This window comes from Nocardia aobensis NBRC 100429, from assembly GCF_000308375.1.
GTDB lineage: Bacteria > Actinomycetota > Actinomycetes > Mycobacteriales > Mycobacteriaceae > Nocardia > Nocardia aobensis.
In genome coordinates, this window is the sequence record NZ_BAFQ01000289.1 from 1 (window position 1) to 48,547 (window position 48,547).

At 66.7% G+C, this 48,547-nt stretch carries 47 protein-coding genes and 1 riboswitch; of the genes, 18 read left to right on the plus strand and 29 right to left on the minus strand.

Translation table 11 applies throughout. From position 1 onward, the window contains the following. Window positions 1-201 precede the first annotated feature (201 nt). Complete coding sequence (locus RJ03_RS31025; RefSeq protein WP_083871464.1) at window positions 202-834, minus strand: PaaI family thioesterase; 633 nt, start codon at window positions 832-834, stop codon at window positions 202-204. Window positions 835-891: 57 nt separating this feature from the next. Between RJ03_RS31025 and RJ03_RS31030 the strand changes: the two genes are divergently transcribed. Further along, complete coding sequence (locus RJ03_RS31030; RefSeq protein WP_036509468.1) at window positions 892-1,344, plus strand: MarR family winged helix-turn-helix transcriptional regulator; 453 nt, start codon at window positions 892-894, stop codon at window positions 1,342-1,344. Between the two features lie 644 nt (window positions 1,345-1,988). Here the strand turns inward: RJ03_RS31030 and RJ03_RS31035 are convergent. After that, window positions 1,989-2,705, minus strand: a complete 717-nt coding sequence (locus tag RJ03_RS31035) for an SDR family NAD(P)-dependent oxidoreductase (protein ID WP_036509541.1) — start codon at window positions 2,703-2,705, stop codon at window positions 1,989-1,991. A 65-nt stretch (window positions 2,706-2,770) separates the two neighbouring features. Between RJ03_RS31035 and RJ03_RS31040 the strand changes: the two genes are divergently transcribed. After that, complete coding sequence (locus RJ03_RS31040) at window positions 2,771-3,280, plus strand: MarR family winged helix-turn-helix transcriptional regulator (protein WP_218001036.1); 510 nt, start codon at window positions 2,771-2,773, stop codon at window positions 3,278-3,280. Between the two features lie 78 nt (window positions 3,281-3,358). Here RJ03_RS31040 and RJ03_RS31045 read toward each other — a convergent pair whose 3' ends face one another. Beyond that, window positions 3,359-4,168, minus strand: coding sequence for an SDR family NAD(P)-dependent oxidoreductase (locus tag RJ03_RS31045; RefSeq protein ID WP_036509475.1), 810 nt, complete (start codon window positions 4,166-4,168; stop codon window positions 3,359-3,361). 150 nt (window positions 4,169-4,318) lie between these two features. Between RJ03_RS31045 and RJ03_RS31050 the strand changes: the two genes are divergently transcribed. Then, complete coding sequence (locus RJ03_RS31050) at window positions 4,319-5,014, plus strand: MBL fold metallo-hydrolase (RefSeq protein WP_063820478.1); 696 nt, start codon at window positions 4,319-4,321, stop codon at window positions 5,012-5,014. A 164-nt stretch (window positions 5,015-5,178) separates the two neighbouring features. Here RJ03_RS31050 and RJ03_RS36485 read toward each other — a convergent pair whose 3' ends face one another. Continuing rightward, entirely contained in the window at window positions 5,179-5,859 is a 681-nt protein-coding gene (locus RJ03_RS36485; RefSeq protein WP_083871455.1) for a DUF4232 domain-containing protein, read from the minus strand. 339 nt (window positions 5,860-6,198) lie between these two features. Between RJ03_RS36485 and RJ03_RS31060 the strand changes: the two genes are divergently transcribed. Next, window positions 6,199-7,785 (plus strand): adenylate/guanylate cyclase domain-containing protein, encoded by a 1,587-nt coding sequence (locus RJ03_RS31060; RefSeq protein WP_306304689.1) that lies wholly within the window; start codon window positions 6,199-6,201, stop codon window positions 7,783-7,785. 171 nt (window positions 7,786-7,956) lie between these two features. Here the strand turns inward: RJ03_RS31060 and RJ03_RS31065 are convergent, their stop codons facing one another. From RJ03_RS31065 to RJ03_RS31075, 3 genes are all read right to left on the minus strand, one after another. After that, window positions 7,957-9,177: a cytochrome P450 family protein gene (locus tag RJ03_RS31065; RefSeq protein ID WP_036509545.1), complete on the minus strand. Its 1,221-nt coding sequence runs from the start codon at window positions 9,175-9,177 to the stop codon at window positions 7,957-7,959. A 155-nt stretch (window positions 9,178-9,332) separates the two neighbouring features. Beyond that, window positions 9,333-10,364 (minus strand): hypothetical protein, encoded by a 1,032-nt coding sequence (locus RJ03_RS31070; RefSeq protein ID WP_036509548.1) that lies wholly within the window; start codon window positions 10,362-10,364, stop codon window positions 9,333-9,335. Window positions 10,365-10,915: 551 nt separating this feature from the next. Then, complete coding sequence (locus RJ03_RS31075) at window positions 10,916-12,181, minus strand: PucR family transcriptional regulator (RefSeq protein ID WP_036509481.1); 1,266 nt, start codon at window positions 12,179-12,181, stop codon at window positions 10,916-10,918. Between the two features lie 366 nt (window positions 12,182-12,547). On the opposite strand from RJ03_RS31075, the gene RJ03_RS37555 reads away from it, so the two are divergent. Next, on the plus strand, window positions 12,548-12,775 hold the full coding sequence (locus tag RJ03_RS37555; protein ID WP_157121889.1) for a hypothetical protein: 228 nt from the start codon (window positions 12,548-12,550) through the stop codon (window positions 12,773-12,775). A 13-nt stretch (window positions 12,776-12,788) separates the two neighbouring features. Beyond that, window positions 12,789-13,913, plus strand: a complete 1,125-nt coding sequence (locus RJ03_RS31080; protein WP_245552443.1) for a carboxylate-amine ligase — start codon at window positions 12,789-12,791, stop codon at window positions 13,911-13,913. Between the two features lie 33 nt (window positions 13,914-13,946). Here RJ03_RS31080 and RJ03_RS31085 read toward each other — a convergent pair whose 3' ends face one another. Continuing rightward, entirely contained in the window at window positions 13,947-14,768 is an 822-nt protein-coding gene (locus RJ03_RS31085; protein ID WP_036509484.1) for a class II glutamine amidotransferase, read from the minus strand. A gap of 287 nt (window positions 14,769-15,055) precedes the next feature. Between RJ03_RS31085 and RJ03_RS31095 the strand changes: the two genes are divergently transcribed. Further along, window positions 15,056-15,388, plus strand: coding sequence for a YnfA family protein (locus RJ03_RS31095; RefSeq protein WP_036509490.1), 333 nt, complete (start codon window positions 15,056-15,058; stop codon window positions 15,386-15,388). Between the two features lie 188 nt (window positions 15,389-15,576). On the opposite strand, the gene RJ03_RS31100 is transcribed toward RJ03_RS31095, so the two are convergent. After that, complete coding sequence (locus RJ03_RS31100) at window positions 15,577-17,568, minus strand: cytochrome c oxidase assembly protein (RefSeq protein WP_036509492.1); 1,992 nt, start codon at window positions 17,566-17,568, stop codon at window positions 15,577-15,579. Between the two features lie 86 nt (window positions 17,569-17,654). Then, complete coding sequence (locus RJ03_RS31105) at window positions 17,655-19,898, minus strand: heavy metal translocating P-type ATPase (RefSeq protein WP_036509494.1); 2,244 nt, start codon at window positions 19,896-19,898, stop codon at window positions 17,655-17,657. A 109-nt stretch (window positions 19,899-20,007) separates the two neighbouring features. Here RJ03_RS31105 and RJ03_RS39140 point away from each other — a divergent pair, with 109 nt between their 5' ends. Next, a complete protein-coding gene (locus tag RJ03_RS39140) occupies window positions 20,008-20,322 on the plus strand; it encodes a heavy-metal-associated domain-containing protein (RefSeq protein ID WP_083871457.1) in 315 nt (104 codons plus the stop codon). Here RJ03_RS39140 and RJ03_RS37560 read toward each other — a convergent pair. The 3 genes from RJ03_RS37560 to RJ03_RS31120 all read right to left on the minus strand — a co-directional run bounded on the left by RJ03_RS37560 (window position 20,216) and on the right by RJ03_RS31120 (window position 24,359). Continuing rightward, window positions 20,216-20,884 (minus strand): DUF8020 domain-containing protein, encoded by a 669-nt coding sequence (locus RJ03_RS37560; RefSeq protein ID WP_051025478.1) that lies wholly within the window; start codon window positions 20,882-20,884, stop codon window positions 20,216-20,218. The two genes, RJ03_RS39140 and RJ03_RS37560, sit on opposite strands and share 107 nt — an antisense overlap. Before the next feature lie 170 nt (window positions 20,885-21,054). Then, window positions 21,055-22,686, minus strand: coding sequence for a class I adenylate-forming enzyme family protein (locus RJ03_RS31115; RefSeq protein ID WP_036509496.1), 1,632 nt, complete (start codon window positions 22,684-22,686; stop codon window positions 21,055-21,057). Then, on the minus strand, window positions 22,683-24,359 hold the full coding sequence (locus RJ03_RS31120; RefSeq protein ID WP_051025479.1) for a CoA transferase: 1,677 nt from the start codon (window positions 24,357-24,359) through the stop codon (window positions 22,683-22,685). Before RJ03_RS31120 ends, RJ03_RS31115 begins: the two co-directional genes overlap by 4 nt. Window positions 24,360-24,446: 87 nt before the next feature. Here RJ03_RS31120 and RJ03_RS31125 point away from each other — a divergent pair, with 87 nt between their 5' ends. The 4 genes from RJ03_RS31125 to RJ03_RS31140 all read left to right on the plus strand — a co-directional run bounded on the left by RJ03_RS31125 (window position 24,447) and on the right by RJ03_RS31140 (window position 27,963). Further along, window positions 24,447-25,646 (plus strand): acyl-CoA dehydrogenase family protein, encoded by a 1,200-nt coding sequence (locus tag RJ03_RS31125; protein WP_051025480.1) that lies wholly within the window; start codon window positions 24,447-24,449, stop codon window positions 25,644-25,646. Window positions 25,647-25,712: 66 nt separating this feature from the next. Beyond that, window positions 25,713-26,354, plus strand: coding sequence for a metal ABC transporter ATP-binding protein (locus tag RJ03_RS31130; protein ID WP_036509498.1), 642 nt, complete (start codon window positions 25,713-25,715; stop codon window positions 26,352-26,354). Continuing rightward, window positions 26,351-27,229 (plus strand): metal ABC transporter permease, encoded by an 879-nt coding sequence (locus tag RJ03_RS31135; protein WP_051025481.1) that lies wholly within the window; start codon window positions 26,351-26,353, stop codon window positions 27,227-27,229. The genes RJ03_RS31130 and RJ03_RS31135 overlap by 4 nt, the downstream gene beginning before the upstream one ends. A 68-nt stretch (window positions 27,230-27,297) precedes the next feature. Further along, entirely contained in the window at window positions 27,298-27,963 is a 666-nt protein-coding gene (locus RJ03_RS31140; protein ID WP_218001037.1) for a TroA family protein, read from the plus strand. A 42-nt stretch (window positions 27,964-28,005) separates the two neighbouring features. Here the strand turns inward: RJ03_RS31140 and RJ03_RS31145 are convergent, their stop codons facing one another. The 3 genes from RJ03_RS31145 to RJ03_RS31155 all read right to left on the minus strand — a co-directional run bounded on the left by RJ03_RS31145 (window position 28,006) and on the right by RJ03_RS31155 (window position 30,809). Further along, window positions 28,006-28,974, minus strand: coding sequence for a hypothetical protein (locus RJ03_RS31145; RefSeq protein WP_218001038.1), 969 nt, complete (start codon window positions 28,972-28,974; stop codon window positions 28,006-28,008). 71 nt (window positions 28,975-29,045) lie between these two features. Next, window positions 29,046-30,209: an MFS transporter gene (locus RJ03_RS31150; RefSeq protein ID WP_218001039.1), complete on the minus strand. Its 1,164-nt coding sequence runs from the start codon at window positions 30,207-30,209 to the stop codon at window positions 29,046-29,048. Window positions 30,210-30,281: 72 nt separating this feature from the next. Continuing rightward, complete coding sequence (locus RJ03_RS31155) at window positions 30,282-30,809, minus strand: sigma-70 family RNA polymerase sigma factor (RefSeq protein WP_051025490.1); 528 nt, start codon at window positions 30,807-30,809, stop codon at window positions 30,282-30,284. Window positions 30,810-30,914: 105 nt separating this feature from the next. On the opposite strand from RJ03_RS31155, the gene RJ03_RS31160 reads away from it, so the two are divergent. Continuing rightward, entirely contained in the window at window positions 30,915-31,640 is a 726-nt protein-coding gene (locus RJ03_RS31160; protein WP_051025482.1) for a zf-HC2 domain-containing protein, read from the plus strand. Between the two features lie 90 nt (window positions 31,641-31,730). Here the strand turns inward: RJ03_RS31160 and RJ03_RS31165 are convergent, their stop codons facing one another. Together RJ03_RS31165 and RJ03_RS31170 are read right to left on the minus strand one after the other, a co-directional pair. Next, window positions 31,731-31,913: a cold-shock protein gene (locus RJ03_RS31165; RefSeq protein ID WP_036509506.1), complete on the minus strand. Its 183-nt coding sequence runs from the start codon at window positions 31,911-31,913 to the stop codon at window positions 31,731-31,733. Window positions 31,914-31,952: 39 nt separating this feature from the next. Beyond that, the gene (locus tag RJ03_RS31170) at window positions 31,953-32,384 is read right to left on the minus strand and encodes a low affinity iron permease family protein (RefSeq protein ID WP_245552448.1); all 432 of its coding nucleotides are present in this window, start codon (window positions 32,382-32,384) and stop codon (window positions 31,953-31,955) included. A 1,032-nt stretch (window positions 32,385-33,416) separates the two neighbouring features. Beyond that, window positions 33,417-33,563: riboswitch (cobalamin riboswitch) on the plus strand. Between the two features lie 135 nt (window positions 33,564-33,698). On the opposite strand from RJ03_RS31170, the gene RJ03_RS38690 reads away from it, so the two are divergent. Both RJ03_RS38690 and RJ03_RS31185 read left to right on the plus strand, forming a co-directional pair. Continuing rightward, window positions 33,699-33,800: a CbtB-domain containing protein gene (locus tag RJ03_RS38690; RefSeq protein WP_245552444.1), complete on the plus strand. Its 102-nt coding sequence runs from the start codon at window positions 33,699-33,701 to the stop codon at window positions 33,798-33,800. A gap of 278 nt (window positions 33,801-34,078) precedes the next feature. Next, on the plus strand, window positions 34,079-34,777 hold the full coding sequence (locus RJ03_RS31185) for a DUF8020 domain-containing protein (protein ID WP_051025483.1): 699 nt from the start codon (window positions 34,079-34,081) through the stop codon (window positions 34,775-34,777). Window positions 34,778-34,893: 116 nt separating this feature from the next. On the opposite strand, the gene RJ03_RS31190 is transcribed toward RJ03_RS31185, so the two are convergent. Then, window positions 34,894-36,333 (minus strand): amidase, encoded by a 1,440-nt coding sequence (locus RJ03_RS31190; protein WP_036509579.1) that lies wholly within the window; start codon window positions 36,331-36,333, stop codon window positions 34,894-34,896. Between the two features lie 101 nt (window positions 36,334-36,434). Between RJ03_RS31190 and RJ03_RS31195 the strand changes: the two genes are divergently transcribed. Continuing rightward, window positions 36,435-36,899 carry a hypothetical protein gene (locus tag RJ03_RS31195; protein WP_036509510.1) on the plus strand — a complete coding sequence of 155 codons (465 nt, stop codon included), beginning with the start codon at window positions 36,435-36,437 and terminating at the stop codon, window positions 36,897-36,899. A 150-nt stretch (window positions 36,900-37,049) separates the two neighbouring features. Here RJ03_RS31195 and RJ03_RS35390 read toward each other — a convergent pair whose 3' ends face one another. The 5 genes from RJ03_RS35390 to RJ03_RS31215 form a co-directional block, all read right to left on the minus strand. Continuing rightward, window positions 37,050-37,646: an SMI1/KNR4 family protein gene (locus RJ03_RS35390; protein WP_051025484.1), complete on the minus strand. Its 597-nt coding sequence runs from the start codon at window positions 37,644-37,646 to the stop codon at window positions 37,050-37,052. 13 nt (window positions 37,647-37,659) lie between these two features. Further along, window positions 37,660-38,913 carry a hypothetical protein gene (locus RJ03_RS31205; protein WP_036509512.1) on the minus strand — a complete coding sequence of 418 codons (1,254 nt, stop codon included), beginning with the start codon at window positions 38,911-38,913 and terminating at the stop codon, window positions 37,660-37,662. Window positions 38,914-39,120: 207 nt separating this feature from the next. Continuing rightward, window positions 39,121-39,405 carry a hypothetical protein gene (locus RJ03_RS38200; protein WP_036509513.1) on the minus strand — a complete coding sequence of 95 codons (285 nt, stop codon included), beginning with the start codon at window positions 39,403-39,405 and terminating at the stop codon, window positions 39,121-39,123. A gap of 19 nt (window positions 39,406-39,424) precedes the next feature. Beyond that, window positions 39,425-39,697 carry a hypothetical protein gene (locus RJ03_RS38205; RefSeq protein WP_218001040.1) on the minus strand — a complete coding sequence of 91 codons (273 nt, stop codon included), beginning with the start codon at window positions 39,695-39,697 and terminating at the stop codon, window positions 39,425-39,427. Between the two features lie 221 nt (window positions 39,698-39,918). Then, window positions 39,919-40,668 (minus strand): 2-phosphosulfolactate phosphatase, encoded by a 750-nt coding sequence (locus RJ03_RS31215; protein ID WP_218001041.1) that lies wholly within the window; start codon window positions 40,666-40,668, stop codon window positions 39,919-39,921. 468 nt (window positions 40,669-41,136) lie between these two features. Between RJ03_RS31215 and RJ03_RS31220 the strand changes: the two genes are divergently transcribed. Both RJ03_RS31220 and RJ03_RS31225 read left to right on the plus strand, forming a co-directional pair. Continuing rightward, window positions 41,137-41,793, plus strand: a complete 657-nt coding sequence (locus tag RJ03_RS31220; RefSeq protein WP_036509584.1) for a GNAT family N-acetyltransferase — start codon at window positions 41,137-41,139, stop codon at window positions 41,791-41,793. A gap of 68 nt (window positions 41,794-41,861) precedes the next feature. Continuing rightward, the gene (locus RJ03_RS31225) at window positions 41,862-43,259 is read left to right on the plus strand and encodes a PLP-dependent cysteine synthase family protein (RefSeq protein ID WP_036509516.1); all 1,398 of its coding nucleotides are present in this window, start codon (window positions 41,862-41,864) and stop codon (window positions 43,257-43,259) included. A 202-nt stretch (window positions 43,260-43,461) separates the two neighbouring features. Here the strand turns inward: RJ03_RS31225 and RJ03_RS31230 are convergent, their stop codons facing one another. The 5 genes from RJ03_RS31230 to RJ03_RS31250 all read right to left on the minus strand — a co-directional run. After that, on the minus strand, window positions 43,462-45,057 hold the full coding sequence (locus tag RJ03_RS31230; protein WP_245552445.1) for a copper resistance CopC/CopD family protein: 1,596 nt from the start codon (window positions 45,055-45,057) through the stop codon (window positions 43,462-43,464). Then, complete coding sequence (locus RJ03_RS31235) at window positions 45,041-45,799, minus strand: YcnI family copper-binding membrane protein (RefSeq protein WP_051025486.1); 759 nt, start codon at window positions 45,797-45,799, stop codon at window positions 45,041-45,043. Before RJ03_RS31235 ends, RJ03_RS31230 begins: the two co-directional genes overlap by 17 nt. A 60-nt stretch (window positions 45,800-45,859) precedes the next feature. Continuing rightward, window positions 45,860-46,825 carry a MetQ/NlpA family ABC transporter substrate-binding protein gene (locus tag RJ03_RS31240; protein WP_245552446.1) on the minus strand — a complete coding sequence of 322 codons (966 nt, stop codon included), beginning with the start codon at window positions 46,823-46,825 and terminating at the stop codon, window positions 45,860-45,862. A 16-nt stretch (window positions 46,826-46,841) separates the two neighbouring features. Further along, window positions 46,842-47,696, minus strand: coding sequence for an ABC transporter permease (locus tag RJ03_RS31245; protein ID WP_245552447.1), 855 nt, complete (start codon window positions 47,694-47,696; stop codon window positions 46,842-46,844). Then, the coding region (locus RJ03_RS31250; RefSeq protein ID WP_373281738.1) for an ABC transporter ATP-binding protein at window positions 47,677-48,547 on the minus strand (871 nt) is incomplete at its 5' end. The genes RJ03_RS31245 and RJ03_RS31250, both read right to left, overlap by 20 nt.

The window sequence follows — 48,547 nt, forward strand, 5'->3', positions numbered from 1 at the left end:
TGCCTCGCTTCAATGCGTCGCGCCGCATCGAATGCAGCAGCGCGTGCGTCAGCACCATTCCCGTTCCGGCCGATGGCGTGGCGCCGGGCGATCGAACCGCACTCGACGTTGACGATGTCCCCTCGGTGTGCGGGCCCGAGTGGTGGCCGCAGAACGCATCTCCATGCCGTTGCTCGCACATCACAGCTGCTCCCAGCTCAGTCATAGCGCTGCCGTCGAGCGCGCCGCCCCGGGTGTCGATCGACACTCCAACTCGGGTGCTGATGACGATGTCGAGCCTGACCCAAGGGAATTCCCCGGGGCGTTTGCAGGATGGTCGAAAACAAGACACGTCGTAGTGGCGTGTGCGTAGAGTTTTCCGTCCGGACCAACGATCCGGCCCTCGGCCGTTGCGACTTGACGTCCGCCGTGGACCACCCTGCCCTCGGCGCGAACCAGCGGCACCGCGTCGGTCAACGGGCGCAGCATGTTGACCTTCAGTTCCAGAGTGGTGTAGCCCTTGCCGGCAGGCAACGTGGAGTGCACCGCACAGCCGACCGCCGAGTCGAGCAACGTGGCGAACCAACCGCCGTGCACGGTCCCTAGAGGGTTGTAGTGCCGCCGCTGAGGACGGCCCTGGAACACCGCGACGCCTGGCTCCATATGGATCGGCACGAAGTCGAGGGTGTCGCCGATCGGCGCCGGCGGCAGTTCACCGGCAAAGATCGCCGCGAAAACTTCCATGCCCGTGCGCCCGAAAATCTGCGCCCTCGGCGCCGCATCCGGGGCCCGCAGACGGGCGCGGACAGCTTCTTCTTCCGCGCTCCATCGGGCGACGACCGTATCGACGTCCATCAGCAACCCTTTCCCCACATATTTGTATATGCAATATTTGCAGGTACAATATATCATGTGACGACAGCCATCGGGGACCAGGAATGCACCAACCTGAAACTTCGCCAGCTCACGCGCATGGTGACCCGGCACTACGACCACTACATCGCCCGGTCAGGGTTGAAGAACACGCAATACACACTGCTCTCATATGTCGTCAGGCTGGGCCCTGTCCGTCCGGGCGACCTGGCCAGGCGCATGCAGATGGATGCGTCGACGTTGACACGCAATATGCAGCCGCTCGTGACTCAGGGATGGCTGAATATCGGCGCCGGATACGATGCGCGCAGCCGTCTCGTCGAAGCGACCGAGGCAGGACACGCGAAGCGAGCCGAAGGACAGCGTGCGTGGCAGGAGGCACAGACAGCGCTCAACGAACGGCTCGGAACGGAGCGCGTTGCCGCGTTGCACGAGCTGCTCGATTCGTGCATCGAATGCCTCGAGAACGACCCTGATGTCGGCAGAACGTGAAAATTCGCGTTCCGCTGACCCGAAGAACTCAACCTGGACGCCCCTGCTACCGGACGAAGTCCGACTACCGCGCCAAACCGACTACATGGATGCCGCGGGCAGCGTCTCCGGCGGCCAGCGGCCATCACGACCGGCATAACCGTCCGGCTCGCCCGGAGCCCACTGCCCGTCGAATGGGAGCCGTTCAGCTCCAGTCGAGCCGAGGTTCCGCAACCCCCACCGATCGAGCATGCGCGATTGCGTTGTCACGACCATCCGGATCGCCCCGCTCGTAGGTGAATATCCGACCCGAAAAACCACGTATGTCTTTGTGGCGGTGTGGACGTCGATATACCAAGGCCCGGCTTCGAGTGCGTCGGCGAGCGCCGCAGCGCGCCTGTCGCGGTGGAGCCTTGGCCGCGATGGCCGGCATGGTCGGAGCCGGTCTGCCCGATCTGTCCGGCGCCATCGTCGCCATCGAAGCTCAACGGCACGTCGGGCTCGGACATGTCGACCGCCACCTCACTCAACTGATCCGCTCGGCACGGTCGCCGAACTCGACACCGGCAACGGAACGCTCACCTGCATTTGAATGCCACCGACACGGACGCCCGCGACGCTCGACGTGCCGGTCGGGTGTCCGGCTGGTCGGCGAGGCACGCCACCTAGCGTGTGGTGTAGGCGCCGCCGTTGAGGTGAATGGTCTGGCCGGTGATGTGGCGGGCACGTGGAGAGGCCAGAAATTCGACGAGATCAGCCACGTCGTCCGGACGTCCTGGACGCTTGTCGTGTGTTGCCGCGATCAGCTGCGCACGGCGTTCGCCGGTGAGCTTGCCCTGAAAGAAATCGGTGTCCTCGATGTAACCGGGAGAAACCACATTCACCGTGATCCCCTTCGGCGCCAGCTCGGCCGACAGGCCCGCAGACCACGCCGCCAAGGCGGCCTTGGCCGCGCCATAGGAGGTCGAAGCGTACTCGGCTCCGATCGAGCCGACATTGATCAGCGCTCCCCCGGGACGGAGCCGGTCGCGCAAGGCCGAGGTGGTCAGCACCGCGGTCAGCAGATTCGCGGACAGATTGGCATTCCATTGTGCAGCAACGTCTTTCAGCGACTCCGGCGCGGGTCCGATGAGATCGGTGTTGCCGCCGGCCATGTTGACCAGCACATCCACGGCGTCACCGAGTCGCGCGGCGAATGCCTCGACACTCTCGGGCTCGCTCGCGTCGCACTCGATCCCGTCGACACCCAGCTCGGCGGCCGTTTGCCGAACCCGGTCCGAGCGACCGGTGATCACCACGCGCTCTCCGGATTCGCAGAAGCGCTGAGCCACCTGCCGTCCCAGCCCCCGACTGCCGCCCGTGATCACGATGGTTCTGGCCATCAGCATCCTCCTTCTATATATTTAGCGCTAAACATACCTCACGAGAGAAAAGGATGCCGGGCACGATGATCGACACCGTACCGACGGCGGACCAGATCGCGACCGCCTGGCAACGCGAATTACCGGGCGCCCGAACCGAATCCATCGAGATCATCACACCACTGTGGCGGGTAGCCGAGATGCTCAGCGATGAGAGACGCCGCACGTTGGCCCGGCTCGATATCGACGAGTCCACTCTCGATCTACTCAGCACGCTGCGGCGTGCCGGCGCGCCCTACCAACTGACCACACGCCAGATCACCGCGCGCAGTCTGGTGACCGCCGGTGCCATTTCGCAGCGACTGGCCCGCGCCGAGACCGCAGGCCTCATCACCCGCGAACCCACCACCACGTCTCGCCGCGGCGTCCTCGTCACCCTGACTCCCCAGGGGCACACGCTGATCGAGCGGACAGTCCGCGAATTGCTCGACTACGAAACCTCGATCACCGAACGCCTCACCGCAAACCAGCGAACCGCCCTCACCGACGCGCTGCGTTGCCTGGCAGCGGCAGTGCGCCCAGATCACCGAATCTAGCGCCACGCGGTGTTGTCGCTGCCCGGCAAACGATGCGCCGACCGGACCGCATTGCGGCTTCCTCAGTGGATGACGTGCTCAGTGCGCGGTCCATCCGCCGTCGACCGGTAGAACAGCACCGGTGAGATAGGACGCTGCCGGACTGGCGAGCAGGACTGCCGCACCGACGAGTTCCTCCGGCTCAGCCCACCTGCGCATCGGGACTTGGTGGTCGAGAAATTCTCGGACGTAGGGATCGTCGTCGATGTTGTCGTTCAACGCTGTGCGGAACGGGCCGGGCGCCAATGCATTGACGCAGATTCCGGTACCCGCCAGTTCAGCGGCGAGGCTACGGGTGAGCTGGACCACCGCACCCTTGCTCGCCGCGTAGCCCGCACGGCCTGCGGCTCCGACCAGTCCCAGGGCGCTGGCGAGCGTGACGATGCGACCGTATCCGGCTTGCCGCATCGTCGGCACGACCGCCTGGCAGGCCAGAAAGGTGCCGACGACATTGACATCGAGACAGTCGCGCAAGGTACCGGCGTCGAGCGTGTCGAGGCCGCCGCGGGCCTGGATACCTGCGCTGGTGACGAGCACGTCCAGGCGCCCGTGACTGTCGAGGATGGTGCGGACGACGTCGTGAACGGAAGACTCGTCGGTCACGTCGCAGGACGCACCCTCGGCGATTTTGCCGGTGCGAGTGGATATTTCGGCTGCGGCCCGTTCGCTTGCTTCGCGTCGCCGCCCGGCAACGATTACCGCGGCACCGGCGGCTGCCAGTCCCATCGCGATGGCGCGCCCCAGTCCGGACGAGCCGCCGGTGACCAGCGCCACCTGGCCGGTCAAGTCGGCCCCAGGTCCGACTGTCGGTTCGGCGGCAGCCTGCGGTGAAGTGAGTTTCCGGGTCATGGTCGCTTCCCTCGAATACGAATCCCGCCACGTCGTTCCATAAACAGAACGCCGGAATGGAACAGTACTGCGAGCCCTCGAGATGCTCGGTATTTCTGCCCAGAGCAGATCAGGCGGGAAGCTCCGTCGACTCTCGATAGGGTGCCGTGCATGGAGATCGTATCCGTACTGCCGCAGCTGACGGCGTTGCGGTTTTCCCAGGTCAACGACCTGAATGTGTACGTGCGGAGCGACCCCGAGGGGGTGACTCTGATCGACAGCGGTCTGCCGGGAACCGCCAGGGAGATCGAAAAGGGCCTGTACACTTGCGGATTCACCCGCGACCAGGTGCAGCGGGTAGTTCTCACCCATGCCCACGACGACCACATCGGTTCGGCGGCCGACCTCGCGGAGTGGGGAGCCGAAATCTGGGCGCACCATGCCGACGCCGACATCGTGCGGGGCGAACGTCCGCAGCCGGCTCCGGTCCTGCGCGAGTGGGAACGCCCGATCGCCGAGGCTCTCGAACCGGGCACACCCCCGCGCCCGGCCCCGGTACACCGCGAGCTACGCGGCGGCGAAGTGCTCCATTTCGGCGGCGGCGCAGAGGTTCTGGCAGTTCCCGGCCATACCGAGGGCAGTCTGGCGCTCCATCTGTCGCAACACCGTGTGCTGTTCACCGGCGACACGCTCGCCAATGTGCGTGGTCTCACCATGCCGGGTGTGTTCAACCTCGACAGCACCGCCGTCGACACAGCCGCCCGCCGGTTGGCCGAACTCGACGTCGATGTCGTCTGCGTCGGCCACGGTGACGTGCTTACAGGCGCACCCCTACGCACCTGGCGAGGCCACCGATCGGACCACTGACGCACGCACGTATCGGCAGGTCGCTTACCAGCCTCTCGTCCTGCCCGGAGACGACCTCGCGCCCTGATGCGACGCGAATCCTGAAGGCGCGTTGGGAAATTCGTATGCCGACCCACTACGCGGTACAAGTACGCCGACCTGGGGCCCTTGTTCAGGAGCAGCGGCTACAGCGGCGTGATCGCGCGGACGACGAGCATGCGCTGCGGGCTCGGGCAGATCAGGTTGTCCCAGGGCAGCCACAGCGATTCGGTGTTGTCGGGCGGGTAGACGCGCAGGGTGGTGGTGCGCAGGGCTGCGCAATCGTTGACCTGCTTGGGATAGGTGATGAACTCGAACTGAGCTGCCCCGCCCGGTGCGAGCGTGACCGGAGCGGGCTTGGGCGCCTGCGGACCCTCGTCCCGCACGGCGGGCTCGCCCACCGGGTCATCGCTGGGGCCGTTGGTTTGCGAGACGCCCGGATAACCTTGCAGGACACAGGTTCGCGAGCTGGAGTTGACGAACCTCAGGAACCAGTCCCCTCCTACCGGGCCGCCGACCCCCTTGTCCAAGCGGAGTTGGGCGGTCACGCACTTCGGGGATGCGGCGTCGGCGGGAGTAGCCGGGTCGGCGGCAGCGGTTCCGGGCGCCGGCCCGGCGGTAGTCTCGGGCGCCTCGGGGACGCTGCCGCCAGGCTCGATCGCGTGTCTCGATTCGGCGGGCTGCCCGGTTCGTGCTGCCGGCTGCGAAGTTCGGGCTGCCGAAGTGGTCGTGGACAGGGACCCGGGAGTGGAGGCCGGGCCGCAACCGCTGACGGTGATGGCGATGCTCGCCGCGAACCCGGCAACAATCAGTGACTTGGTATGCATGAGTCCCCCTCGAGTCCGATACCGCAACCGTTCGCATGCATATCGAGCCGAATCGGCCCGCGTTACTCCGTAACCTCAGCACGAAGCTGTAAGCGGCTGCAGTCCAACACAGTTCACCGCCTATGCCCAGGGATACATGCGTCGTAACAGTGCCCACTCTGCAGCTACGACGCCTTCCCTCGGCCACTGCCGCGATGCCTTCCGACGACGCGTGCAAGCGGCTGGGAACCTGCGGATGTAGCCGGATTCGCGCCGGTCCAGTACCGTCTCGGCAAGACCGGGGACGACGTGGAAACCGAACACTACGACGGCCCGCCGCGCGGAAGGGGCTGGCCGAGAATGGCGCGCAGCAACAACCCACTCGCGGCAGCGCCATGGGGATCGCGACTACTGGGACATGAGGACGAAGCCGCGGGAACTCGGCGGCTACGGGTGCAATTGCTGTTGACGGTACCGATCGTGCTGGCCAACCTGGCCGGTGTCTTCGTGTCGATCACGTTGATCGGTTTCGTACTCCCCGGGCCTTCCGTCTTCGCTGAGAAGATCGTTCTGGTCGATGCCGTCGCCGCCCCGGTATACGCCGTGGTCGCAGTGTTGATCGGCGTGTGGTGGGGCACTGTGCGCGGTTTACGCGCGCTGGGCTGGGCCCTCGACCCGGACGTGGTGCCCACCGAGCGGCAACAGTCCGCCGCCGCCGCGGTGCCGTGGCGACTGGTGCGGATCCAGGCGATGCTCTGGTTCGGCGGAGTGGTCGTGCTCACGCTGCTCGCCGGACTCGCCGATCCCGGGCTGATCGCCAAGGTCGCGTTCGGGATCACGTTCAGCGCGATCGTCGTGTGCGCGAGTACCTACCTCATCATCGAATTCGCGTTGCGACCGGTGACCTCACGGGTGCTCTCGGCGCGAAAGTCGCGACCCCGCAGCGGAATCGGCGTGTTCGGGCGATCGTTGTTGATGTGGCTGGTCGGTTCGGGTCTGCCGGTGGCGGGACTGATGGTGCTGGCGGTGCTGGCGCTGTGCACCGACTATGTGAGCACGGCCCGGCTGGCGGTGTGCGTGCTCTCGCTGGGCGGTGCGACCCTGCTGATCGGCTCGCTGCTGATGACGCAGACGCTGGCCGCGACCGTCGCCCCGATCAGTGGTGTGCGCCGGGCGATGCGCGAGGTGGAAAAGGGCGATCTCGATCTCGAGCTCGCGGTCTACGACGGCACCGAATTGGGCGAACTGCAGAGCGGTTTCAACAATATGGTCGGTGGTTTGCGCGAACGCGAAGAGATCCGGGACCTGTTCGGCAGGCATGTCGGGCGCGAGGTCGCCGACGCCGCATTGGCCGGGAAGGCGGCGCTCGGCGGTGTCGAAGTGGAGGCGGCCGCACTGTTCATCGATATCGTCGGATCCACCACCATGGCCGCGTCCCTGCCCGCGCCCGAGATGGTCGCGATTCTCAATCGCTTCTTCGGTGTGGTGGTGGACGAGGTGGAACGCCACGGCGGCCTGCTCAACAAGTTCGAAGGTGATGCGGCGCTGGCCGTATTCGGCACGCCCGCCACGCTTCCCGACGCGGCGGGTGCCGCGTTGGCCTGCGGTCGCGCGATCCGCGCCCGGCTCGATACCGACGCCGCGGATTTCGTCGCCGCGATCGGTATCGCCGAGGGCCGGGTCGTCGCAGGCAACGTCGGCGCTCGGCAGCGCTACGAATTCACGGTGATCGGCGACGCTGTCAACGAAGCCGCCCGGCTCTGTGAACTGGCAAAACGCGACTCCCTGCTACTCACCTCGGATAAGACGGTTGTCGCGGCCGCCGCCCACCGAAGCCGACCATTGGCAACTCGGCGAATCGGTGACCCTGCGAGGCCGGCTCACCCCTACGCGCCTGGCCCGCCCGGTTCAGCGATCAGCACTGGCACCCACAACCGAGTGAGATGACCCCCGGTCGGCGAGTGCCCGCCGCAGAGCGCGCAGGCACCTCGCACACAGCACGCCCGGCATTGCGGCGATCGCCCACCACGCGAAACGGCAGTAGGCCGCGCGCTCATCTTCGACGGCCCTCGAGCTCCGGAGAACCCGGCGTTGAAGAAGCGAGTCGCGGAGCTGGGATCAGAAGCGCACGGGCAACTTCTCCAGAGTGCTGGAGGTGATTCCGGGGCGCCAGGTGATTTCGTCCATCCCGACGGCGAGCGTGATATCCGGCATGCGTCGCAGCACTGTGCTCAGGCCGACGGATGCTTCCAGGCGAGCCAGCGGGGCGCCCAGGCAGAAGTGCATGCCTTTGCCGAAGCCCAGGTGGCGCTGACTGTCCTCGCGCCGGATATCGAAGGTCGCCGCATCCGGGAAACGCGATTCGTCACGATTGGCCGAGGTGACGCACAAATAGATGTGATCGCCCTTCTTCAGCTGCTGCCCTTGATATTCGAAGTCCTCGGCCACCCAGCGGTCGTTGGCGTTCATCAGCGGACCGCGGTATCGGATGACCTCCTCGATCGCCTGTTTCAGCAGTGCGGGATCGCTCTTCACCGCCTCCGCCTGTTCCGGATGCTGGAAGAAGGTCAGCATCGCGCTGCTCAGCAAAGCGGTCGTGGTCTCGTTACCGGCCAGGATCAGCAGCTGGGCCATACCTATGATTTCCTTGCGGGACAGGCGATCTCCCTCGAGCTCCACCTGCAGCAGACGACTCAGCAGATCCGGTGCGGGCTGTTGTTGTTTGGCCTCGAGCAGTGCGTGCAGGTAGTGCAGGAACTCCTGCATCTCGTCCTTGATCTGCATCGCGGCAGCGGGATTGCCCATGGCGTCGACATACAGATTGGACCAGATCCGGAACTTCTCCTGATCCGCGGTGGGTACGCCGAGGATTTCCGAGATCACCTGCATGGGCAGTGGGAAGGCGATCTCCTGCACGAAGTCGATCTCACCGTGTTCGGGCAGCCGGTCGATCAGGGCATCGGTGATCTGCTGAATGCGTGGCTGCCAGGTCTCGATGAATCGCGGCGTGAACGACGCGCTGACCAGTCGGCGCAGGCGGGCGTGGTTGACCGGGTCGCTCTGGAAGATCACCGAATGCAGTAGCGCATCGGAGAATTCGCCGTGCGGAAACACCATGGCGAGAACCTCCGGCGGATACACGTCGGCCGCGTTGTTGGTCAGGCGGGAGTCGCGAAAGAACGCCTCCACATCGTCGTAGCGGGTGACCAGCCAGCCGGATTCGCCGCCGGGCAGCGCTATCTTCGCGATCGGTGAGTCCTTGCGCAGGTCGGCGAGGATTTCGAAGGGGGCGTATTTGAACGCTGGTGATGTGATATCGAAGGACGCGGTGGTCGACATCGAGACTCCGTTCTCAACGGGCTGCACGCGGAGCGGTGCGATGCCCGCCGATATTGAATACGATCCGTTTCACCAGGTATGCGGATCTGGCTCCCAAGCGTGGGAAGTGCTCTCGCCCAAGCTATTCGGGTACCGCAGCTGGCCGGACGGCGGTCTCACGACAGCGTGGCCGCCAGTTCGGCATGCAGATCCAGCAGATCCGGGATTTGTTCGGCGGGGCGGCGGCCGAATCCGCATTCGGTGGCGATACCGAAGCCGTCGACGATTTCCCGGGCGGCGGCGATGCGGCGCAGGGCCCCGTCGCGGCCGTCGGTGGCGTGCACCAGTCCGAGGTACAGCCGGGTTCGCGGCGGCAGGCGAAGTCCGGCCAGCGGTGCGAAGTACTCGCGGTCGGTGCGCGAGCGCGGAACCGGCATATGCACCCAGTCGACCTGGCGCGGCAGCGCCGCGACCACACCGGACAGCACCGCCACCATGCGCCCGGTGTCGGTGGGCTCGGCGAAGTGCCGATGCCCGAAATCGCCGTAGCACAGGTGATATCCGAGTTCGATGTCGGTGGGCACGGCCGCGCCGAGGCGCACGAGCCGGGCGACGATCTCGCTCAGCCGGGTGTCGTCGTCGGCGCCGAACCAGGACGGGAACACCCCCTCGAAGATCGCGAATTCGACCGGGCAATCCCACTGCATCGCGAGATCGGTGTGTGGGATCTCCGCGGCGATGCGGCCGAGTTCGGCGAGCAGCGCCGCCTCGTAGCGCTGTTCGAGGATGTCCTGCGGATCGCCGACGAAAGCGCCCACCACCGAGATCGGGGTGGGCAGGCAGACCTGGAACCGCACCCCGGCATCGATGTCGCCGCGTTCGCGCAGCTTGCGGAATACCCCCCAGGACTCGAGCGCTGCCTGCGCGTAACCCAGCTCACCGAACTCGATCGATGCGGGATCCACGCCGGGTTTGGGCCGCACCCGCTCACTGGGCCCGTATTCCGGGCTCGGCGGCGGCGCCGTCTCCAGATCCGGATGCGCCCCCATCCGCGGCAACTGCCAGACCGTGAAGTTGTCGCGCTCGCCGGTCTCGCCGTCGGGTATGCGGCTGAGCCACGGTCCCAGCCGCCGCGCGGCCACACCGAATACCGCCTCCGCATCCGGCAGCGGCACACTGCCACACAGGTGAACATCGCCTCGGGTCACCGCGAACTCCTCATATCCCGGCCGCTGGAGTCCGGGTGCGGGATTCGGGGACGCAGCGGCGCACTCGATCGACGCGACGAGACTAGATCCAGCCGCCGCCCGCGCGATTCCCACGCGCGAGAATGCGCGACGTCGAACGACGAAGGCGCGTCGGAGCCGAGTCCGACGACCGCGCACGCGCCACCGACGCCCGTGTCGAGCACCCACACCTGAAACGGGCATTCGGAAGGACCGGTTCGGCATGCAGTTGCGATCCGTCTGTCGGTAGGCACGGTCTGTCGAGGATCACGTCCATCGCCAGTGTCGGCACCCTGGGTGTGGCGGAATCAGTTTGGTCCAGAATTCGTGGCGTACCGCGTCCCACAATGTATTTATTTCGGGATGAAGTTCTCGTGCCTGTGCGAGATCCGGAAATTCCTCGGGGCCGAACGAGACAATCGGCGGGGCGCCGGAGGCATCGTGTTTCCAATGCGTGGAGCTTTCTTCAATATATTTTCGATCGGTGTCGATACCGACCCACCGGAGTACTTCTGCGCTCGCCGGCACTGTGCTCACGTGCGGTAGGTGTGGGCAACCAATGCCGAACGCAGGTGCCACAGCCCGCTCGCCTGGGTGGAATCGAACCCCGTGAGCTGCCCGATCCGCTTGAGCCGGTAGTCCACGGTGTTGATGTGCACGTTCAGTAGCCGCGCAGTGCGTTGGCGGTTCAGGTTGTGCGCGATATGGACCTGCAACGTCTCCAGCAGTTCCGGATGCTCGTCCAACGGATCGAGCAGCGACCCGAGATGGTCACGCCCCGGGCCGGGGCGGGTGAGCTGGTATTCCAGAGCCAGATCGTCGAAGTGATACAGGCCCGGCACCGATCCCAACCGGGACACGACGTCGAGCAGTTCGTGGGCTTGATCCGCGGCCGTGGGCAGGGTGTCGGTAGCGGCGGTGACCATGGTGGCGGTGATGGGCACGCGCGCCGCCCGCGACAGATTCCCGATGAGTTCTTCCAGGGCCCCCTCGGTGATGCGATCGGCGGGGATGAGCACGGTGCCGCCGTCGATCGACAGCAGTGACAGCACGGTGTCGTCGCAGCGGGTGGCCAGTTCTGCCTGCAGGCGCCGGAGTTTGCGGCGGGCAACGACTTTCGCGTTCAGCGTCGGGTTGGATTCGTCGGGGTGGGACGGAATGGCGAGGGCCAACACGCGATAGCGGCCGGCGATGTCGATGCCACACTCGCGGGCCATCGTGGAGGTGGGGTGGCCGCCGAGCAGTGCCGAGGTGAGCGTGTGCACCGCGGTGTGGTGCTCCGACACGACTGCGCGCAATTCGCGTACATAGGCCACCGAGACCGCCGTGGTCATGGTGTCGAGCATCTCGACGACGAGTTTGGCGGCATCGAGAATGCTCTGATAGTCGGCCGTGCTGAGCATCGGATCGGTATCGGCCGAGCCGGAGGCACGTTGCTTGGCCAAGGCAGTGGACACCACCAGGTCGAAGCCGATCTTGAAGCCTTCGTGAATGGCGTGGTGAATGGTCCCGATGGGCACACCTTCGCGAGCCCATTGAGCCGCGGCGTCCTTCAGTTGCCCGGTCTTTTCCGCAATGTTGCTGCCGTCCAGCATGCTGACCGCCAACTCCAGGCACACGCGGGTGATGATGGTGATGTCGCCATGGATCGCGTCACCTGGCAAGGTGCCACAGGGCGCGACGGTTTCGACGAAGTGGCTGACCATCTGCCGCGACAGGGCCCGCACGTCTTTCAGCGGCAACGATACGGGCCGACCGGATACAGTGAGGCCTTGCTGATATGGAGAGGTGACAGGCATGATCGAACTTCCTTCCTCCCCGGTTAGCTGGGCTATTTCACCAGCGTAACCAGGGCAGGATTCGTGAGGAAGTACTACTCCGGGTCACGTGATCTTTGGGATCAGCGGCCGTCAGGCGATTGTGGTAGACCACAACGACGATCGGCTGAGCTGCGATCGATATGCCGAGATGACGGCGAACCACACCCTCTCGCACCGCTCCTACCGCACCGGCCACCCAGGGATCTTCGGCGTCCAGGCGGGATGGAGTCGGGTCGAGTTCGGCGAAGAATCCACGACCTCAGCCAACCCACTGTTTGACGGGCAATTTTCCGGTAAACTTCGAGTTCCTCACATTCCGGAGCTGGAGGACAGAATTCCACCAGCGTGGCCGTCACGCTGGTCGACGAAGCGGAGAATCAGCGTCAGGACTCGTTTCAAACACCCGTTCAACCGAACTTCGTAGCATTACAGGCCACACTCGGAGAATCAGGAACAATCGCACTCAGGTTATCCGAACTGTCGGCAGTGAACGATGCGGCGAATTCGGCGAGCGCGCATGAATCGACAGGCAATAATCCGGGAGGTGGCCGTGGCGTCCATGGTGTCGAGTGACCCACGTGATCCATTGCACAGCAACAGTATTCGCCCATTCACCGTCGGCGTCGAAGAGGAGTTCGTTCTGGTCGATCCGGCCACCGGACTACCCTCGCTGACCAACACCACCGTCGCGGCACGTGCCCCGGATGCCGAACTGCAACTGGAATTATCCCAGTGCCAGATCGAGACCTGCACACCGGTCTGCGCGAGCATTACGGAGTTGTACCGCGAAGTTCGACGGGCGCGACTCTCGGTCACGCAGGCCGCGACCTGCGCGGGATCGCTGCCACTGGCGGTGGGAGTGCCGATCTGGAGACCGCCGCCCGGGTCAATGACCGACACTCCGAGATACCGACGCATGGCGGCGCATTTCGGCGAACTGGCCGAGCAAGTGATCTGCGGTTGCCACGTCCACGTCTGCGTGCCCGACCGCGACATCGCGGTGCAGGTCAGCAATCACCTGCGCCCTTGGCTGCCGACCCTGTTGGCGCTGACGGCGAATTCCCCGATCACAAGTGGTATCGACACCGGCTACGCCAGCTGGCGCCACCTACTGTGGGCGCGATGGCCCAGCGCCGGGCCGCCCCCGTACCTGCGGTCCGCCGCCGAATACGACGACACGGTCACCAAGCTCGTCGAGGACGGGCACATCCTCGACGCAGCGATGGTCTATTGGGATGTGCGATTGTCCTCGCATCTGCCCACGATCGAGATCCGCATCAGCGACGTTCCGGCCACGGTCGAGGAAACGGCACTTTTGGCGAGTCTCGTCCGGGCGCTGGTCGTCACCTCCGTGGCGGCAGTGGGCAGCGGACGGACATCGGACCCTGTCGACCTGGCATATCTGCGGGCGGCATGCCGGCGCGCGGCCCACGACGGCCTGTCCGGTCCGCAGTTCCGCAGCGCTACACGACATTCCGTGCCCAAGCCCGCCTCCATCGCACATCTGCTCTCCCATATCCGCCCCGCTCTCGAACAGTCCGGCGACTACGAATTCACGCGCGGCGCGTTGGCAACAGTCCTGAGGAGCGGCAACGGCGCTGTCCGACAACGCGAAGCATTGCGCATCGGAGGCCCCACTCAGGTCTTGAAGCAGATGGCACGATCGACCACCGAAGGATGCGCCGCCACCGAAGACCGTCAGCCGGCGTGACGAACCAGACGCCCATCGGCGCCTGTGCCGACCTCAGACGGGTGAGATCGGCACGAAGGGCCAGATCGCGTCGGCACCGGATCCCACCGTCGCAGCACAGGATTCGGGCACCTCGTTCCACGCCCCCTCGAGATCGCGCAGCGGCTCCGACACCACGAAGCGGGTCTCACCGCCCAGTTCGCGCAAAACCTCGACTTCGGGGTGCAATGCTCGTAACTGGGAGAGCTTGGTCGAGAAGAACAGTGAGCGCGATCGGCGCTCGCTGGAATAACGGAAGACCCAGAGGTTTTGACCGTTGGTCGTCGCGACGGTCATCTGAACCGGATGCTCGACACTATGCGCGTGCCCGACGTCCTCGACGAAGCCGACTGCCCGCGCGACGGCACCGAGCGGATCATCGGCGAGACCGAAGGTCAGGGCGAGGTAGAACAACGCTTCCGTGTCCGTTGAGCCCTCGATGTCGGAGAACAGCCCAGGATCCACGGCCATCAACAAATCGCGCCTGATTTCACTGAAACCACGCAGGGCGCCGTTGTGCACCCATAACCATCGACCGTGCCGGAACGGATGACAATTGCTGCGCTGAACCGCGGTCCCAGTCGAAGCCCGCACATGAGCGAGCAACCTCGACGTGCGCACCTGACCAGCTATCTCCCGCAAATTCTTATCGTTCCAGGCCGGCTCGATCCCCTTGTACACCGCGGGTTCGGCACCCTCGCCATACCAGCCGACACCGAAGCCGTCCCCGTTGGTGGTGGTCTCTCCCAGACGAGAGTGCAGACTCTGGTCGATCAGAGAATGTTCAGGGCGAAACAGCAGATCCTCGACAAGAATCGGCTCGCCCCAGTACGCCATCCACCGGCACATACATCAATTCAAACAGAGTCGACACGCTCTGCGATAGCCCCTCAGATTCCGTGGGCCGTCGCACCCCTGTGCGGAATTACAGTTATCGGGCCGTTTCGCCGCCAATGGCGCGCTGCCAATCCTTCCGCGTCCGGAGGCCACGCGACCGGCCATCGATACGGATACGAACTCGGCGCGCCCGCGGTTTCGCTGTCAGCGCGATGAGCGCGCGTGCGTCGTCTTCGATCTCGACGTCAAGTCGGGCGACGTCCGCCGGTTTCGTATGCTCGGCGACCATGACCGTCGCACGTTCGATCCTGCTTTTCGCCCTCGCCGCTATCGCCGAGATCGGCGGAGCGTGGTTGGTGTGGCAAGGCGTGCGCGAACACCGCGGCTGGGCCTGGATCGGCGCCGGCATCATCGCCCTCGGCATCTACGGATTCGTCGCCACCCTGCAACCGGATGCGAATTTCGGACGCATCCTCGCCGCCTACGGCGGCGTCTTCGTCGCCGGATCCCTGCTGTGGGGCATGACATTCGACGGCTTCCGACCCGACCGCTGGGACATCACGGGCGCCGCCATCTGCCTACTCGGCGTCACCGTCATCATGTACGCCCCACGCAGCTGATCTGTTCGAATTATTCTTTGGTCGGTGCGGTGGTCGGCTGCGCCGTCGGTGCCGCTATCGGTGCTGCGATCGGCTTCTTCGCTCCCGTTCCGTGAACCGCGGACTCCGAGTAGGCGAGTCGACGCATACGGCCGTGCCGGGTGGTTCATCAAAACCACCCGGCACGACCATGTTCGCAATTCCTCCGGCTAGCGGCGGGATCGGCCGAGTTCGGCCAGCATCGCGTTGTAGGCGGCCAGTTCGTCGTCATCGGGGAACCGTTCCTGATGGCGGTCGCCGCGTTCGGCCTCGCGCCGGTCCTGTTTGGCCCACTGCGACAGCAATGCGCCGACTACGAGAAGGGCCGGGATCTCGCCGGAAATCCAGGCCAATGTGCCGCCGATCCACTGGTCGTGCATGGGATCGCTCATCCACGACAGCTTCAGTTCGGGATAGAAAGTGCTGCCGACCAGAGATTCCATCGACATCACGGCGACGCCGAAGAAAGCGTGAAAGGGCATGACCGCGAACAGCATTCCCAGCCTTCCCAGATGAGGCAACCGACGCGGGCCCGGGTCGATGCCGATGATCGCCCAGTAGAACAGATAGCCGGTGAGCAGGAAGTGGATGTTCATCAGCAGATGACCCCAGTGGAAGCGGATCAGCTCGTCGAACAGCGGCGTGAAGTACAGCCCGTAGAGCGAGACGACGAATACCGCCAACGCCACGGCGGGATGGCTGAGAACACGGGTGAACCGCGAATGCATCAGCCACAGTAGCCATTCCCGCAGTCCGGGCGCGGTGTTGCGGCCGGCCGGCTCGACCGCTCGCAACACCAGCGTCACCGGCGCACCCAGCACCAGCAACACGGGCAGAAACATGTTCAGCGCCATATGACCCGCCATGTGCACGCTGAACATCGCATAGCCGTAGGCACCGATCCCCGACGACGTCAGCAACAGCAGTCCCACACAACCGGCCAGCCACGACACCATCCGCCAGCGCGCCCACTGATCGCCGCGGCGACGCAGGCGGATCACCCCGGCAACATAGGCGAGCCCCAACCCGATGGCCGAGGTCCCGAGCACCACATCGAACCGCCACAATGACGCCATACGCCACACGTTCGGCGCGGCGGAAACGTCGAAACCCAGAAACACCTGCTGCGCGGTGAACGAGCGATGCCGGAAGGCCGGGGCGGGCTGAATCGCCATGGCCACCGAAATCCCCAGCCATACCAGCTCGGACACCACCACCGCCCGCAGCACAGCAGGCACCCGCACGGAATCCGGCGATGTCCGGCCCAGCCACAGCCACAGCACCGCGTGCGATGCGAGCAGTCCGGCCGCGGCGACACCGAGGCTGCCGTACCAGCCACCGAACGCCCACGATGGAGTGAGAATCGGAACCAGAATCGCCGCGGTGCCCACCATCACCACAACCGAAATTCCGAGCGCTGTTCGATAGCGCCGCAATACGATCGCGCGTTCGCTCGCACTCGCGTCGGCGTGGCCGCTCAGCACGCACCAACTCAGACCCACCAGCGCCGACAGCGCCACGGTGAACGGAATCACCGCACCTGTCGCGTAGTCGTGGTTCGGGCCCTCACCCGCATTGCCGACCACCGGAGGGCACAACACCGCTACCGCGACCAAGGCCGCCACGCCGAACACGCTGTTCCACGACAGCGCGAACCGCACGGCCACAGCCACCACCAGCGTGCACAGCGCGGCCACGATCCACGCCTTCGGAGCGGTCGAGGCCGCGATCAACGCACCGGTTCCGCCGATATTCATCATGCGCCGCACCGATATTCCGGCCGCATCGGCCGCGGAAGTCGGAATCGAAGCGCCGCACGCGACCAACCACACCACCGATGACCACTCGGCTACCCGTATCCCGCGATAGCCGCACACGTCGATGCGCCCGGCAGCGGTGGCCGGCGCACAGACCAGCGCATACATCAGCGATCCGAGTGACAGTCCGCCCGCGAGCCCGGCCGCCAGGCGCACCAGCGCGTAACCGACCGCGGTATCCCACCCGGGAAAAAGCAGCCCTTGATCGGCATAGCGAGAGTGGCCGCAGGCGAGGGTGACGATCAGGACGACCACCGCCGCCGCGGATGCTCCGGCCGGCAACAGGGCGTTCCCGGGGCCGGCGCGGTACACATCCGCGGAGTTCTCCTCATATGCTCGTCGCATCCTCACACCCTCACCGACAACAGTTTTGCCATCGCCGCGGTCAGCGCGTACAGGGCATGACTGCTCAGGGTGGTGGATCCGGCTGTTCATCGAAAATTCCGTAGCCGCAAGCTGTTCCACACCACGAAGAACGAGGAGAACGCCATCGCGGCACCTGCCAGCAACGGATTGAGCAGGCCAGCGACGGCGATCGGCAAGGCGGCCAGGTTGTAACCGAAGGCCCACATCAGATTTCCGCGGATGGTTCGCAGCGTGGCGTGCGCGAGTTCAAGCGCATCGGGAACGGCGGCCGGATCGTCGCGCACCAGGATGATGTCGGCGGCGCCGATCGCGACATCGGTGCCACGCCCGATCGCCAAGCCGAGATCGGCGGTGGCCAGCGCCGGGCCGTCGTTGATGCCGTCACCGACCATCGCGACCCGCCTGCCCTCCTGCTGCAACTGCTGGATCGCGCGAACCTTGCCCTCCGGCAGCACATCCGCGACAACCTCGGCGATCCCTGTCTCCTCGGCCACCGCACGCGCCGCCTCGGCGTTGTCGCCGGTCAGCAGCATGGTCCGCAGCCCGCGCCGATGCAGCCGTGCCACCGTTTCGGCCATACCCGCCCGCACGGTGTCGGCCACTGCGAACACCGCCACCGCGCGGCCGTTCAGGCACAGATAAACCGCTGTGCGCCCGAGGGACTGTTCCGTGGCCAACGCCAGGCGCAGGTCATCGGCGACCGCGATGTGTTCGGATTCGACGAGTGCCGGTCGTCCGATCAAAGCGCGCTGCCCAGCGACGGTGCCCCGCGCGCCCAGGCCCGGCAGCGCCACGAAGTCCTCGACCGCTCGCGGGTTGTGTCCTCGCGAACGAGCGTAGGCAACGATGGCGGCGGCCACCGCATGCTCGGAGGCCGACTCCACATCCGCTGCGGTACGGACTATTTCGTCGCTGTCGGCAACCGAGGTATGCACCGCGACAACGCTCATCGCGCCCTCGGTGACGGTGCCGGTCTTGTCGAAGACGACCGTGTCGATCGTGCGACTGGTCTCGAGCGCGTGATGTCCCTTGAGGAAGATGCCCAACTGCGCGCCACGGCCCGAGGCCACCATCAGCGCGGTCGGAGTCGCCAGTCCGAGCGCGCACGGACACGCGATCACCAGCACGGCCAGCGCCGCACCGATCGCGGTGTCCAGATCGGCTCCGGACACCAGCCAGCCGGCCAGGGTCAACGCGGTGAGGGTGAGTACGGCCGGGACGAACACGCCGGCGATCCGGTCGGCGAGCCGTTGGACCGCCGCCTTGCCGGTCTGCGCCTCCTCGACCAGACGGATCATCCCGGCCAATTGGGTGTCGCTGCCGACCGCGGTGGCCTCGACGACCAGGCGGCCGGTCAGCGAGGCGGTGCCACCGGTGACCTCGTCGCCGGGAGCCACCTCGACCGGAGTGGACTCGCCGGTCATGGCCGCGGCGTCCACGCTGGAATACCCTTCGATCACCCGGCCGTCGGTGGCGATCGTCTCACCGGGCCGCACCACGAACCGTCGACCGATGGTCAATTCCCTTGTCGGGATGACGATTTCGCGGCCCTCTGCGGTGAGTACCGTCACGTCCTTGGCGTTCAGGGCCGCAAGCGCACGCAGCGCTCCCCCTGCTCGCCGACGTGCCTTGGCCTCGAAGTAACGGCCTGCGAGCACGAAAACGGTCACCCCGCCCGCCACTTCCAGATATATGGAATCGGCGCCCAAGATCGCGGCCCACACCCCGTGGTGGGTGACCGCCGGGACGGGCCGGACGAACAGGGTGATCATCGACCACACCGTGGCAGCGGTGATCCCGATCGAGACCAGAGTCTCCATGCTGGTAGCGCCGTGGCGCAGCCCGACGAGTGCGCGGCGATGCAGCGGGGCCGCCGCCCAGGTGACGATCGGCAATGCGAGCGCCGTCAGCACGACCTGCCATCCGGGAAAGCGCACGCTCGCCACCGTCGCGAACATGATCGAGAAGTCGGCCAGCGGGAAGAACAGCAGTAACCCGACCACCAGGCGCCGGAACAGATCGGCGGCCGCGCGATCCTCGGGACCGGTGTCGACCACCGGGTCGGCGTCGGTGAGTTCGGCGGCCTGATAACCAGCGCCGATCACGGTGTCACACAGCATCTTTGCTTCTTGATGGGCGGGTATGTCCACGGTCGCGATGCCGGTGGCGAAGTTCACGCTGGCACCCACGCCGTCCATCTTGTTGAGCGCGCGCTCGACGCGCGCCGAACAGGCCGCGCAGCTCATTCCGGAGACAGCCAAGCGCACCCGTCGGGTGGGTGGATCCTGTACGGTCGCCGGTGTCGTCATCTCGTTTCGGGTCCCATCCTGTTGCCTGCTACTCGAAAACTCACATACGAGAGGTCGGACGGAAGCGGTTCCCGGTTCCCGCCGACCGAAAACGAGGAAGGATCCCGGAATGAACGAGACGGTCTATTCAGTGGCAGGCATGACCTGCGGACATTGCGCGGGTGCGGTCAGCCGGGCACTCACGACACTCGACGGAGTCGAGGCGGTCGATGTCGACGTCGATGCCGGGCGCGGTCTCGTGCCGCGCGGACACGACCACGAAGACAGGTGCCCGGCGGCCTGCATGGCTGCCGGGCACCGTCGTATCGCCGACGAAGTCAGTGCGTATCGTTCCAGAACTGCGCACCGGCCGCGATCAACGCCGGCACACCCACGACGATCGTGCCGACCACAGCGCCCATCGCCGCCAGCGCAGCGCCCGTGACCAAACAGCCACCGATCGCGCCGGGCACGGCCAGCACCCCGATCGTCACCACTCCACCGGCCGCGCCGCCGACGATTCCGCCTGCGACGCAACCGATTCCGGCGCCGACCGTGCTGCCGAGCAGACTGCCCACCGTCGCGGCGGCCATCATCTCCATACTGAAATTACCGAACGCCGCGTTGAAGTTCGGATGCGAGAGGGCATCGATCTCCTGAGCGGTCGCCGCATCGGCAGGCCGCGCCGCCGCGGGATCGGTAACCGCCGTCAGTTCGACAGAGTTTCCGGCGACATGCGCCGCGATCGGCAACTGCGTGCCGTCGTGCCTGTAAGCCAGTGGGAGGGCCGCGACCTCGGCGCCGTTGCGGTCGATGAAGTGCAGGTGGTTGTCGGCCACCGTCACCGATCCGGCATCCATGTCGAGCACCACCGAGCCGTTCACGGCGTGCGCCTGGAAGTGGATGTCCGGTCCGGCGGGCGCCGGGTCCGCCGACGCGGTGCCGGTCGACGCGATCACGGTCGACACCACGAGCGCGGCGAACGCGGCTCCCATGCGAAACTTCATTGTTCTCTCCATATTTCGATGTCCCTCATCGGCAGATCGGTTTCGGCTGCCGGTCAACAAGTCGGGACGCGGCGCACTCGGGTTCCACCGTTTACGGAATGTGTTTTGAATCACGATCGGTGAAACCGTTTGGCCTGCTGGTCAATTCGAGTCCTAAGGGATACACCGATTCACTCGGTGTCCTTCTGCGCTTGCTCGCGCAGCACCCGCCTGTCCACCTTCCCCGCCGGTCCCAGCGGAAGGCGATCCAACGTCAGCAACCGCTCCGGAAACTTGCGCGGCTCGAGCCCGTGCCGACGGAGAAATTCCGAAATATCCTGCAAGGTAACCGGTTCCGACACGGCAACGCATGCACACATCCGCTCGCCGTAGAGCGCGTCCGGCACCGCGACGCAAGCGACGTCGCTGATCGACGGATGTGTGATCAGCAACGCTTCGACCTCTGCGGGACTGATGTTGAGGCCGCCGCGGATGATGACGTCCTTGCGGCGTCCCACGATGCTCAGGTATCCGGCCCGGTCGAAGCAGCCCAGATCGCCTGTGCGCGTCCATCCGTCGGACGTTCGCAGACGCCGGTCCAGCTGCGGTGCTCCGACGTAACACAGCGGCGACATGGGTCCGCGAGAGATGATCTCGCCCGTCTCTCCCGCTGGGAGCGGGCGCAATTCCGCATCGACCACCCGAATGTCGGTGACCGCCGGATTCGGACGTCCGGCCGTGGTCGCCCGCTCGGGCGGATCGTCGAGGGCGGGGTGGCACGAGACGCCGTCGGCCGAGCCGTACAGGTTGATGATCGGACATCGCAACCGTTCTCGGGCGCGCCGGATCGTCTCCGCGTCCAGCGGAGAACCACCGAGCACCACCGCACGCACGCTGCTCAGATCGGTGTGGTCGAGTTCGGGACGGTCGATCAGCATCCGGATCATGGTCGGTACCCCGAGCAGATGAGTCGGCCGTGCCTTCTCGATCATCGACAGTGTCGCCGCCGGTTCGAATTTCGGCTGCAGCACCAGCGTCGCGCCGAACGCGGCGAGCGTCACCGCCGTGCCGCTGGAACCGAACGCCGAGGCCAACGGCACCATGAACATGTTGCGCATCGCGGCGGGGTCGTCGTGCAACGCCGCCATCATGGCGCCCCGCCCGCCGATGAGCGCATTGTGCGAGTAGAGCACCATCTTCGGCTCCGCCTCCGATCCGGAGGTCACCAGAATGCGAGCCGGCCCGTCGGGATCGGGCCGGTGCGGCTCGAAGTCCGCCGCCTCCGGTGCCAGCAGCGCATGCATGGGGATACACCCTCGCGGCGTATGCCCGCCCAATGCCACGACCGCACGCAGCGCCGGCAGGTCGGTGGCCATCTCGCGCAGTTGCGCCGCGATCGCGGTTCCGTGGAAATCGGCCGGGGCGATCACAGCCACAGCATCGGATCGCCGCAACAGGCTTGCCGCCTCGCGATGCCCCCGGCCCACCGGATACGGCAGCGCGACCGCTCCCAGCGCCGCGATCGCCAGATCCGCCACGCATGCCCAGCGGCTGTTGGGAAGCTGCACGGCGACGACATCCTCGGCGGCAACACCGAAATTCGCCAAACCGGCCGCCAGCCGGCGTGCGCTGTCGAGCAGTTCGGCGTAGGTGAGTACGCCATCGGCATCGATCAGCGCCGCAGCGTCGGGCCGAGCGGCAGCGTGCCGAGCGAACATCGTGAAGATATCGAGGTCGGGGTAATAGCCCTGCTCCGACCAGGATCGGCGTAACTCGATCGGGACGAGATCGGTGTACCAGTGGGTTTCGTAGGTTCGGTTCACGACAGTCTCCAGGGGGGACACAGGGCGGGGCAGCCGAATTCGTCTCGCACCACCACGTCGGCGAATCGGGGATCGGTCAGCAGGTCGGCAAGGTCGGTGACGACCGGTGTGTGCGTACCCGGTCCCGTGGCCGTCAGCCATCGCCCGTCTAATCGAAATGGTTGGCGCAGTGCGGCTTCCGCAGTGCTGCCGAAACGTCGCAACGTCCGCGCGGCACCGAGCAGGCTGCTCTCCACCGCCACTCCCGTACCGGCGCGCCGGCGCCCTAGCAATCCGAGGACCGTCGCTTCGGCGCCCAGCATGCCGCCGAGCACGTCCAACAAGGTCATCAGCGACGGCGCGGCCGGTGTCTCCGGTGCGCCGACCAGCTCGGCCAGGCCGGTGCGCGCCTGCACCATGAAGTCGGTGCCCGGCGGCAGATCCGGTAGATCCACCCCCGACCAGCCCGAGGTGTAGGTGTAGACCGTTCCCGCCGGCAGATGTGGTGCCGACAACTCCAACTCCTCGGCCTTGCCCGGTGCCCAGTTGTGCAGGAAAACGTCGGATTCGGCGACCAGCCGTCGCAATTCGGCGCGGTCGGCGGCAGACTTGATATCGATCTGCACCGCATCCTTGTGCCGGTTGAGCGCCAGCCACCGGCTCGACACCTCTCCGCTGCATGGCGGCATATCCCGCAACGGATCGCCGCCCGGCGGTTCGATCCTCGTCACCGACGCTCCCAGCAGGCGCAGCAGGTGAGCGGCCAGCGGAGCTTGAACGCGGCGCCCAGCTTCCAATACGACTGTGCCGCTCAGTGGTTCGGCCGCGGTGCCCATGTGCTCGTCGCGCATGACAGCTCCGGCTACCGTGTCGACATCCCACGGCACCCACCTCGGTCCGGCGGACAACGCGGATTCATCGGCGCTGTAGAGCCGGCACACCGCCACACCGGTTGCCGCCCCGCGGGCGGCGATCTCGGCGAAGGTGTGCGTTCGAGTGCACCGATGCAGTTCGACCGGCAACGGCGCGGTCGCGGTGGCATAGCGGAACTGGAAGGGACGCCAGCCTTTCCGCCACGCCGGCGGATCGGCCTGCAAGGCCGTCCAGAACGCCGCCCATGGTTCCGGTTGCAGCGCTTCGATTTCGAAGCGTACCCCGTCGGCGCTCGTGAACGGTGGGCCACCGGGTGCGAGGTCGACCGCCTCGGGATCGTCGGCGCCCGCCGCGGCCAGATACTGCGAGACCGACAGCAACGCGGCCTCGGCGACACTGGTCCGCACCGTCAGTTCGGGCTCCGGCGAGAGCAGGCTGGCCAGCAGTCCCGTCGTCGCGAGCACACCTGCGGCGGTGGAGCAGTAATCCAGCCCGATTCCCTGCGGACTTCCGTACCGCCGGCCGTTGACGTGCATGACACCACAGACAGCCTGCACCGCGGTCTCGTTCACGCATCCGGGCACGCGCACCGGTCCCGCCCATTCGACCACCAGCTCACGCCGCACGCCCTCGGCCGACTCCACCGTGACCGCCGCCGCGATGTCGGTGGAACCGGGCGGCCCGCCCTCGGCCAGGGTCGCACCCAAGGCGCCGAGATGATCGCGGACAACCGCGGCGGTCGGTCCGCTCCCGGTCACGGTGGCGACCGTGCCGACCGGTAACAGCTCGGCCGCGAGTGTGGATGCGGATGTGTTCGTCATGGGTTGCCTTCCACCGAGAAACATGCCGATGTCCGATAAGGTCGGTCTCGATGGCGGGTGAGTTCCCGGCAATGGTGTGATGCGGTCATGCCCGACGAATCCTCGACACTCTCCCCACGATGCGAGCAACTGCGTACGCGGATCCGCGATTTCGTTGCCCACCAAGTGATTCCGGCAGAGGCAGCACTCGACGCGGGTGACCGCGCCATCCGCGCCCAACTACGCGAACACGCTGTCGAGGCCGGGCTGTGGGCTCTGCCACTGCCGTCCCGGTACGGCGGCGGAGGGCTGACGCCGGCCGACTACTTCACCGTCGCCGAGATCGAGGGACGCAGCGATCACGCACCCGAGGTGCTCGGCTCGGCCGCGCTGCTCAACGCCCGGATGATCGACAGCCACGCCGATCGCGAGCTGCGCGAAAAGCTGCTTCCCGCAGTGGTTTCCGGACAGCTGACGATGAGCTACGCCATGACCGAACCCGGCGTAGCCGGATCGGATCCCGCCGCACTGCGGACCACGGCGACCCCCGACGGCACCGGCTGGCGGATCACCGGGCGCAAATGGTTCATCACCGGCGCGGGAACAGCCGACGAAGTACTCGTCGTCGCCCGCACCGCCTCGGGTGCGATGCGAGAGTCGTTGTCGATCTTCGCCGTTCCGGCCACCGCACCCGGATTCCGCGTCGTCCGGGAATTGGATGTACTCGGCACGGGAGGCCAATCCGAGATCGAATTCGACGCCGTGACGGTGCCCGCATGCCGGCTGATCGGCGCAGTCGGCGCGGGCGCGACACTGGCCGGCGAGCGACTCGCGCTGGGCCGCACACTGCGCGCACTGCGCTGGGTCGGACAGGCACAGCGAGCTGTGGAACTGCTGGCCGAGCGGGCAGCCCAGCGCCGGGTGGACGATCAGCCACTGGCCGAGCGGCAACTGGTGCAGCAGATGGTGTTCGACGCCGAACTGGCTGTTCGCTCGGCCCGTGCGCTCACCGAACAAGCCGCCGCCGCAGTTGCCGCGGATAGGCGCGCGCACGTGGAGGTCGGCTTCGCGAAGGTGGCCGCCGCACGCGCTCTCGGCCTGGCCACCGACCACGCGATACAGATATTCGGCGCCGAGGGCCTCACCGCCGCAACGGGTCTGCCTCGACTGCTGCGCGTTGCTCGCGCGGCCCGCATTCTCGATGGTTCCGACGAATTCCACATCGAGGCCACCGCACGCCGCGTAATTCGCGAGTACACCCGACCGCCCACGGCATCCCCGAACCGGAACCCGCTCGCCGGGAACTAATTCCGTTCGCCGCCCGACCTGTTGGTGCGGAAGAAGGTGGAGTGAAGATTGTTCGAAGGCGCAACGATGGAACTGTCCGGGGTGGACTGCACGCACGGACGGCGTGCGGTGGTCCGGGGCGTCGATCTGCGAATACCCGGTGGGGAACGGGTGGCGCTGACCGGGACGAACGGTTCGGGCAAAACCACACTGTTGCGGGCCATCCTCGGCCTGCATCCGCTTGCCGGCGGGACGATCACCGTCGGCGGAGCCACCGCGCGTACGGCGCAGGACTGGGACCTGCGCCGCCGCGTGGTGGCGTGGATTCCGCAGCGCCAGGCAGCGGGGCGCTTTCCGCTCCCGGCGCGCGAATTGCTGTACAGCAGCGGCGCATTCGACGACGCCATGACCGCCGCCCACGATCTGGGCGTGAGCAGCTTGGCCGACCGCCCGTTGCACACCTTGTCCGGTGGACAACTTCAGCGGATGTATCTGGCCCGCGCACTGGGCTGCGTGGCCGCGGGCGCGGGTGTGCTGCTGGCCGATGAGCCGACCGCCGCACTGGATTTCGCCGGACAGGAAGATGCCGCACAGCTACTGACCGACATACCGGTGACGCTGCTGGTGGTGACACACGACCGCGCGCTGGCCGCGCGCTGCGACCGGGTACTCGAGATGGCGGGCGGAAATCTGCGCGAGATCACGCCCCGGGAAGAGGAAGCGGTGTGAACCACGCGAACGAGTTCTGGCAGCTGTGGCACCTGGTTCCGGTGCAGCGCGCGTTGGTCGCGCTGATCCTCGGCGCCATCGGATTGCCCATTGTGGGCGTGGTGATCATCGGACTCGACATCATGCCGGTGCGGTTCGCCATGATGCACGTGGCACTGTTCGGAATCGCGATCGGGATCCTGACCGGATTGGACCCGCTACTGTGCGGACTGGTGGCGTGCGCGATATCAGGCGCCTCGCTGACGCCGCTGGCCCGCAGCCCAGCCGGACTCTCGGGTGCGATGGGCCTGCTGATGAGCCTGGCGATCGCGGGAGCTCTACTCACACTGTCGATTTCGGGCGTCAACGCCAACGGCGCCTTCGAACTGCTGTGGGGATCGATTCTCGCCACCCGAACCAGTGACGTCGTCCTGCTCGGTGTGCTGGCGGTGCTGATCCCGGCACTGTTCGTACTGCGCCGCCGCCAACTGGGGCTGCTGCTGTTCGATCGTGAACTCGCCACCTGTTCCGGAGTCCGGGTCAATCAACTGACCCTCGTACTGCTGGTTCTGGTCGCGGTCGCGGTGGCAGCCGGAATCCGGCTCACCGGCGCACTGCTCGTGGACGCACTCACGCTACTGCCCGCGCTGGCGGCGCGACGGCTGGCCAATTCGCTGCCCGGCATGGTGATCGCGGCGGTCGTCGTCGGTCTGCTGGTGAACGTCACCGGCTTCGTCCTCGCGGTGTGGTTCGACCTGCCGCCGGGTCCGGTGCTGGTGCTCGCGGCCGGGGCGGTCGCCCTCGCCGTTCATGTGTTACCCGATGGGAGAAGACGAGGATGGCCCTCCGCAGAGGAAAACGGTTCGCACGCTTCGGGATCGGTCTCGCTGCATTGATCGCCGGCGTAGCCGCATTGACCGGCTGTGGGTCCAGTGACCAGCAGCACCACGACGGCCCGAACGTAGTGGCGACCAGTACCTGGGAAGCGGCCTTCGCCGAGGCCGCCGGCGCGACCGATGTGACCGTCATCGTGCCGCCGGCGATCAAGCACGCGCCCGACTACGACCCTAAACCGTCGGATCTGGCCGCGGTGTCGCACGCCGATTACGTCCTCTACGCACCCTTCGAGGGCTTCGCGACCAAGATCAAGGACGCCGCCGGGTCTTCGGCGAAGGTGGTCGCGGTCGATCTCGACAACAGCCGCGACAACGTCGTCAAGGAGGTGCAGCGGCTGGGAGACATGTTCGGAACCCGCACCGCGGCCGACAAGTGGCTCCAGACATTCGGGGCCCGATACGACCAACTCGCCACGCAAATCAAGTCCGCATGGCGAAACGGCCGGCCTCCCACTGTTGTTGCGCAGACGTTCATGGGTTTCGCCGCGCAGTTATCCGGAGCCCAGGTGCTGGGAACCTACGGACCCGATCAGGTGACCGCCAAGCAGGTGGCGGATCTGTCGGCGGCCGAGCCGGAGCTGGTGTTCGCCAACGAGCAAATGGATACCGGAACCGTCCTGCCGGGCACAACCGCCCGGCAGCTCGATCTGAGCAACTATCCGACCAGCGGCAACGATCTGCTCACGGTCTACGACGACACGGCAACGAAGATCAGCGCCGCACTGAAGGGCTGAGCCAGCGGCCGGGCCACCACGGGGCGGCCCGGCCGGTACTGCTCACAACGCCGTGGCCGAAACCTCGCCTTCGAGTATCGCCAGGGCGAGCATGAGAAAGAAGTCGCCCCAAATCATTTCGTGGCTCGGCGCGAGGTTACGAGGACCGTCATAGCATCCGTCGAGCAGCCGCCCAGGGCGATCGCCGCCGGACAGATGATCGCGGATCAATGTCTCGACCAGCTCGGCCGCGGCAGCCGGGCGGCCGAGTTTGCACAATGCGACGGCCGTGATGGCGGCCGCAGACGTGTCGGGTACCGGTCCGCTCGCAGTGGAGGCGGTAGGTACGCCGTTGGAATACGAAGTACGCGAGAGTATTTCGTCTGCGCTATCCGCGAAGCGGGGTTCGATCCAACAGCCGGCGTCGGCGGCCGCCAGCGCGGTCCACGCCGCCCCTCGAGACCAGTCGGGCGGGGGCTCCGAACGCGGATACCACTGTCCCGCACAGAATTCCCACGCCGGAATCACCCTCGGCGACGATCGCAGACGCAGCAGCAGAGAACACAGGAATCGCTCGGCAATCACCGACTCGCCCGCCCACGCCAGCAGTGGCACCGCACCGGCCAGACCATCCACGCGGCCCACCGACGGACGAGCCGGATCACCGAAACCCGTACCCCAGGGAAGAATCTCCGCCTCGGTGTCGAACGTCGCGGCCAACTGCCTCGCGACCTCTCGAGCATGGGCCGCACCAGTTTCCGAGATTCCCAGACGGGTCCCAGCGGCCGAGCCGTACCAGAAGATCAGGCCCCGAGTGACCGTGTCCAGTTCGGCGGCAGGCTGTAAACGGGTCACCGCGGCTTCGGCCGCCGCACGGTCGGCACCCGAACCCGACAGCCGTGCACGCAGCCACAGCTGCCCCACCCAGAAGCCGGCCGCCCAGGATCCGCGCCGCGTCGACACCCATGCCCCGGTCTCCGGATCGGCGTAGAGCGGAAAGCGCTCTCCCACCGACTCTTCGGTCTCGGACATGCGGTCCGTCATATGCCGAAGCGCTCGCCGGAACGTCCGCCCTCGTGACCATGCCGCAGTCGCGCCGCGGGTCATCGCGACGACACCCGTCGCTGCCACCCCCACGACACCGCCCCGGCGGCGAGGAACTCCGCCGCCACGACTACCCAAGCCACGGTGAAATGCGGCGATCCGACACCGATCAGCGCACCGAAGATCGTCGGCCCCACCACGAATCCGGCGAAGAAACCGGCCGACACCACAGCCGAGTCGCGACCGACGGATTCCGGTGCCGCAGTGACGATCACCGTCATCATCGACACCGCGTTGGCCGCAACCGCACAGCCGCCGATCCCCAGCACGCCCAACCAGACCAGCCACGACAGCGTCGCACCGGCGAGCAGCAGCACCAGACACGCACCGACCGCGCCGAAGGCCAACGGCGCCAGCAACATCGCGGGACTGCGCAACGATGCCGAACGCCGAGTCCAGCCCACCCGCCCGAGAATTCCCGCTACGCCCAGCACCGCCACCAGGCCACTCGAGGCCGCCGCCGACATCCCCAGCCGATGCGCGGCATACACGGCGATATAGGTGTTGATCGCAGAGATTCCGGCGCCGAGCAGCACCGAATATCCACACATCCACCCGGCGTCACCCCGCGGCACCGCAGCCTTCCACACCGGTCGGCGCGGCGGCTCGGAATCACCGGCGACCATCGCCGCGGCCCCCGCGGCGAGCAGAGCCGCCAGTGCCGGTATCGCCACGGCGACCCGCCAATTCAGCGAACCGGCCACCGCGGCGAGCGGCAACCCGGCCGAGAAGGCACCGAACTGCACACCCGACTGCTTCCACCCGGCAACACCACCGCGCCGCGCCCGCTCGACCCGCGATTGGATGAGCTGATTGGTGACCGGATTCGCCAGCGCCTGCGACAGACCGGACAACGCGACCGCGACGACCAGAACCGGGAACGCCGGCGCTGCGGCGAACAAGCCCAGCGCGATCGCCGACACCACGAACATGCCGATCAGGCATCGGCGCGCTCCCCACGCCACCACGACCGGCCCCGCAACCAGCGACAGCGCCGCCGCGACAGCGAACCCGACAGCGACCAGCACCCCCAAAGCCGAAGTGGCGACACGGAATTCGACGATCAAGCGCAGACCCAGCGCACCGAGCAGAAACAGCGGCAGCATCGACATCGTCATCGCGGTGACCATCAGCCACGTCAGCAGCGTTCGCTGCGAACTCACCGAGTCGGTTCGCGTATCCACATACAGAAAGTCGAACGCGATGGCGCTGAAGTTCCTGGCGCAGTGAAATTCTCAGCCGACGCCGTCGGTGGTCTCCGACGCGGCCGCCAACAAGTCCTCACGCGCCCGCGCCACCCGGGACCGGATCGTGCCCACCGGCACCTCGCAGGCATCGGCCGCATCCTGATAGGACAGGCCGAGAATCTGCGTCAGCACCAACGCCTCTCGCCGTTCGGGCTCGAGCTGGTCGAGCAGCATCCGCGCCTCGACCAGATCCTCGAAACCACGCCCACGACTGCGCGGTGTGCCCTGCTGCTCGGCCACCGCTTCCCAATCGTCGGTGTCACGCACCCGAGGACGCGCCTGAGCAGCGCGAATCGAGTCGACCACCACCCGGCGCGCGATCGACAACAGCCACGCGCGCGAGGTCGATCTCCCCGCAAAACGAGGCAAGCTCCGATAAGCCCGCACGAAGGTTTCCTGAGTCAGATCATCAGCCGCCGATGCGCCCGCGCGATAGGCATGAAACCGCCAGACATCGGCCTGCAAAGCGCGAACCCAGATCTCGAAGGCCCGTCGGTCACCACGCCCCGCGGCCATTGCGAGTGCGGTGAGGTCATCTCCATCGTCGACGCCACGCACATCGAGCACAGTACTACAGACGGTCGTGGGAACTCCGGCTGTTCGATGTACGACTATGGAGACATGAATTGCGATACGGCTCGCGAAGCGCTGTCCGCGCGTATCGACGGCGAACAGGAACCGGTCCCTGCCGCCGCGGTCGACCAGCACCTGGCGACCTGTTCATCCTGTCGGGCCTGGCATGCGCGCGCGGAAGGGCTGCGGCGCACCATGCTGCTCGCTCCCGCGCCCGCGATCCCCGACCTCACCGACGCGATTCTCGCCGAACTGCCGGCTCCGCGCACCGTGTACTCGCTGCTCCGAGTCGCTCTGGGCGTGGTCGCCGTCGTCCAGACCGCTCTCGCCCTGACCCAACTGTTCGGCGTGGACACCGGGATGGGCCACGAGGCAATGCCTTTCATGATGGGCCACATGAGCCACGAGAGCGCCGCGTGGAATCTCGCCGTCGGCATCGGCCTGCTGTGGGCAACACTGCACACGCGAACGGCCGCCGCGCAGCTGCCGATGCTCACGGTGTTCGTCGGCGCGCTGGCCGCGGCGTCGGTCTTCGACGTCGTCCGAGGCGATGTCGACGCCACCCGGCTGCTGACCCACGTCCCGGTCGTTGTCGGCGTCGCACTGCTGTATCTGGTGCGGCGCACCGACGACGGCAACGACGAACCGAAACGACGCGCGACCGACCCGGGCCGACACGACACGCATGCCGACTTCGAAGCCGAGGCAGCCGGGACACTCCTGCGGCGCGAGTTCGGACAACAGCGCCCCACCGGGCGCCACAATGTGGCCTGACTCCGCTCGGCCCGCCTACACCCAGGCAATGGGGCGGGCGATGGACGAGGCAGGCTGGGACAGCGCACCCAACGGGCCCGGCCGAGGTGGTCAGGAGGAGACGAGGGCGTCGGACAGAATCCGCACCTGCCGGGCATGCGGACCCTTGATATCGACGATTACTTCGAACTCCACGCGATCCCCTTCGACGAGGTCGTGTGCGGCGACATCGTCGGATCCGATATAGAGATCGATACTCCCCGTTTCAGGCGTAGCTCCGATGGTGGCGCTCACGGTCGTCAGTGGAATTCCTCCGCATAGGCCGAACCGGACCTATTCGGAGGCGGAGACGTGGTGTTCGAGACCGACGGCGGCGGTGAGCTCGGCGCGGTGGCGGCACAGACGCGGATGCTCGTCGCCGAGCTCGCCCATCAGATCCGCCAGCGCGTCGGCGACCGCGTTGAGCTTGTGCTGCACCGCGGCGTTCGCGCGGGCCTGGGTGTTCTGCAGCAGCGCGACCAAGATGAACGTGATGATCGTGGTCACCGTGTTGATCAGCAACTGCCAGCTGTCCAGACTGGGCAGCACCAAGAAACTGGGCAACCACACCACCACCAGCAGCACGCAGAACGCGAAAAACGTTGCCCGCGAGGCGACCCCGCACGCCGCGGTGGCGAACCGGTCGAACGCCGACAGGCCCCCTTTCAGCTGCGAGGGCCTCTTCGCTGTCGGCGCCTGCACCCGCAGTGCGCGCCCGTCGTCGATTGTCACCGTCGATCTCCTTCATCAGCGCGAGATGCATCCACCATCGATGAGCCACGGAGCATCACACCGAAGGCTCACCGACACGACCTCTTCACTGCCGCGCCCAGACGTCGCCGCGTCGGTAGAAGTGGGCCCCGCCGGCACCCCGCGCCGCCCCGCATTCCAAAACATCAATGACGCCGACGTTCCACAAGATCGGAAACCGAAATGGATCGGACAATCAGGCGAGTTATTCCGGAGTAATCACTTCCAACTGTCTCGATATTGCCGCAGACAACGGCCGCCAAGGGCATCTCGCGACGTTCGAATCACATTCCGACGCATACCCGTGATCGAAAACGGCAAACAACCTTCCCTAGCAGACGGCCGGTGCAAGCATCCCAGCGAGCCGCCCGGAAACCGCCTCACCACCGTGTTCGCGGCCGAATCAGTCCCGCGGGCCCGCACCGCGCGGTGACGTACGCCGTCGATCGAGGGACGCCTTCGGCCGCGACCGACAAATCACGTTTCGATTGCCATAGCGTTGGCGGCGACCTTCAAAATCCTGCCCCCACCGGATCGCCTCGCTGAATTCCGCCCGCTACCCACCACCGATGCGGGCGACTTCGAAGTCGCGCGAGCCTTGAACGCAGAGCCGTTCCCGCAGTCGACGACGAATCGGCGGCACGCTTCTTCGCCTACGACACAGGCTTGGAGTACGAACACTCCGGCCCACTAGGCTATTTCGCGCCGATGCCGGGTGAATAATGCACTGACACTGAGCTTCTCGTCTACCGACAACCGCCCCGGACATCACCTGGCCTTCGACGTCGCCCCGGCGACCTTCGGCCAGTCCGTTTCCGCCTCCGAGCCGCCGGCGTCTCGTGCGGGAACGACCCCGTCCAACGACTGCCATTCCGACCTTGTCGACGCAGCACAGGAGAGGCAGGCCAGGCAGGTCAGCTTCACTCCAGCGAACCAGCCCACCAGGTATCACCCGCTCACTGCGATGTCCCTTTTATCCCATTTCGCCGAGCGCTCGGAATTGCGTGGATTGACCGCGGCATTCGACTTTTCGTATGGTTGTCGACGCGACGATTCGAGGAACCTGGTGAAAACCCAGGACGGTCGCGCCACTGTGAGCATCTCCGGGTTCGGGAAGATGACGAGTCAGACCCTCGAATCGGCGGTTGTACCAGTGTTCGGGGACGCGAAAATCCCCGTTAGGTGAGGAGTTCGCATGGCCACGTCGTATGCGCCGAGGTCCGGTTTGCACACCGATTCCTTGTCCATTCTCACGACGGCGTCGTGGCTGCGCCACCGGCGTACTCCCTCGTGAGTGTGGATCGAGCCGCTGCGTCGTTCTTCGGCACCGATATGCCCGTGCACGAATCCGTCCACGCCGCACGCCATTTCCTGGGCTTCGCCTGCCACTGAGCACGAAGAACTCTCGTGTCTGCCGTAGGCGGGTCGCCGGCGTTCGCCTTCGCCCGGATCGCGTCCGAACCATGACCGGTCGCCTCATTCATGACGTGAGCGGCCGCGACGACGTGTAGAGGTAACTTCCGAGGCACAGAATTCGTGCCGCCCTCGTCGGCACGAGTGGCCGCATCCGCATGACCTCGCGCGGATCGGTCGATAACGAAAGTAATTGCACTGCGGTAGTTTCCGCAGTCTCATCGCGCGAGCACGTCACTCGCGAAGAAGGACGATCGATGAAAACCAGGACCACACTCGCGTTCGGAGCGGCGGTCACGATCACCACGCTGACCATTGCCGGCGGCGTTGCGCACGCCGATGTTCCGGCCGGAACACCGCAACCGAGTACGACGGTCGCCACCGACGTCGGCCCCGGGATCCACTACACCGCCGACGTGGTCGACCACTCGGTCGTCTTGCGCACCGACGCCGGGCGGCTCAACGTGCGCGGCAACCAGTTCGAAATCCTCGACGACAACGGCAATCTCGTCGCCGGCCTGCCGCTCACCTACAAACTCGACCAGCAGGACTGGCCCATCGCCGCCCAGGTCGACGGTCGCACCGCAGTGCTGACTCCCAGCCGCAACCCCGCCGACGCGGTGGCATCGACGACCCCCGACCTCACCCCGGTGGACGCGCAGAGCGACTTCAACGACGCGATCGGCGTCGCCGCCAACCAGATCGGCCTCGCGACCGGCGTCGGAGTCCTGGTCGGCACCGCCGCGGGACTGGGCATCGGATGTGTCGCAGGCGCCCTGGTCGGCGCCGCGTTGATGCCGCCCATCTTCTTCGCCGGAGCACCCGGCGGATGCCTGGCCGGCGCTGCGGCAGGCGCCGCCTTGGGTGCTGCGGCCGGAACCGTCATCCTGGGTGGACCGGTCGCGATCGCCAGCGCGATCCAGTTCTTCAACACCATCAACAAGCCCCAGAACTGAGGCCGTCGACGCTCGCAGGCCATCGGCACCCAGCCTGCGAGCGTTCAGGCCGCCATGAGCAGCCCTCTCGAACGCGCCGCGAAGGACGGGTCGCAGTCCCTGCCACAGACGGGAGGTCAGAGGTTGGGGCGGCGGCCGGCCCAGGGCTGGGCCTGCTCGAGCTGCGCGGCCAGCCGGATGAGCTGCCCCTCCGCCCCGAGGCGGCCGACGAATTGGACGCCGATCGGCAGCCCGTCGGGAGTCCAGTGCAGTGGCACACTCATGGCGGGACGGCCGGTGATGTTCGCCAATTGGGTGTAGGGAACCCAGCTCAGGTTGTCGTTGATGAACTGGTCGACGATCGGTGTCCAGCGCAGCAGCCCGGCGACGCGGGCGGTCAGCAGCAATCGCTGTGCCGTGCGCAGCGTCGGCGCGAGGTCGAATGCCCCGATCCGAGGCGGCGGGGTGGCTGTGGTCGGAGTGAGCAGCAGGTCGTAGGACTCGTGAAATTCCGCCAGCCGTCGCACGTACTGGTGTCGCCGCGCGACGGCGCGAGTCAACTCGACAGGCTTGGTCGCGCGTCCCAGCGCGGCCATCAGCCGGGTATCGAGTTCGAATCCCGAATCCCCCACGCCCCCAGCGGCTTTGGCCTCATCCACCGAGAAGGCACACTCGACGAACCAGGTAGTGAGAAAATCCTTGGCCAACGCCGCGTCATCGAAGGGAGCGCGGGGCAGCTCCACCACGTCATGGCCGAGGCTCACCAGTAGTTCGGCCGCTCCGGTCGCCGCCGCCACAGCCTCCGGATGGGGCGCCGGATTGACCGAACTGGCTGTGCAGAAGCCGATCCGAAGACGCCCCGGGGCGCGTTCCACCTCCGCGAGATAGCTCCCTTGCCCCCGTGCCGCCAGGTACGGCGAAACCGGAGTCGGGCCCGCCAGCACATCGAGCATGGCGGCGGTGTCTCGCACCGAACGAGAGATGACACCATCGGCGGCGGTTCCGCCCAGATACTCACCGTGCACGGGACCGGCCGGGATCAGACCGCGAGAAGTCTTGAGCCCGAACAGCCCACACGCCGAGGCCGGAATTCGGATCGAACCACCCCCGTCGCTCGCACCCGCGCACGGCACGATACCCGCGGCCACCGCCGCCGCGGCGCCACCGGAGGACCCGCCGGGCGTGTGCTCGATGTTCCACGGATTGCGCGCCGCACCGAACAACTCGGGTTCGGTGATTCCCTTGGCGCCGAATTCGGGAGTATTGGTCTTACCGAAGATGACCAGCCCGGCATCGAGCCACCGCTGCACCACCGTGGCATTCTCGGTCGCCAGGACCGACGCGAGCGACCGCGATCCGCCGCTGGTGGGATAGCCGGCGAGATGTTGATGAAGATCCTTGATGAGGAACGGCACCCCAGCGAACGGCGCGTCGTCCACCTCGACAGCACGGGCCGGATCGACATCGGCCACGATCGCGTTGATCCGCGGATTGACTTCGGCCGCGCGCGCCCGCGCCGCCTCCAGCAATTCCGCCGGCTCGGCCTCACCCGACCGCACCAGAGCAGCCAGCGCCATCGCGTCCGCACTCGAGTAGGCATCCACACCGGCACCCTATCGGGAAGCGACTCGGCGCAGTGGCCACCACCCCATCAGCGAACAGGGATACATTCGCACTCGTGACCGAACTCCGCGCATTCCGCCGGGCGTGCTACGACGCCGCCCGCCGCACAGGCGGCACCGTGGTCGAGTTTCGTGTGGCAGACGGCGTGACGCCGAACTTCCATCAAGGGATCATCGCCTACGGTGATCAGCAGGTCGCGGTGGTCGCGGTCCGCCACTCGACGATGCTTGCGGTAGCCGAACCGCGGACGATCGATTGCGCCGACGGTGTAACCGAGTCGGGCCCGATGGTTTTCGTCGACGCACCGGAGCTGGTGGGCGCCCTCGCCACGTCGCCGGGATTCACAGTACTCACCGCAGCCGACCTCAACGGTCCGTTCGTCGCGACCGCCTGGCCCGACATCGAACGATCCGACATCGAGTACTGGAAGCCACACACCCTCGGCGAGGCGCTGTTCAACTACTGGGACCGAAGCGACCGCCCGCTCGGATCGAGGCCACAGCCCCTGATCCTGTCCTGAGCAGACAGCACAATTGCCGGCGACCGGTGACCACGGGCTCACCGTGTTCGACGATGTAGACGACGAGGGGCGATCGGTCGGCCTCGCCGACCACAGCCGTCGGCGGCTGAACGACGCGCGTCACCCCATCGCCCTTTCCGCGGTGCCGGTTCAGGGTGTGGCTTGTACCCGGATCGGCTCGCCGCCCGCGAGATCGCCTGCGGGATTGTCGATCTCGTAGTAGGGCGGCTCACCGTCGAGGTAGTGGGCGACGTCGAAATAGTCGTTGCCGCCCAGGTCGAGGGTCCCGGTGGTCCAGGCCAGCAGGAAGTCGGTGACCGGCATGGCCGTGAACAACCACGCGGATTGGTGGACGTTGGTGAGGATGATCGTCCACACCGCCGGATCCGGCCCGGGGTACCACAGCAGGTAGTCCCCGCCCTCGTGAGCGCCCCATTGGATCAGCTGTGCCGGTTCGATCGACACCCCGGCCGGCACCGGAGGCTGCCATTGCGGCAGTAATTGTTCCGGGGGCAGCAGGTCGCCGCGGGCTCGGTGGGTGCGGGCGGCGAGATCGTCCCATTCGTCGGACGCGGGGCCCAGCAACCGGAATGCGTTGCACCACAGGACATCACCGTAGGCGTGGTAGAGCCGCTTGTAGTCGGCCGGCAGCTCGACGCCGAGCTCGGCCTCGGTCACCTCCCACGCCACCGGCGGCCGTGCCGGTGGCGGCGGGAGGAGGGTGGTGAGCTCGTCGAAGGCGGTCATCGTCTCGATCCTGTCAGAAATTCTGGATCAGCACAGGACCGGGATTCCATCCCTTGTCGCCGATCGCCCACATCAGGATGTAGTCGGGGATGGCGTTGTCGCCGACGTAGAGCGGGATCTTGCCCAGCGATACGTTCTGCTGCGGGATCCCGTCGGCGACTCTGGCGCCGCTGACGACCTTGCTGATCTCGACGTCCCAGTCGCGAATGATGCCGGTGTTGATCGCGCCGAGTTCCGGAGTGAGAAATTGCGGCAGATCCCCCGGGCAGCCGTTGACGTTGGCGCACAGATGTCCACGCTGATACGGCCTGCTCGCGCCGGGGATCTTGATCGAGGGGGAACCGCCGGTGCCGACCATGGCGGGGGTGATGTAGCCGACGAGGCCGCCGGAGCGGTTGTAGTCGTCCAGCGGTGAGGCCAGCACATTGCCGCCATCGCCGGCGATGAGGATGACCGGGGTCTGATCGGCGACCGGGTTGGTGCCGTCCGGGTTCGGCAGCGCGAACACCTGCGGCGTGGCGTTGCTCGGGCGCAGCACACCCTGCGCGGCCCGCTGGATCTGGAAGGCGTTGGCGAAGAATTCCTGCTGCATGGCCGTCATATCCGGCGCCGGCCCGATTCCACCGGTAGCGCCGGGCGCCTGCAACGGATTCGCGGGTGCGGGCAGGACACGGAAGGCGTTGGGGCCGTTCACCATGCTGTTGGGCAGGAGGGCCGGCTGTGCCGGAGCGGGGTTCCCGATCAACGTCGACGGATTGTAGGTGCCACCTTGCGGGATCGCGGGATTGCGGATGATCCGCGACAACGGCGGCAACGCCATCGCGGGATTCGGTAGCGCCGGACCGGTCGACGAGCGCGGCGGCAACGGTACCGACGGCGTGCGCGGCTTCGCCGGCGCCGGACTCGGCGAAGGCGTGGGCGCGGGCCCTGGTGCAGGGCTCGGTGGGCAGCTCGGGTTGGGCGCGGCCGCGGCGATGATCAGCGCGGCCGGGCACGGTTGCGGCGCATCGGGTTTCGGCAGCGCACCGACCTGCGGAACGTCGTGCCCCTCGGCCCGGCACTGCTCGGCCAGGCTCTGCAATTCCGGGATCTCGGCATTGCCGCGCTCGGCCTCCGCGTTGTAGGCCGCCACCGCCGCCTCGTCCGACGGATTCGGCGGACTCGCGTTGTGGACCGCGGCAGCCTGATTGTGCGCCTCGATCCGCGCAGCGACCGCCCCGCAGTCCAATGGATCGGCAGACCCCACCGGCGCCGCGACCAGCAACATCCCGAAGATGCCGAGGACGACAGTGAGAACAGCTACTGTTTTGCTAACGAAACGTCCTGTCGAAGAAGACATTTCACCCCCCAAGTTCATGTCGGTTCGAAACTAACGCCACCGACTGGCAACGGTCAAGAGTGACCGCCGCCACTGGCGACCGCCGACGCGCTCGGGGACGACATGGCTTTCAGGGTGGGAGACGCGGCCGCGAAATCAAGCCGGTATCGTCCGCCGTGGCCGCAGCGGGATGTGGTCACGAAACGCTTCGATGGCGGCGGCGACTTCGAATGGCGTTGTCGCGTGGGCGATGTCGTGACGGTAGAGCACGCGGTTCGCGACCGCGTCGAGATCGAATCCCCAGACCATCGACATCAGCGGGTTGATGAACAGCTCGGCACCTTTCGCGCGGGTGCGTGTCAGTGAGTGGTGGTCCCCGTATTCGCCGAGGCTGGTGACGTCTTCGACCGGCGTTCCGAGTCCGGCTTCGTCACCGGTCATGAGTAGATCGGTCCCGCCGTCAGTAGGAAATCGGACAGTCGGTGTCGGCGTCGACTTCGAACACTCCAGCCGCTACGGGTCGTGCATCGGTGCGTGTGATAGGTGTGAAGGTGAGGTTGGACAGGAAGATCGTCTCGAGGTGCTCGTGCAGCGCGAAGGCTATCGGCAAACCGCTGAGCAGGTCGAACCCGCCACCGGCGCCGGCGATCAGAATCCGCTCGCAGTGCGAAGGCGATGGAACAACGGTGTGTCGAACAGGGTGGGAGCAACCATTCGTCGACGTATTCAGCACATCCCCCGATGGGGAGCCGGGGTCGACCTCCCTCTCCGACGGCCTCGGCTCGCCGACGCGCTCTTTGCGCCGGTCGCGAGAGCTTCTCCTCCGACGGGTTCGGCAGATTCACGGCGTTGGCGGTTCGGGCGAATCCGCTGCAACCCCGTTTCCGGCGAAACACCACCACCGCGCGCAGTCCCGGTTCCGCGTCGGCGACGGTAGGAATCGCTCGAATAAGTTCACCCCCCATAGATTCCGTCGACAAGCACGGGTGCGGTCGTACTGGCGTTCCACTGTGCGGCGAGGTGTACGTCGTGAGCCAGCCCCTTGTCCGTCAGTTCCCGGCCGGAGATCGCCTCGGCCAGCAGTGTGGGCAATTCGATTGTGGCGGAGCGGAATCCGATGGCGGCGAGCCGGGCCTCCGGTGAGCCATCGCCATCGTGTGCCAGTAGGGCGGCGGAGATCGCGCCCGCGCCCAGCTGATCTTCGAGACTCGGACGCAGCGGCCCGTCGACGATCCCCCACCGCTCGCCCGCCGCGATGATGCCGACGGGCCGATCACCGGCGGCGGCGATCGCGGCCTTCGCGACCGCATCGGCGTTGCGGAGCGAGCCGGCGAACACAGTCGAATCGTATTGGGCGGCAATGCCCGACAGCGTCGCGCCATTCGGGGAAGGCAACGCCAGCAACGTGCCCGCCGGAAGTTCGAGCAGGGACGATGGACTCAGCGACCACCCGCTGTCATGTTTCGCAGCGGCCAGCACCGCACCGGCCCGCTCGGCCTCGACGGCGGCTCGGGGATCGGCGCGGCGCAGCGGTAGCGGCAGTACCCGCCCGCCCCGGGATACCGCGATATCCACCGACGTCGAGAAGGAGAGGACATCGACGATGATCAACGCCCCGCACTGCGGGCCGAGTTGCTCGACACCTTCGCGCCCCCACTCGAGTCGAATGCGATAGTCCTGCTGCCGGAAGATTCCTGCGTTCACTCCCGTGACCTTTCGGTGGATCGACGCGGTGCGCCAGCGACGTCGGGTGGGACGCGCTGTCAGGCTTGTGGCCGGAAGTCGTGGAGCACCCCACAGGGTAGGCCGGGCGGCGGAGTCCACGGCCGGGATCGGGCCGTTGCCGAAAGCGCTGCGGCCCTGTGGAACTGCGCAAACACACCCGGACCGGCACTTCGGATCACGATGGTTCGAGTGTCACGAACCGCCACACTGTGCGACTGTGCCCCGGCATCGACCTCTCGATTCGCCGAACAGGGCACGGCGAGGGCTGTCCGTTCGGCTTGCGGTGAGCGCAAACGGTGTGGGTGGGCGGTCGGACGGTTAGCGTGCTGCCTCGGAGCCCCGGCGGAGGAGGATTACGTGACCGTGCAGCAGGGCAGATCCGAGCAGGGCGTCGAATACGGCGGCGGTGCACCGTGTCTCGACGCCCACCATCCACTCGATGATCCGGTGCGGACCTCGTTGCGCGGGGCACACAGCCGGTTCGCCACCTGGGTGGGGCGGATCGGGCGCTACGACCCGGAGGTCTCGGCATTCATCGGTCACCCGCCGAGCCTCGACCCGCCGGACTGGGCCGATCTGGCCACCGTACTGGGCCCCGACGGCGGTACCGCGCTGCGCGGCTACGGGCATCGGCCACCGCCGGATTGGCGAGTGCTGCGGACGCTGGAGACGGTCCAGATGGACGGTTCCGCACTGCGTGTCGCACACGATCCGGACGCGGTGCGACTCACCGCCGCCGACGTGCCGGAGATACTGGAACTGATCACCCGTACCGAGCCCGGGCCCTACCTCGCGCGGACCATCGAGATGGGCGCCTATCTGGGGCTGCGGGCGGACGGGCGGCTGGTGGCGTTGGCGGGTGAGCGGATGCACCCACCCGGGTGGACCGAGATCAGCGCGGTCTGTACCGATCCGGACTTCCGCGGCCGCGGCTACGCCTCTCGGCTGGTGCGTGCGGTGGGCGCGGGAATCCGTGCGCGCGACGAGATCCCGTTCCTGCACGCGGTAGCCGGCAACATCACGGCCATCGAGCTGTATCGAACCCTCGGCTTCACCGTGCGTAAGCGATCTCTGCTGACTTTTGTCCAGGCGCCGACGTCCTGACATCGAATCCGATCGCGATCACCCTCTCGGCGAACCGGGCCGGGCTGTCGCAGGAGAAGGGGAAACCTATGACCGTCGCCGACCGGCAGCTCGGTGTGTTCGACTCGGTCGCCGACGCGATCGGGAATACACCGCTGATCCGCCTGAACCGGGTGTCCGAGGGCATCGCCGCCACCGTCTACCTGAAGCTGGAATATCTGAATCCGCTGGGCAGCGTGAAGGATCGGGCCGCGCGCGCGATGATCGACGCCGCCGAGGCGGCGGGTGAGCTGCGCCCGGGCGGCACCGTCGTCGAATCCACGTCGGGCAATACCGGCATAGCGCTGGCCGCGATCGCCGCATCGCGTGGCTACCGCACGATCGTCGTGGTACCGGACAAATCCAGTGCCGAGAAACTGGCGCTGCTGCGCGCCTATGGCGTCGAGGTCCATGTGACGGCCGGCGGACTGCCGCGTCAGCATCCGGACTTCCTGAAGAATGTGGCGCTACGACTGGCCGCGGACATTCCGGGCGCCTGGTACTCCGGTCAGTACGACAATCCCGCCAATCCGGCCGCCCACCGGGAGACCACCGGACCCGAGATCTGGTCCCAAACTGGTGGTCGGGTAACGCATTTCGTCGCCGGAATCGGCACCGGCGGTACGATCACCGGCACGGGTGAATACCTCAAGTCCGTCTCCGGCGGGCAGGTGCGGGTGATCGGCGCAGACCCCGTGTCGTCGATCTACAGCGGCGGTGACGGTCACGCCTGGTACGTGGAATCGATCGGGCACTATCTGCATCCACGCACCGATACCGACGAGTGGCCGCAGTCCTATCACCCCGAGGTGGTCGACCGGATCGAGCAGGTTCCCGATGCCGAGGCGTTCGAGGTGTTGCGGCGGCTCGCCAGTGAGGAGGGGCTGCTGGTCGGCGGTTCCACCGGCACGGCCGTCGCCGCAGCCCTGCGAGTCGCGCGCACACTGGGTCCCGGCGATGTGGTGGTGGCCATCGCACCGGACTCGGGGCGCAACTACCTGTCCAAATATTTCGACCCACAGTGGCTGGGACGCTTGGGTTTCGATGCCGCGCCCACCGCACCGGGCCCTCGTGTAGGCGACCGGATTGCGGTCGCGGCGGACGCGGACGCTCCGGCGGTCGTACCGTCGGATGTGACCGTGGCGCGGGCCCGCGATCTGCTCGGCGCGTACGCCGCGCTGCCGGTGCGGTTGGCACGTCCAGGCGCCGGATATGTCGTGGTCGCGGAAATCCTGGGTGCGGTGTCGGCATCGCGGCTGGCCGGTGCGCCGGACGCCGATCCGGTGACCGACCATCTGGATCCACCCCTGCCCGTGATCGGGGTGCACGAACCGTTCGCCGTTGCCGCACAGCGTCTTTCCGATGCCACGGGCCCGGTGGTGCTGGCGCGGGACGGATATGCGATTGCGCTGGTGGATGCCGCGGACCTCGACGATGCCCCCGGTTAGCAGGGACGTGGTGAAACCGGCGCGCTGAACTGCGAGCCGATCGGTCCTACGGCGGCGCCGAGCATGCACGACCCCCACCGAACCCCGAGGGGCCGCGAGCGCGAAGATGCGGCGTCAGAGAGTCTCGAAGGCCTTCGCCAACCGCTGCACCGCCCCGCGATGCAAATGGGCGGAACGAAGGTGGCATCCGGCCTTCCGCAATTCACAGAACCCGGTAATGGAACGAGGCGAGTTTCGGACCGGTGCCACCGTCGAATCGGACCGTGACTTTCCACTTTCCCGCTGCCGGAACGATGAGCTGCTCGCTGCGCCACACCAGCGATTCGCGCTCGACCACGGGGCGGCCCAACGTCACCGGCAACCGGGCCACATTCGCCGATTCCGACGAAAGATCGACACTCACGGTCGCGGAATCATGCTGCGCCGCGGACGTATTCGCCGGTGCGTAGTCGACCGTGAGCCGCTGCGGGCCGTGCCGGATCGAGTCGATGCCTACATGCAGCACCTGCGCCGCCCCGAAGTCGAGCGTGGTCGCGAGATCGGTGGTGTAGGTGTCCTTCGCCGGAGCCAGCGTCGTCAGCACCGAGGTCACCGCCAGCACCACCACCGCCAGCGCCGTCTCCAGCACGACGGTCCGGGGCCGGCCGACGATCGCATCGGTGCGGCGGAACCACCGCAGGCTCAGATAGCCGAGCGACATGATGCCCAGTGCCCCAACGACTTTGGCGACCAGGACCAGACCGTAGGTGGTGTGCACGAGAGCGGCCGGCGGGTGCACCTGCAGGACCGCCAGCACGATCCCACCGGCCACGGCCGCCACCACGTGCCCGACCGCGACCGCATGCCAACGACCCCGATTCCGGACCCCACGCAGGACGAAGGCGACCACGACGACACCACCCAGCCACACGGTGATGCCGTACACGTGCAGTAGTGTGCCGGCGAACGACCACGGCCACCCCTGTACCGAGCCGCCGTGACCGTCCAGCGTCACCGCGACAACCGCGGCAGCGGCCTGCACCGCACCCGCCCCCACGACCGCGCGGGCGGCACGGGTGACGAGAGCGAAGGCGATGATCGAGGCCGCCGCCGCGATCACCGTCACCACTCCGAGCGGGGTCTCGAGAACGGTGCGTACACCCGTTGCCGACATCGCGGACAGACCGCCGTCCTGCTGGGCGACCAGAACGAGAAATCGGCAGACGAATCCGGCGACGAAAATCCCGATTCCCACCCGATAGAGCATCCGAAAACGTCGCCTGCGAACCACCGTCGGCCACACCCAGAGCGCCGCGGCGTACAACCCGGCCGACAATATCAATCCCAGATAGGTGATACCCCGCGTCGGAGAGTTCAGATATTGCTCGATACCGGTCGAAGAATGCTGGGCGAACCGGCCCTGCGCGGTCACCGCACCCACGGTGAATTGAATCGATAACGACACCACGTGGGTATCGGCGGACACGACGCGCGCGGTGGCCAGATAGGCCCCGTCGGGAACCGCCTCGGCCGGCACCAGCACAACCCTGCGCTGACCGTCGTCGAGCCGGGCGGCGGACAGCGCGAATCGTTGTCCGCCGCTGTCGATCAGCTGGGCCGAGCCCGCGACCAGGGTGACCGGCTCGTCGAGTTGCAGCCGCAGCTCAGCCGGCGCGGTGTCGACATGGGTTCCCGATTCCGGTGTCGTCGACACCAGCACGGCGTGCGCGGACGCGGCGCCGGCCGCCCACATCGGCGCCAGGATCGCGACGAGCAGGACGAACCAGCACCGCAGTGCACCCCTAGGACCGAGGCTCACGATCGCGCCGCAATGCCAGTGTCGCTGCCGCACCCGCCGCGACCGCGAGCAGCAGCGCCACCACCGACAGCACCTGCCACCATTCGCTCGGCGATGATTCGCCTCCGTCGTGCAACGCGGCGTCGTCGTGCCGATCCGACGAGGTGTTCGCCGCCGATACGGCATGGCCGCCGTCGTCGGAATGTCCGGTGGCGATCGCGGTCACCGGCACGACGGGCGCCGGATGTTCGGGCTCGCTGGCCTTGTCGACCGCTATTTCGTTCCACGACACCACCGAACCGTCGGAATACCGCTGATCGGACGGCAGCGCGACCGAATCCACAGCCTTCGGCCACGGGCCCGCCGAGAACGAGAATTCGCGATATTGCGTATTGCCGAAACCGTCGGCCGGAGTATTCGCGTTCCACACGATCTTGGTCACCCGACCGGCGGCCTGATCCCGTTCGACCGACGCCGTCCAGCCCGGAATGGGCTGTGTCCGTGCCGATTTCAGGTCCACGCCGGTAGGGATGGTGACGGTGAGCCCGACCGTATTCGCCGTGGCGGATTCACCGGGCACGATCAGGTGCACGACTCCGTAGCCGCCCTTGGTCACCGGTGTGCCGTCGGATTGCACGTGCGCCGCGGCCGGAGCCGCGTATGCCACCAGCGGCACCGCGGCCGCGATCGCCGCCGCGCTGCAACGCCGGACGAGGTGCCTTCGCACGGGTGCACGCCGCTCGCGAATGTCGCTGTCTGCCATCGTTTTCCTTGTATGTAGAGGTTTCGGCGGATGGATTTCGGCCCGGCATGTCGAACGACGTCACTTGGCGCCCGCGGCGGCCACGGCGATATCCGCGCCCCGGTATTTCGTTGCCAGGAACTGAGCCAGCCGGGGGCTCTCCAGTGCGTGGGTCAATTCCAGCACCCGCTGGTCGCCCGCCAACCGCGACGGCGCGACAAGCACGTGCGCATAAGGATTTCCGGGCCCGGGCTCGATCGCGAGGGCGTCCTTCGCCGGTTGCAGCCCCAATGATGCGGCCTGCTCGGGACTGAGGACCACCGCGTCGTAGTTCTGATAGATGGATCTCAGATCCTGGTCGAAACTCAACGGCAGCAACGACAGATGCCGCGCCGAGTCGCGCACGTTCGCCTGACCGATCGTCAGATCCGCCGCCGAGGTGCCGCCGAACGGACGATCCAGCGTCACCAGGCCCGCACTCTGCAGCAGGTAGAGCCCGCGCGCGAAACCGGTAGGCGTCGCCGGCAGCGCCACCTGAGCGCCGTGCGGCAGACTCACCCCGGTGACCTGGTCCTGCACCAATCCCACATGTACCCAGTCGGCGGTGTCCTTCAGATCGCGCCACTTCGACGAATACACCGCGTAGGGCACCACGTTCACCTTCGACACGATGCTCAGATTCGTATAGGAATTCTTCTGGCTGTCGGCCTCGAACGCCGGAATGTGCTGGAAGTAGGAAAGATCGCCCTTCCCGGCGGCGATACGGGCATTGGCGTCGCCGGCCGCGTCGACCGGTTTCACCTTCACCGAATCCGGCAGCAGGTTGTGGATCGCGTAATCGAGGATTTCCCGATCGTCGCCGCGATCGACGTACACGACCAGCGCATTCTCGTCGTCAGCGGCAGGTTCGTAGCTGACCTTCGTCGCCGCTCCGCATCCGGCCGCCGCGGTGGGCACGAGAAGAAGCGAGGCGACGATCGTCGCGATTCTGCGCCGAACCGGAACCCGCATCGCTGCGGGCAGCCGGCGCCGATCTTTCCTGTGCATTCGACTACTTTCCGCGCTATTTGCTCGTCAGTCCCCGCTGCCAGGAGGTAACTCGCCATTCGACGACGGTCAGAATCGAGTTGACGATGATTCCGACCAGACCAAGGGCGAATATTCCGGCATACATCTGCGGGGTCTGATACCGCAGCGAGGCGGTGTTGATGTAGATGCCGATCCCCTGCGCGCCGCCGACGAGTTCGGCCGCGACGAGGGCGGTGAATGCGTTGGCGGCGGCCAGCCGGATCCCGGGGAAGATCGCCGGGAAGGCGGCCGGCAGCACGACCTGGGTGAAGATGTAGAAGCGTCCGGCGCCGAGTGTCCGTGCCGCGTTCAGCAGCAGGCGCTCCACCCCGCTCACCGCACTCACCGCATTGACGAAGATCGGCCAGAAGCAGGCCCACACCACGATCGCGATCTTCGACTCCTCGCCGATGCCGAAGAACAGCACGAAGACCGGCAGTAGCGCCAGCAGCGACAGGTTGCGGAAGAACAGCAGGACCGGCTCGGCGAGTTTCTGCAAGATCCGGAACGATCCGACCAGGATGCCCAGAGCGACGCCCAGTACCAGCGCGATCACGAATCCGATCACCGCGCGCTGCACACTGGGCCAGATCTGGCTGCCCAGGGTGCCGTCGCTCAGTCCGTCGACGAACGCCCCGAAAGTGTCCTGCGGTGTCGATAGGTACTGATCGCTGACCTGGCCGCTGGCGACCACCCACCACCACAGCAGCAGGAACAGCCCGAGACCGATGACACCGTAGAGAAGCCGGTCGAATTTCGCGAGCCACGGATTGGGGGCCTTGGGCGGGATGAGATCCCGATCGGCCGGCGCCGCCGAATCACGCAGCGGCTCAGTGATCGTCGTTGCCAATGCGCACCTCCTCCTCGAGGATCCGCGCGACGCGCGAACGAATGTGCACGAAATCTTCGGAACTGCGCACCGCGGCATCGCGCGGACGCGGCAGCTCGACATCCAGCACCGCCTTCACGCGGCCCGGTGCCCGCGTCATGACCGCGATCCGGTCGGAGAGGAAGATCGCCTCGTCGATCGAGTGGGTGACGAACAGGACCGTCTTCTTCGTGGCACCCGACTCCCAGATGCGCAGCAGTTCGCTCTGCAGGAATTCGCGGGTCTGGGCATCCAGGGCCGCGAACGGCTCATCGAAGACCAAGACCTCCGGTTCGTAGGCGAGCACGCGCGCGATCGCGACGCGCTGGCGCATACCACCGGACAGCTGATGCGGCAGCCGGTGCGCGGCAGATTCCAAGCCCACCGTCCGCAGCACCTGCGCGGCCCGCTCCCGCCGTTCGGCCTTCGCCACGCCGCGGACCTTGAGACCGACCTCGACGTTCTTCTGCGCCGACAGCCAGGGGAACAACGCATACCCCTGGAATACGACGCCGACGTTCTTGTTGACGCCCTCGACTCGCTTACCGTCGACGAAGACCGCTCCCCCGTTGTAGGTTTCGAGGCCGGCCAGGATGTTCAGGAAGGTCGACTTCCCGCATCCACTCGGGCCCAGCAGCGAGACGAACTCACCGCTGCCGATCCGCAGATCGAATCCGTCCAGGACGGTGGTCGCCTCCTTCGTGCGCCGATCGGTGCGCGGGTAGAGCTTGCCGACACTCCTCGCCTCGATCTTCCACTCGGTGGGCGCGGGCCGCGGCGGATCCTTTTCCACTTGCTCGACGAGCACTTGCTGACTCATGACATTCGACTTC

Bases quoted from the DNA above. Each gene is read 5' to 3' on its own strand.
- RJ03_RS31025 (WP_083871464.1), bottom strand. From the start codon at position 834: ATGGACGTCGATACGGTCGTCGCCCGATGGAGCGCGGAAGAAGAAGCT.
- RJ03_RS31035 (WP_036509541.1), bottom strand. From the start codon at position 2,705: ATGGCCAGAACCATCGTGATCACGGGCGGCAGTCGGGGGCTGGGACGG.
- RJ03_RS31040 (WP_218001036.1), top strand. From the start codon at position 2,771: ATGATCGACACCGTACCGACGGCGGACCAGATCGCGACCGCCTGGCAA.
- RJ03_RS31045 (WP_036509475.1), bottom strand. From the start codon at position 4,168: ATGACCCGGAAACTCACTTCACCGCAGGCTGCCGCCGAACCGACAGTC.
- RJ03_RS31050 (WP_063820478.1), top strand. From the start codon at position 4,319: ATGGAGATCGTATCCGTACTGCCGCAGCTGACGGCGTTGCGGTTTTCC.
- RJ03_RS36485 (WP_083871455.1), bottom strand. From the start codon at position 5,859: ATGCATACCAAGTCACTGATTGTTGCCGGGTTCGCGGCGAGCATCGCC.
- RJ03_RS31060 (WP_306304689.1), top strand. From the start codon at position 6,199: ATGGCGCGCAGCAACAACCCACTCGCGGCAGCGCCATGGGGATCGCGA.
- RJ03_RS31065 (WP_036509545.1), bottom strand. From the start codon at position 9,177: ATGTCGACCACCGCGTCCTTCGATATCACATCACCAGCGTTCAAATAC.
- RJ03_RS31075 (WP_036509481.1), bottom strand. From the start codon at position 12,181: ATGCCTGTCACCTCTCCATATCAGCAAGGCCTCACTGTATCCGGTCGG.
- RJ03_RS31085 (WP_036509484.1), bottom strand. From the start codon at position 14,768: ATGGCGTACTGGGGCGAGCCGATTCTTGTCGAGGATCTGCTGTTTCGC.
- RJ03_RS31095 (WP_036509490.1), top strand. From the start codon at position 15,056: ATGACCGTCGCACGTTCGATCCTGCTTTTCGCCCTCGCCGCTATCGCC.
- RJ03_RS31100 (WP_036509492.1), bottom strand. From the start codon at position 17,568: ATGCGACGAGCATATGAGGAGAACTCCGCGGATGTGTACCGCGCCGGC.
- RJ03_RS31105 (WP_036509494.1), bottom strand. From the start codon at position 19,898: ATGACGACACCGGCGACCGTACAGGATCCACCCACCCGACGGGTGCGC.
- RJ03_RS39140 (WP_083871457.1), top strand. From the start codon at position 20,008: ATGAACGAGACGGTCTATTCAGTGGCAGGCATGACCTGCGGACATTGC.
- RJ03_RS37560 (WP_051025478.1), bottom strand. From the start codon at position 20,884: ATGAAGTTTCGCATGGGAGCCGCGTTCGCCGCGCTCGTGGTGTCGACC.
- RJ03_RS31120 (WP_051025479.1), bottom strand. From the start codon at position 24,359: ATGACGAACACATCCGCATCCACACTCGCGGCCGAGCTGTTACCGGTC.
- RJ03_RS31125 (WP_051025480.1), top strand. From the start codon at position 24,447: ATGCCCGACGAATCCTCGACACTCTCCCCACGATGCGAGCAACTGCGT.
- RJ03_RS31130 (WP_036509498.1), top strand. From the start codon at position 25,713: ATGGAACTGTCCGGGGTGGACTGCACGCACGGACGGCGTGCGGTGGTC.
- RJ03_RS31145 (WP_218001038.1), bottom strand. From the start codon at position 28,974: ATGTCCGAGACCGAAGAGTCGGTGGGAGAGCGCTTTCCGCTCTACGCC.
- RJ03_RS31155 (WP_051025490.1), bottom strand. From the start codon at position 30,809: ATGGCCGCGGGGCGTGGTGACCGACGGGCCTTCGAGATCTGGGTTCGC.
- RJ03_RS31160 (WP_051025482.1), top strand. From the start codon at position 30,915: ATGAATTGCGATACGGCTCGCGAAGCGCTGTCCGCGCGTATCGACGGC.
- RJ03_RS31185 (WP_051025483.1), top strand. From the start codon at position 34,079: ATGAAAACCAGGACCACACTCGCGTTCGGAGCGGCGGTCACGATCACC.
- RJ03_RS31190 (WP_036509579.1), bottom strand. From the start codon at position 36,333: ATGGCGCTGGCTGCTCTGGTGCGGTCGGGTGAGGCCGAGCCGGCGGAA.
- RJ03_RS35390 (WP_051025484.1), bottom strand. From the start codon at position 37,646: ATGACCGCCTTCGACGAGCTCACCACCCTCCTCCCGCCGCCACCGGCA.
- RJ03_RS31205 (WP_036509512.1), bottom strand. From the start codon at position 38,913: ATGTTGCTGGTCGCGGCGCCGGTGGGGTCTGCCGATCCATTGGACTGC.
- RJ03_RS38200 (WP_036509513.1), bottom strand. From the start codon at position 39,405: ATGACCGGTGACGAAGCCGGACTCGGAACGCCGGTCGAAGACGTCACC.
- RJ03_RS31225 (WP_036509516.1), top strand. From the start codon at position 41,862: ATGACCGTCGCCGACCGGCAGCTCGGTGTGTTCGACTCGGTCGCCGAC.
- RJ03_RS31235 (WP_051025486.1), bottom strand. From the start codon at position 45,799: ATGGCAGACAGCGACATTCGCGAGCGGCGTGCACCCGTGCGAAGGCAC.
- RJ03_RS31240 (WP_245552446.1), bottom strand. From the start codon at position 46,825: ATGCACAGGAAAGATCGGCGCCGGCTGCCCGCAGCGATGCGGGTTCCG.